The sequence below is a fragment of the Streptomyces marokkonensis genome (assembly GCF_039539045.1).
In the GTDB taxonomy this organism is placed as follows: domain Bacteria; phylum Actinomycetota; class Actinomycetes; order Streptomycetales; family Streptomycetaceae; genus Streptomyces; species Streptomyces marokkonensis.
In genome coordinates this window covers 1-51,960 of sequence record NZ_BAABCQ010000039.1, presented here as the reverse complement: position 1 = coordinate 51,960, position 51,960 = coordinate 1, and the positions used below count along the sequence as shown (strand labels likewise).

Genomic DNA, 51,960 nt, shown 5'->3' with positions numbered 1-51,960 from the left:
CTCACAGAACGACATGGCTACGATCCGACTTATCCCCGCTCGCGAATGAGGGCCGGTTCATGACGACGGTGCTGCTGGTGCACGAGATCGCGCTGTGGAGGGCTTCACTTGCCTGCCTTCTGAGTACAGATAGTGAAGTTCAGGTCAGAGTTACGTCCAAAGGCGGGGTCAGAAACGCGGCCAAGGAGACCCTGCCCGATGTGTTCCTCACCGATCTGGACTGTCCGGACTCCGCTGAAGTGCTCGCCGACGTGGAGTCGCTCCGGTGTCCCGACGGCACGGGGGGAGCCCTCGTGGTCCTGGCCCGCGGGGACCGGCCCGGCGCGCTGCGCAGGGCTTTCGACGCCGGAGCACGCGGATACATCGACAAGTTCGGCACGGTGAGCGACCTGCCGGAGATCATGCACAAGATCGCCGGCGGCGGACGGCACATCGACGAATCGCTCGCTTTCGGTCTGCTTCAGGCCGCCGATGTCCCGTTGTCCCGCAGAGAACTGGGGGTACTCGCCCTCGCCGCGGAAGGGGAATCCGTGTCGGCGATCGCCGGCGCGCTGCACTTGACGAACGGGACCGTGCGGAACTACCTGGCCGCCGCTATACGGAAGACCGGAGCGCGCAATCGGCTGGACGCCATACGGCTGTCCAAGCAATTCGGCTGGCTGTGACCGATGCGTGGGCCCCCGGAGTGCGCCCCGTCCTAATGGCCGTGGACACCGGTCAGTTCGCGATAGAGCGCCGAGCACTCCCGCAGTTCGCCCGGTGTCCCGCACTCGACCCGGGTGCCGTCCATCACCAGTACGCGATCGGCGCGCAACGCCGAGGCCGGACGGTGGGCGATGACCACCAGAGTGCGGGCCCGCTCCGCGAGAGCGTTCTCCGCGCGTGCCTCGGCCACCGGATCGAGCCCGCTGGCCGCCTCGTCCAGGATGAGCAGTGGGGCGGTCGCCAGATGCGCCCGTCCCAGAGCGACGAGCTGCCGCTCTCCCTGGGACAGACTGTCCGGGACAACCGTCCTGTCCAATCCGCCCAGCCGTTCCAGCAGTGAGTCCAGCCCGAGCGCCTTCACGGTCGCGGCGATCTCCCGGTCCGACGCGCCGGCGCGCAGATAGCGCAGGTTGTCCCGCAGCGAGGCGGTGAACACGAACGCGTGCTGCGGCAGGAGCGTGCGCACGGAGGTCGGCTCCCACGACGTACTCGCCCTGCCCCACCAGCGCACCTCGCCGGTGGACGGTGCGACCACTCCCGCCAGCAGACCCGCCAGAGTGGACTTGCCGGTGCCGCTGGGGCCCATCACCGCGAGGCGCTCGCCCGTCCGGACGCGCAGGTCCAGCCCGTCCACCACCGGGCGGCCGCCGACGCCGTACGCAAAGGTCACACCCCGCAGCTCCGCCTCGTGCCGGGGGGTCCGGGGCACCTCCTGGACCGGGACGCGGCGATCCGGTCCGGCCGGGGGAGGCACCGGGTCGGTGAAACGGTCCAGGACCACCACCAGGCGCCCGCCCGCCGTCCCCAGCATGCTCATCAGGGCGTTCACGGCCGGCGCCAGAGCCTGCGTCAGGTACGTCAGCGCGCCCATCAGCGCGCCGCCCGACAGTCCCTGCCGCAGCAGCCAGGGCGCGGCGAACAGCAGGACCACCGGCGGCACCCGGCCGCACAGGGCGGTCGCCACGACGCGCACGGCATTCCAGCGGGCCAGCCGCCGCGCGGCCCGGGCCTGCGTGCGGGCGAGGTCCCGGCCGGTGCCGGACACCGCCGCCCGCGCTCCGGCCGCCGCGATGTCGCGCAGGGCGGACGCGGTCTGCCCCGCGTGGGCGGCGTACGCCTCGTCGGCGGCCAGATACGCGCGCTGCCGGGCCGCCATCGGCGCCAGGGTGAGCAGGAACAGCGCCAGTCCCAGGACGATCGGGGGCAGGACGACCAGCAGCAGCCGTGGTGCCAGGGCCGCCATCCCGGCCAGTGCGCCCGCCGTGGTGAAGACGAACGACCGCAGGGCCAGAACCAGGCCGGCCCAGCCGTCCCGGGCGATCTCGCTCTGATGCGTCACCTGGGACACCGCGCCGGTGGACGTCTCCCCGGGTCGGTCCAGCGCGCCGACGAGCGCACGGGCCACGGCCCGCCGCACCAGACCGTCCCGGAACGGTTCCACCAGGTCCGCGAGCCGCCCGAAGACCCCGTGGGTCGCGAGCCCCGCCGGGAGCGTGACGAGCACGGCGAGCAGCAGCCAGAGCAGGCCGGCCGCCGGACGGCCCGCGAGGAACCCGTCGTCCAGCGCGCGGGCGACACCGTACCCCCCGACGAAAGTCTGTACGAACTCCAGGGACGACCAGGCCGCCAGGCGCCCCACGACGCCGGTGCGGGCGCGCAGGAAGACCATGCCCTCCCGGGCCACCCGCCGCAGCACCCGGTCGGATGTGTCCTCGCGGGCGGCGAGCGCCGTCATACGCGTTCCTTCCCGCCAGGCGGCCGGGGCGCCTCCTCGGCGCCTGTTCCCGCCGCGTCCTGGTGTGCCGGCGCGTGGAAGACCGACCGGTAGGCCGGATCCGCCCACAGGTCGTCGTGCCGGCCCACCCCGCGCACCGTGCCGCCCTCCAGCCAGACGACCTGGTCCGCACCGGCGGCGGCGGAGAGCTTGTGGGCGACGATCAGACGGGTCGTCGTGCCGGCCAGACCGTCGAGTTCCCGGCGCACCCGCCGTTCGGTCACCGTGTCGAGCCCCGACGTGGCGTCGTCCAGGATCATCAGGCGGCCCCGGTGCGCGAACGCGCGGGCCAGTCCGAGCCGCTGGTACTCGCCCCCGGAGAGCGGTGCGCCCGCGGTCGGGGTGTGAAAGCCGTGCGGCAGCAGCTCGACGAAGTCGGCCGCCGCCGCGCGGGCCGCCGCGCGGACCGCGCCGGGCGACGGACGGGGCACCCCGAACGCGATCGCCTCCTCCACCGTCGCCCCGGCCAGCGCGGGCCGGGCGAACGCGTACGACACCTCGTGGCGCAGCCGCACCGGCTCGACGCCGTCCAGCGGCACCCCGTCCAGGACGACCGTCCCGGCGTCCGGGTCGGTGAGGCGCCCCGCGACCGCCGCCAGCACCGACTTGCCCGATCCGGACCGTCCGACCACGGCCACCGACGTGCCCCCGGGCACCGTGAACCCCACGTCGCGCAGGACGTACGCTCCGTCGCGTACGACGTCCACGCCCCGCAGCTCCAGCGTGCCCCGGCCGTCCGGGGGAAGGTCCAGCGAGCGGTGCGGTACGGCGGGCAGAGCGAGCAGGGGTGCCAGCCGACGCGCCGCCGTACGGCTCCGCTGGAGCGAACCCAGCGCACCCGTCAGCGAGCCGATGCCGACGGCGAGCATGGCGTACCGCGAGGCAGCCACCAGTCCGCCGATGTCGATCGCCCCGGCCGACAGGCGCAGCCCGGCCACCCCGACGACCAGCACGGTCAGCAGGGGCAGCAGGACGGCACTGCGCGCCGACGCGCTGCCGTAGACCGCCCAGGTGCGCCGTCCGTGTGTGCCGAGCGCGGCCAGCGGTTCGAGGATCCTGGCGTACTCGCGGGCCCCGGTCCCGGCCGCGCGGATGGTCGCCGCGCCGTCCAGGGCCTCGGTGAGCCGTGCGGCCAGTACGGACTGCTCGGCCTGATAGCCGGCCGACGCGTCCGCCGTACGGCGGGTGAACGTGCGCAGGAGGACGAGCACGGCGGGGAAGCCGGCGAGCAGGGCGAGCGCCGTCCAGACGTCCACCAGGAACAGCCCGGTCAGGCCGCCCAGCGGCAGGAGGACCCCGGCGACCGCACCCGCGGCCGTGACGGGGGCCGCGGCCGCGTCCGGGGCGTTGGCCGTCAGACGGGTGGTCAGGTCTCCGGCGGGGACGGCCTGTGCGTGCCGGGGTTCGGCGCGCAGCACCTGGTCCAGCGCCCGCGTCCGCATCCGTGCGGCGAACCCCGCCGTCGTGGTGCCGCCGACGACCGCGGCGGTGGCGTCGAGGAGGACCTCGGCAGCGGTCAGGGCGGCGCACAGCCACAGGGCGGCCCAGGGGACGGTGGCCCCGGCCACCACGCCGTTCACGGCGCTGCCCAGCGCGGCGGGCAGCAGGACCGCGGCCACGGCGGCGCCCGTCGAACAGACCCCTACCGCCAGTACGGCGGCGGCACTCCTACGGGTCGGCATGCGCGGAATCAAGCGAAGGTCCCTCCGCCGGGTGCGGACACATCTGCGCGCGGACAAGGGCAACGGCCGGCCCCGGGAATGCTCCCGGGACCGGCCGGCCGCCGGCGGGCCGTACGGTGGATCACCGTCTGACACGCCCGCCTCGCGTCACGGGGTGCAGATCAGCAGGCTGAGCGAGCTGTACTCACAGACGAGCAGGCTGACCTGGCTGCCGGTCGCCACCTCGTCGAAGGACTCCTCCGCCGGGGTTTCCAGTGCCTGGAGGTCGAGAAGTGCCATGATGCCGTTCCTCTCTCGTGACTGATGGAGCGTTATCTGTGCACGGTCCCCGAGGAGACCGGTCCGTGGGCCGCGAGGTGCGGCGGGGTGGGCCGCCGGAGCGGCAGGAAGGGCAGGGCCACCGGACGCCCGGCGAAGGCGCTGCCCAGCGCGAGGAGGCAGCCGGCCGTGCCGGTCGCCAGGTCCATCGACAGGCGCATGAGCTGCTCCCCGGCGAAGGCGAGTCCTCCGCCGTACGGCAGGGCGTGCAGATCGAGCAGCCCGGTGTGGCGGCGTATCGCCCCGTGCGGCGACGCGGGGTCGCCGGCGCCGGTGCGTGCCAGGTGCAGGATCAGTCCGGCAGTGCCGCGGAACAGACCCGGCTGGATGTAGAAGGCGGACCCGCAGGCCCGCAGCAGGGCGTGCCGGGCGGTGGCCAGCGCCTCGTCCGGCCGGTGTGCCAGGTAGTCGTCGATGACCAGGGCGATCCCGGCACTGCCCGCCCCCAGGTACGGCATCGTGCGCCTGCCCTCGACCACCAGCAGGGCGTCGTCGGCGCCGGCCCGGCAGCGGGCGAGGTCGCGGTGGAGGGCGACCGCGGCGAGGTCCAGCAGGCCGGCGTCCCCGGTGGCCTCGTACCGGCGGATCAGCAGCAGGGCGATCCCGGTCGCCCCGTGCAGCAGCCCGGTGCCCGGCAGCGGGCGGTTCTCGGTGAGCGTACGGACGGCCAGGGCGGTGCAGTGGTCGGCGGCCCGGGAGAGTACGGCGGCGTCGGCGGCGGACGCGGTGCGGGCGAGGTCCGCCAGGGCCAGCGCGATGCCCGCGAGGCCGCTGTGCAGGCCCGCGGGGAGCCCGCCGAAGGGCTGCCGGGCGGCGAGCAGGGCCAGTCGCGTGGCCGGATCGGCGCGGCCGAGCCGGGCAAGCGTCCAGGCGATGCCCGTGAGCCCGTCGTACAAGCCCGGCGGAGTGCCGGGGGCCGGGTCGCAGGACCGTTCCTCCAACCAGTCGAGCGCGTCCGGACAGGAGGCGGCGCCCGTCTCGTGCAGCGCGTACAGCACACCCGCCGCGCCGTTCCCGAGGGACTGGCCGCCGGCCGGTGTCGCGAACTGGGCGATGTCACCGGGGAAGCAGCGGTCGTCGCGCTCCGGGGTACGGGAGGCGAGAATCGCGCGGGCCATGGCGTCCCGGCTGAGCGGCCAGTCGGCGGTGGTCGGCAGCACGGGGTCCGGGCCGCTGTCCGGGGTGCCTGACACACGGGCCACGGCATCCGTACGGCCGGCGGCGGTGCGTTCGGGGAGCGCCTCGGGCAGGCCCCGGAGTATCTCTCCCACCGCCCCGTTCAGCGCGCCCGGTGCCAGGCCGAAGGCCCGTTCCGCGTACGCGGCCAGCGGGTCCGCCTTGCGCCGGTCGAGGGAGAAGAGCGTGGTGAGAGGCACGAGGAGCGCGATGCGCAGGCACGCCAGCGCGTAGTCGTCGATGTCCGTTCCGCGCCGGTCGGAGGGCGCCACGAAGGCCGGGTTGGCCACGATCTGCCGGCCGCGCTCACGAGCCGGGGCAGCCGCCTCGAAGTCGAGCAGGACGACCCGCGACCCGTCGTCGGCGACCATGATGTTGCTCATGTGCAGGTCGCTGATGACCAGCCCGCGCCCGTGGACGTCCCGTACGGCCCGCTCGACCATCGTGTACATCCGGGTGGCCCACGCAGCGTGCTCCGCGAGCACCCCCGGTGCCGGGTCGGTGCCGACCAGGGGGAAGCGCCGGGCGAACACGGTGTTGAGCGTGTCACCCGTGATGTGTTCGAGTACGAGGAAGCGGTGCCCGCCGATGTCGAGCACATCGCGGACGGCCGGCACGCAGTCGAGCCCGGCCAGCCGTTCGAGGGCGGTGCGCTCTCGTTCCAGCCGGACGGTCGCGTCGGCCCCGTCGGCGGCGAGTCCCGCGTACGGGCGCGCTTCCTTGAGCACGACGCGCTCCCCGCTGCTGTCGTCCCGGCCGAGATAGACGCCTCCGCCGTTGGAGAAGTGCAGCGCCCGCTCCACGCTGTACGGCACGCCGTCCAGGCTCGCCGCGGCCCGGGCCTCCAGGTGGGGCAGCAGGAAGGGCGGTGTGCTCACCCACTCCGGGACGACCGGCGACGGCCCGCGCGGATCCGGGACGAGGTTGCCCTCCGGATCGGCTATCGCGGGCACCAGCCGCCCGTCCGGCATGGCACAGAAGCGCGGCGCGAACGCCCCGTACCGCACGTGCACCGGTCCGGTGCCGCAGCGCAGGTCGCTGAGGATGCCGGGGCCGTGCTCGCCCTCCAGCAGCCGCGTCAGGTCGGTGCACACCTCGGGGAAGTCGTCGTCCGCGAGCGGGTAGACGGTGATGAACTTGCCGCTGCCCGCACGGTCCGCGTACTTGGCGTTCCGCAGATGCAGCAGGCGCGGCCCGGGTACGAACTTGAACGGCAGTCCCCGGCCGAGGCAGTAGTCGGTCACCTTGCCGAGCACCGCCGGCGCGTTGTCGAGCCCGGCCGAGACGTGGATCTTCCAGCCCTGGGAGGGCACCCGGGCGCTCCGCGGGCTGAACGACATCCAGTCCCCCCGCCGCGAGCGCTCCCAGCCCTCGGGCACGGGACCGCACGCCGGACCGTACAGCGCACCGGTCTCCTCGGCGGCGTCGGAGGAACGGTGGGGTGCGTCGTAGAAGTGTCTGTCCGTCGTGCAGTACGACGCGTACTCCGGATTCACCCGCGCTCCTCGGCTCGTGCTATTTCGTCGGCAGGGAGAAACGTGCCACGGCGCCGAAGGGGCCAATAGTCGCGGATGTCATGACCGAGGACAGGTGACGGATATGGGAAACGCATCTGCGTCCCGCACATCCGCACGGCCGCCGTGTGCCCGTACGCAGGTGGGGGACATGATCCGAACAGGAGTGCCATGGATACGCGAGAGGAACGGATGTTCTGCTTTCGATGTCCTGTTCTCGATTCATGGCTTCTCGGCGGGCGCCGTCGTGCCCGTCACCCGGCAGGAGTGCGTCGTCGAGGTGTGCCGGGGAGTCGGGTCCTGCGGCAGGCCGTCAGGCGTGATCGGCCTGGACGACGGCCGGCGCACCATCGCACCACGGGTCGCTAGAGCGCGGCGGCGCCGTGCTCGCGCAGGGTCTGGTCGTACTGCTGGAGGACCCACAGCTCGTTCTGGACGGCGGCCAGTTCGGCGGGGTCGCCGTGGCCGGCCAGGCGGGTGAGGCGGCCGGTGATGTCGCGGATGCGGCGCTCTACGGCCCGGCGCCGGACGGTGACCAACTGGGCGCCCGCGTAGACGTCGTCGACGCCCTTCACGCCCCGGTGCAGCATGATCGCCTCGACCGCGAGCTCGGTGACCATGGCGCGGACGGCGTCGTCCGGGGCGGCCTCGCGGACGCGGACCAGGTAGCCCTGCGGGTCCTCGACGCCCGACTCGGCGCCGCCCGCCTCCATGATCGCCTCGCGTACGGCGGCGTAGGGCGGGGCGGTGAACTCGTCGACGCCGTACGCGTCGAAGGCCGGGGAGACCAGCTCGGGGCGCTGGAGGGCGAGCTTGAGCAGCTCGCGTTCGGTGGCGAAGACGGGGTTGCGGAGGTTCAGCGCGGGGCCGCCGCGCGGGCCCGGCCCGGCGGAGCCGGCGTACTGCTGCGGGGCGCCGCCGCCGCGCTGCTGCCGGTCGGGGGCGGGGCCCTTGCCGCCGCGGTCGCGGGCCCAGCGGGCCAGCTGGGCGATCCGCTTGACCACGAACTGGGTGTCGAGGATGCCCAGCATGCCGGCGAGCTGCACGGCGACCTCGTGCTGGGCGCCGCTGTTCTTGATGCGGGCGACGACCGGGGCGGCCTCGTCCAACGCGGAGGCGCGGCCGGCCGGGGTGTCCAGGTCGTAGCGGCCGACGATCTGGCGGAGCGCGAACTCGAAGAGCGGGGTGCGCGGCTCGACCAGGTCGGCGACCGCGTCGTCGCCCTTGGCCAGGCGCAGGTCGCAGGGGTCCATGCCGTCGGGGGCGATGGCGATGTAGGTCTCGGCGGCGAACTTCTGGTCGTCCTCGAAGGCGCGCAGGGCCGCCTTCTGGCCGGCCGCGTCGCCGTCGAAGGTGAAGATGACACGGGCCGAGCCGTTGTCCATCAGCAGGCGGCGCAGGATCTTGATGTGGTCGCCGCCGAAGGCGGTGCCGCAGGTCGCGATGGCGGTGGTGACGCCGGCGAGGTGGCAGGCCATGACGTCGGTGTAGCCCTCGACGACCACGGCCCGGGAAGCCTTCGCGATGTCCTTCTTCGCGAGGTCGATGCCGTAGAGGACCTGGGACTTCTTGTAGATCGCGGTGTCGGGGGTGTTCAGGTACTTCGGGCCGTTGTCCGCCTCGTAGAGCTTGCGGGCGCCGAAGCCGACGACGTCGCCGCCGATGTCGCGGATGGGCCACATCAACCGGCCGCGGAAACGGTCGATGGGGCCGCGGCGTCCCTCCTGGGCGAGGCCGGACAGGAGCAGCTCCTTGTCGCTGAAGCCCTTGCCGCGCAGGAAGCGGGTGAGGTGGTCCCAGCCCTGGGGGCTGTAGCCGACGGAGAAGTGCTCGGCGGCGGCCTGGTCGAAGCCGCGCTCGGCGAGGAAGGCCCGGCCGGTGTCGGCCTCGGGGCCGGTCGCCAGCTGCTCCGCGTACCACTGGGCGGCGATCTTGTGGGCCTCGACCAGGCGGATGCGCTCGCCGCGCTGGTGGGTGGGGTTGTACCCGCCCTCCTCGTAGCGCAGGGTGATGCCGGCCTGTCCGGCCAGGCGCTCGACCGCCTCCGAGAAGGTGAGGTGGTCGATCTTCATCACGAACGTGAGGGTGTCGCCGCCCTCCTGGCAGCCGAAGCAGTGGAAGAACCCCTTGCTCGGGCTGACCTGGAAGGACGGGGACTTCTCGTCGTGGAAGGGGCAGAGTCCCTTCAGGTTGCCGCCGCCCGCGTTCTTCAGCTGGAGGTACTCGGACACCACGGCGTCGATCGGGACCGCGTCCCGTACCGCCTTCACGTCCTCGTCGTTGATCCGTCCAGCCACGTGTGAAGTCTACGGCGGCCGGCCGGCAGCTATGCGACGAGACTTTCGAGCGATACGTGCGGGTTCGCCAGGGCCTCCGTGTCCACCCGGGCCTTCGAGCGGATCAGCTGCTGGATCGGCTCCGTGACGTCCCACACGTTCACGTTCATCCCGGCCAGCACCCGGCTCTCCTTCACCCAGAAGGCGACGAACTCGCGCTTCGCGGCGTCCCCGCGGATCACCACCTGGTCGTACGACCCCTGCGGCGCCCAGCCGGAGTACTCCATGCCCAGGTCGTACTGGTCGGTGAAGAAGTAGGGCACGCGGTCGTGGGCGGGGCCCCTGCCGAGCATCGCGCGGGCCGCGGCCGGGCCGCCGTTCAGGGCGTTGGCCCAGTGCTCGACGCGCAGGCGGGTGTCGAAGAGGGCGTGGTGGAAGGAGGCCACGTCGCCGGCCGCGTAGATGTCGGGGTCGGAGGTGCGCAGGTTCGCGTCGACCACGATGCCGCCGCCGTCGGCGGGGCCGGCGATCTCCAGGCCGGCCGCCTGGGCGAGCGCGGTGCGCGGGGCGGCGCCGATCGCGGCGAGCACGTCGTGGGCGGGGTGCTCCTCGCCGTCGTCGGTGCGGGCGGCCAGCACCATGCCGTCCTGGCCGATGATCTCGGTCAGTCGCACGCCGAAGCGGAAGCGGACCCCGTGCGCCTCGTGCAGCTCGGCGAAGACGGCGCCCAGCTCGGGGCCGAGGGCGCCGTGCAGCGGGGTCGGGCCGGGCTCGACGACGGTGACCTCCGCCCCGTACTCGCGGGCCGCCGCCGCGACCTCCAGGCCGATCCAGCCGGCCCCGGCGATCAGGAGATGGCCGTTGTCCCGGCCGAGGGAGGCGAGGACGTTCTTGAGGCGCTCGGCGTGGGCGAGGCGGCGCAGGTGGTGGACGCCCGCGAGGCCGGTGCCGGGAACATCGAGACGGCGGGGCTCGGCGCCGGTGGCGATGAGCAGCTTGTCGTACCTGGCGCGGGTGCCGTCGTCGCCGTAGTGGACGGTCCTGGCGGCGGGGTCGATCGCGACGACGGTCTGTCCGAGGTGCAGCTCGATGTCGTGCCGCGCGTACCAGCCGGGCTCGTGCACGAAGACGCTGTCGCGTTCCTCCTTGCCGAGGAGGTAGCCCTTGGACAGGGGCGGGCGCTCGTAGGGGTGGTCGCGTTCGTCGCAGATGAGGATCACCCGGCCGGTGAAGCCCTCCGTGCGGAGCGTCTCGGCCGCCTTCGCGCCGGCCAGGCCGCCTCCGACGATGACGAATGTCTGATCCGCGTCGACCACTTGTTGCCTCCTCGTCAGGGTGCCGCCACATGCGAGCGTCCCGCACGTGGCGTGGTGCGGGAAGGGGGAGTGGCCCGATCAGGCCACTCGGGGCCGTGCCTCGGGGGGCCCCGTGGCTGCCGGGACACACCTGTCCCGTCCCGTCAGTCTCATGGATGCCCCGTCAGCCGGGCGTGAAGCGAGCGGGCCGAGGCGTCGGTGAGGGAGGCGATCTGGTCGACGATCACCCGTTTGCGGGCGCGGTCGTCGGCGGCGGTGTCGAACAGGGCGCGGAACTGGGGGTCGAGGCCGTCCGGGGCGCGGGCGGTGAGCGCCTCGGCCAGTTCGGCGACGACGACGCGCTGGTCGGCGCGGAGCCGCTCCTGCTCGGTGCGCTGCATGACGTAGCGGACGGCGACCGCCTTGAGGACGGCACACTCCACGCGGGTGGCGCGCGGTACTACCAGTTCGGCGGTGTACCGGGTGAGCCGACCGTCCCCGTGCGCGGCCCGGGTGGCGGTCTCGGCGGCGAGGCAGAAGCGGCCGATGAGCTGGCTGGTGGCGTCCTTCAGCCGGGCCTGGGCGACGGCCGAGCCGTCGTAGCCGTGCGGCCACCAGTCCTGGGCGAGGAGGCGGTCGAGGCCGGCGGCGAGTTCGGCGTGGTCGGTGCCGGCCGGGACGTAGCGGCCGACGGCGACCGCGAAGACGGCCTCGCGCTCGGGGTCGGCGAGCAGGCAGTTCGGGTCGACGTGGCCGGCGTGCAGGCCGTCCTCGACGTCGTGCACGGAGTACGCCACGTCGTCGGCCCAGTCCATGACCTGGGCCTCGAAGCAGGTGCGGGCGCCGGGTGCGTCCTTGCGGAGCCATTCGAAGACCGGCCGGTCGTCGTCGTACACGCCGAACTTGGGCGAGGCCGGGTCGGTGGGGTGGGCGCCGCGGGGCCACGGGTACTTGGTGGCGGCGTCGAGGGTGGCGCGGGTGACGTTGAGGCCGACGGAGCCGTCCTCGGTGAACCGCTTGGGCTCGATACGGGTGAGGAGCCTCAGTGACTGGGCGTTGCCCTCGAATCCGCCGCAGTCCTCGGCGAACTCGTTCAGTGCCTGTTCGCCGTTGTGGCCGAAGGGCGGATGCCCCAGGTCGTGGGCGAGGCAGGCGGCCTCGACGAGGTCGGGGTCGCAGCCGAGGGCGGCGCCGAGTTCGCGGCCGACCTGGGCGCATTCCAGGGAGTGCGTGAGGCGGGTGCGGGGGCTGGCGTCCCAGACCGGGCTGCGCTCTCCCGGCGTGACGACCTGGGTCTTGCCGGCGAGGCGGCGCAGGGCCGAGGAGTGCAGGATGCGGGCGCGGTCGCGTTGGAAGGCGGTACGGCCGGGGCGTTTGTCCGGCTCCGGGGCGTAGCGGGCGACCGACGACGGGTCGTACGGGGGTGCGGGTGGGGGTGCGGTGCCTTCCATGCCATGCACAGTAAGGGGAAGGTGTGACAGTTGGGCCGCCTGCGCGTCTGCCGGGTGCTGTCATCGGGCGAGTGCGGGTGCCTGGAGGGCCGGTCGCGCACTCGCGGCGGAGTCGCACCTCGACACCTCCCGCGCCCCTTCCGACGCGTTGTTCCCGCCGCCTGCCATCAGTGCCTGGTCGTAGCGGTGCAGGAGCAGGCGGGCCATCGCCGGGTGGACGCCCAGGGGGGCGGATGCGATCCACGGCGCCTGCGCCAGGCACTCCGTCGAGAAGCGGCCCGGGGCCGTGAAGTACGAGGCGACCGCCACCCCTCGGCAGCCCCGGGCGGTCAGCGCGTCCACGGCCTCCGGCACCGTCGGAGCCGCCGCCGAGGCGTAGGCCGGGACCACCGGGACGCCGAGGCGGGTGGACAGGAGCACCGCCATGCGGTCCGTGTCGGTCCTGGACTCCGGGTCGCGGGAGCCCGCGGCGGCGAGGACGACCGCGACGTCCCGCGGGGCGTGGAGGGGCCAGCCGGCCTCCAGGAGGTTGTCGTGCAGGGCGTCCACCAGGAGGGGGTGCGGGCCGAGTGGGGCGGCCACGCGGGTGCGGGCGGCTGCCGCCGCGGCCATCTCGGGGATGTCCTGCTTGACGTGGTGGCCGCGGCTCAGCAGGAGCGGCACCAGGACGGCGTCCCCGTCTCCGAGGGCGGCGAGCGTGCCGGGCAGCCGGGGCTCGTTCAGCTCGATGTGCCCGAGGCGCACCGGCAGGGCGGGGCGCAGTGCGCGGACCCGGTCGAGGAGGGCCCGTACGGTGCTCAGGGCGCGCGGGTCGCGACTGCCGTGGGCGACGACGACCAGGGCGGGGGTGCCGCCGGGGTGGTTCGCCGTGCTCGTCCTGCCCACCGCTGTCATCACCGTCATGCACCGATGGTGGGGGCGGGACGTTGCCTTTCCGTTGCGTCGGTGTCACAGGGGTTTTCCGTCGGTCCGGCAGGCCGCCCGGGCCCTGGTGTGAGGGGGCGGCGAACCGGACGGCTCCCAGGTACGTCCCTGAGAGCAGGACCGACCGGGGAGGGAACCGTCCGATGCGCCGCCCGAGACTTCGCAGACCACGCCTGCCACGCACCCGCAAGGGGCAGCGGCGGTTGATCCGGGCGGTGGTGGCCGGGTGCGTGCTGGGCCTGCTGCCGGCGACGTGGCTGCACGTGGTGACCGGCGACCGGCTGCGCACGACGGCCGACGTGCCCCGCACCGAGGTCGCCGTCGTCTTCGGCGCCGGGCTGTGGGAGGGCGAGCCGTCGCCGTACCTCGCGCACCGCCTGGACGCGGCGGCCGAGCTGTACCGCGCGGGCCGGATCGAGGTGGTCCTCGTCACCGGCGACAACAGCCGCGAGGAGTACGACGAGCCGGACGCCATGCGGGCCTACCTGGTCCGGCACGGGGTGCCCGACGGGCGGATCGTCAGCGACTACGCGGGCTTCGACACCTGGGACTCCTGCGTCCGCGCGAAGAAGATCTTCGGCGTGGACCGGGCGGTCCTGATCAGCCAGGGCTTCCACATCCGGCGGGCGGTGGCGCTGTGCCAGGAGGCGGGGGTGGCGTCGTACGGCGTCGGGGTCGACGACAGACACGACCTGACCTGGTACTACGGGGGCGCCCGGGAGATCCTCGCGGCGGGGAAGGCGGCGCTGGACGCGGTGTTCGAGCCGGATCCCACGTTCCTCGGACCGAGGGAGCCGGGGGTGGCGCGGGCCCTGGACCTGGCCGGTGAGCGGTGACGCGCCCCTCACCGTGACCGGAGGGCGGCGGGGAGGTCGCCGTCCCGGCGGCGTAACACAGCGCCGCCCGGTCGCGTAACACGGGTGACGCACGCTGGACGGCATGCAGAACACCGGCATGCCGAACACCGCCACGCCCACGCCCACCCACTGCCCGTACTGCGCCCTGCAGTGCGGGATGAACCTGACGCCCGCCGCCGACGGGACCGTCGAGGTGAGCGAGCGCGTCGACTTCCCGGTGAACCGGGGCGCGCTGTGCGGCAAGGGGCGTACGGCACCGGCGGTGCTCGCGTCGAGCGCCCGGCTGACCTCGCCGTTGATGCGTTCCGCCGAGGGCACGCTGGTGCCGGCCTCATGGGACGAGGCCCTGGGCCGGGTCGCCGGGAACCTGGCCCGCACCCGGGCGGAGCACGGCGCGGACGCGCTCGGGGTGTTCGGCGGGGGCGGGCTGACCAACGAGAAGGCGTACACGCTGGGCAAGTTCGCCCGGGTGGTACTGGGCACCTCGCAGATCGACTACAACGGGCGGTTCTGCATGTCGTCGGCGGCGGCGGCCGGCGTCAGGGCGTTCGGCCTGGACCGGGGGCTGCCGTTCCCGCTGGAGGACATCCCGAGGACCGGGTGCGTGATCCTCGTCGGGTCGAACCCGGCGGAGACGATGCCGCCGTCCCTGCGGTACTTCACCGAGCTGCGCGAGAACGGCGGCACCCTCATCGTCGTCGACCCGCGCCGCACCAGGACCGCCGAGCAGGCCGACCTGCACCTGGCGCCGAGGCCGGGCACCGACCTCGCCCTCGCACTGGGCATGCTCCACCTGGTCGTCGCCGAGGGGCGGGTGGACGAGCGGTACGTCGAGGAGCGCACGGCCGGCTGGGAGGAGGCGCGGGCGGCGGCGATGGGGCACTGGCCGGAGTACGTGGAGCGGATCACCGGGGTGTCCGTACCCGAACTGCGGGAGGCGGTACGGATGTTCTGCGCGCCGGAGGCCGCGATGGTGCTGACCGCGCGCGGGCCCGAGCAGCAGGCCAAGGGCACGGACACGGTGGGCGCGTGGATCAACCTGTGCCTGGCGACCGGGCGGGCCGGGCGCCCCCTGTCCGGGTACGGCTGTCTGACCGGACAGGGCAACGGGCAGGGCGGACGCGAACACGGGCAGAAGGCCGACCAGTTGCCCGGCTACCGCAGGCTGACCGACCCGGCGGCGCGGCGGCACGTCGCCGAGGTGTGGGGCGTGGACCCGGACTCGCTGCCGGGGCCGGGGCGCAGCGCCTACGAACTGCTGGACGCGCTGGGCACGGGCATCAGGTCGCTGCTGCTGATGGGCTCCAACCCGGTGGTGTCGGCGCCCCGCGCGGCCCACGTCGAGGAGCGGCTGCGGTCGCTGGACTTCCTCGCCGTGTGCGACGTGGTGCTCTCCGAGACGGCGGCGCTGGCGGACGTGGTGCTGCCGGTGACGCAGTGGGCCGAGGAGTCGGGGACCATGACCAGCCTGGAGGGGCGGGTGCTGCTGCGGCGGCGCGCGATCGGCCCGCCGGACGGGGTCCGCAGCGACCTGGAGGTGCTGCACGGGCTGGCCGGCCGGCTGGGCGTGGAGAAGGGCTTCCCCACCGAGCCCGAGGAGGTCTTCGAGGAGCTGCGCCGGGCGAGCGCGGGCGGCCCGGCGGACTACTCGGGGATCGACTACCGGCGGCTGGCCGAGGAGGGCGGGGTGTTCTGGCCGTGTCCGGCGCCGGAGGAGACCGCCGGGGCGGGAGGGGATCGGCATCCGGGCACCCCCCGCCTCTTCCTCGACCGCTTCGCGACCGACGACGGCCGGGCCAGGTTCGCGCCCGTCTCGCACCGGCCGAGCGCCGAGGAGCCGGACGAGGAGTATCCGGTGCTGCTGACCACCGGGCGGGTGGTGGCGCAGTACCAGTCGGGCGCGCAGACCCGGCGCGTGGACGAGCTGAACGCCGCCGCGCCGGGCCCCTTCGTGGAGCTGCACCCCCGGCTGGCGGCGCGGCTGGGGGTGGCCGAGGGCGATCCGGTGGCCGTCGTCTCCCGGCGCGGCCGGGCCGTGGCACCGGCCCGCGTCACGGCCGGCATCCGCCCCGACACCGTGTTCATGCCCTTCCACTGGCCGGGCGAGGGCCGCGCCAACACCCTGACCAACCCGGCCCTCGACCCGACGTCACGGATGCCGGAGTTCAAGGTGTGCGCGGTACGGGTGGAGGCGGTGGCCTGACGCCCGACCGGACGTCGCGGCGTCCGTGCCGTCTGCGGGCGTGCCGTCCGTGCCGCCTGCCGTCCGTGCCGTCTGCGGGCGTGGGTCTCACACGTCGTCGTACGGCCGCCGCTCCTTCGCCTCCCGCAGGGCCCGCCCCCACCACACCAGCTGGTCGAGCATCGTCTTCGCCGCCGCGTCCGGTCCCGACGGGTCCCGGAGCCTGCCCCCGTCGTCGAACAAGGCGCCCGCGTTGTGGAAGGAGACGGTGTCGCGGACGGTGACGGCGTGGAGTTCGGCGAAGACCTGGCGCAGGTGCTCCGAGGCGCGCAGGCCGCCGGCCAGACCGCCGTAGGAGACGAGGCCGACGGGCTTGGCCCGCCACTCGCTGAAGTGCCAGTCGATGACGTTCTTCAGGCCCGCCGGGAACGAGTGGTTGTACTCGGGGGTGAGGACGACGAACGCGTCCGCGCCCGCCAGCTTGGGGGTGATCTCCGCCAGCGCGGCGGTCGCCTCCGGGGTCGTGGCGAAGGTCGTGGGCAGGTCGGTCCCGGCGACGTCCAGCACCTCCGGGACCAGGCCGGGGTGGGCCCGGAGACGGTCCAGGAGCCAGTCGGCGACGACGGGGCCGAAGCGGCCGTGGCGGTTGCTGCCGACGAGCAGGGTCACACGGAGTGGAGCGGTCGTTGGGTTCATGCGGGACAGCCTGATACCTCAAGTTTGCTTGAGGTCAAGCGCGGCGCCGGCGAGCCCGTTCGGAGGCACTCCTCACCCGTTCACCCCCGCAGCCCGCCCCCCTTCGGGATCTTTTCCCAGGATGCCCGCCGCACGCCGGTGACCTGCCGAAACGGTCTCCGCGGTGGAGCCTCCCGGCACGCGGCCGACACCCGTTCATCCCATTCCCGGCGCGTTCTCGGGGAGCGGGCCGCGCCCAGTGCGACTTACCTCGGTAGGGCAAGGGGCCACCGAAGAGGTCAGAAGAGGTCAAAGGAGCACCGATGCGACGTACCGCCCGCCTGCTGACCGGTACCGCGCTCGCCGCCGCGGCCGTCGGCCTCGCCGCACAGGCGCCCGTGTACGCCGACCCCGTGGACGCCGGCTCCGTGGACGCCGGGCCCGTGTACGCCGGGGAGGCGGCGGTGACCGGCGGCTTGGAGGTGCGCCCGGCCTCGGTCGTGCCGGGCGAGCGGGCCATGGTGACCACGACGGCGTGCGGCGAGGGCGGCTCGGCGGCGGGTGACGCCAGCGCGGTGGGCGCCGGTACGTTCCCGCTGGCGCCGGGTACCGACGAGGGCGAGACGGTCGGCCGCTTCGAGGTGCCGCCGAGCGCGCAGCCGGGGACGTACGAGATCGTCGCGACCTGTGGTGGGAGCGACCTGCGGGTGACGGGCGACCTGGTGGTCACGCTGACCTCCGCCCGTGAGCAGGTGTACCCCAAGGGAAGCGTGAAGACGGGGGTCGGCGGCGCTCTTGGCCCCGATCCCGTGCAGACCGCGGCGGGTGTGGCGGCTCTGGCCGTCGCCGCCGCGGGCGGTACCTGGCTCCTGCATCGCCGGGCGAGAGGCGACGGGATCTGACGGGCACCCTCCGCTGCCCGCCTGCCGGTACCGCACTTCCCCACCCCCTCCGGGTCCGACGCCCCTCGCGGCCCGGAGGGGGCAGGGGGCCTTTCGGAGGGACGGATCAGAGGGGCGGAGAAAGAAGGGGACATCATGCGCAGGGTCGGCAACACCGCGATAGCCGCCGTCACCGCGGTCGCCCTCGGCTCCGGGACCTGGCTGCTCGCCGGCGGCGCCCGCACCGATGCCCCGCCGCAGCCCTCCGCCGCGCAGGCCCGCACCGGGCAGGCCGGCGAGGCCGCCGCCGCACCGGCGCTGCCGCCCTCCCCGCCCGACCGCATCCGCGTCCCGGCGATCGGCGTGGACGCCCCGACGACGGGCCTCGGCCTGACGCCGTCCGGCAGCCTCGACGTGCCGCCCGCCGAGGAGGAGAACCTCGCCGGCTGGTACGAGGCCGGCACCACCCCCGGTGAGACGGGCACCGCGATCGTCGCCGGGCACGTCGACAACGCCGAGGGCCCCGCCGTCTTCTACCGGCTCGGCGCCCTGGAGAAGGGCGCCACGATCGAGGTCGACCGGCGCGACGGCGCCGTCGCGGTGTTCACCGTGGACGCGGTGGAGGTGTACGCCGCGAAGGACTTCCCCGACGAGAAGGTGTACGGCGCGGCGAACCGGCCCGAACTGCGCGTCATCACCTGCGGCGGCGACTACTCACGTACGACGGGCTACCAGGGCAACGTCGTCGTGTACGCCCACCTGACGGGCAGCCGCTGAGCGGGCGGTACGGCGGCGCGGCCTGCCGGCGGCGCCGTGTCCGCCCGGCCGCGCCCCGAGCCCAGCACCGGCCGGTCTCTGTGGAGCGGCGCCGGAGCCTAGCCCGCCCGTGTGGTTCACGTCACCGCGGGTCGACCGCCGGGTGTGCCGCTCGGACCGGCCACGCCCGTACGAGGCACTGCCCCGCTCGCGCCGTACGGCCGCCGGTCCCGCGGGCGGGGCCAGCCGCCGACGTCACGGCGACGCGGCGCGCACCGCGGTCATCACCCGCGGCGGCTACTCACGCGACACCGGTACCGGTACCGGCACCGGCACCGGTGCCGGGGAGACGTGGTCGTCTCCGTCCGCCCCACCGGCAGCCGGTGAGCCGTTCAGCACGTTCGCCTTCCCCCACGCGCCGAGCGGCGCCAACGCCTCGTTGAGGGCGACACCCCGGGCGGTCAGCGAGTACTCGACGCGCGGTGGCACCTCGCAGTACTCCTCGCGGTGCACGATGCCGGCAGCCTCCAGCTCCCGCAGCTGCGCGGTGAGCACCTTCTCCGTCACACCCGGCAGCGCGCGGCGCAGCGCACCGAAGCGGTGCATCCCTTCGCCGAGCGCCCACAGGATCACTACCTTCCACTTCCCGCCGATCACGTCCATCGCCGCGTCCACCCCGCAGACGTACGCCCCCGGCCGCCGTACCGCGCCCACACCCGTCACCCCGTCCCCGCCCACTGCCTGCACTCTTCCCCAGGAGTAACCACCCACTTCCAAGTACGTACTTGAGTGGCCGTCGCTCCGGGCAGAGTCTGATCCTCATGACTGACAAGACTTCCACCGCCCCTATTCCGCTCACCGTCCTCGGCACCGGCGCCATGGGCGCCGCCCTGGTCCGCGCCTGGCTCGCCGCCGGACATCCCGTGACCGTCTGGAACCGCACCCCGGCCCGCGCCGAGGCCCTCGCCGCCGACGGCGCGACGGTCGCCGCGAGCGCGGCCGAGGCGGTGGCCGCGAACCGCCTGGTGATCGCCTGCCTGCTCGACGACGCCTCGGTCGGCGAAGCCCTCGACGGGACCGACCTGACCGGGCGGGACCTGGTGAACCTCACCACCGGGACGCCCGCCGAGGGCCGCGCCCGCGCCACGTGGGCGCAGGAGCGCGGGGCCCGTTTCCTGGCCGGCGGGATCATGGCCGTACCGCCGATGATCGGGGGCCCCGGCTCCGGCGCATACGTCTTCTACAGCGGCTCCCCCGCCCTCTTCGAGGAGCACGGCACCACCCTCGCCGTCCCGGCCGGCACCCGTTACGTGGGCGAGGACGCGGGCTTCGCGGCGCTGTACGACGTGGCGCTGCTGAGCGCGATGAGCGGCATGTTCGCGGGCATCGCGCACGCCTTCGCGCTGATCCGCCCCGAGGACATCGCCCCGAAGGACTTCGCGCCGCTGCTGGTGTCGTGGCTCGGCGCGATGTCCGGCTCCGCGCACCTGGCCGCCGAGCAACTCGAGAGCGGCGACTACGGCAAGGACGTCGTCTCCAACCTCGCCATGCAGGTGGCGGGCAACGCGACGCTGCTGCGCACGGCCGAGGAGCAGGGGGTGAGCGCCGAACTGCTGAGGCCGTACGCGGCACTGCTGGAGCGGTGGCTCGCCGAGGGGCACGGGGAGGAGGACACGACCGGGGCGGTGGAACTGCTGGACCTGCGGCGGGGAGCGGCGGGCTAGGCCGCGCCGCCCCTCTCCAATTCGAGGCCGTCGGGCACGCCCGCACCATGCCGACATCGCGACGTCTCCAGGTCTCCGTGAGCGCTGTGCCGCAGCACCGGCCAGACTGTCTCGCACATGGCCTGCATGGGGCGTGGCCTGCCTTTCGACGTCGGCCTCGGCACTCACGCCAGCGCCTTTCTGACCGCTTCGGTCAGCGAGGCCGCGCGCACATCGTCGGACCCGCTCATGATGTGGTTCGTCACGTACTCGAAAGTGATGCCGTGCTCCAGGTCGGCGAAGCCGAGGGAGCCGCCACGGCCGGTGTGGCCGAAGTGGACCAAGCAGTCCCGCGCGATCGAGCCGTCCGCTCCGGCCGCCTCACAACAGCGCGGCTGGCCGCTCGGGACCTGGACGGTGCCCTCGACGCCGCCAACGTCGGCCTGGAACTGCGGGAAAACCGCGTCCGCTCCAACCTGGCGTACGTCCGGCTGACCAAGTTCAGCCACTACCTCGAACCGCACTCTGCGGTGCCCGGCAGGAGATCACCACGCTTCGTGGCGAGCGAGACAGACTCAAGGGCGCCTTGCGCAGGCAGCTCGGCCAGCAACTCGACCAGGCCGCCGCTGGGGATCTGGTGGCCCGCATCGAGGAGCTGACTCGCCAGTATCAGCTGCTTGCCACTGAACGCGACGCGTTGAGGCGGGAGAACTCCGAACTGGCCCAGAAGCTGGAGGAGGCCGAGGAGGATCTGGCAGCCGCCCGGACCAGCCTGCGGGAGATGATCCGGCGGGAGAACTCCTGAACCGCGCACGTCGCTCACCGAGTCGTACGCGATTGGGGACGTTCGGTGGTAGGTCCCCCGCCTCGAGGAGGGGGGACGGCTCGCTCAGGCTGCCGTCTGCAGACGGCATTGGTCGGCGGCGAGAGTCCGGATGCGGGCGGCCGTGGCGTCCGGGCAGAGTGCTGCCAGGGCCCACAGGGAACTGAGGCGGCGACCGGAGGACCAGATGCCAGTGGCCGGAACGGGGTCACGGCGACGTTCTGGGCCGCGAACGTATCCGGATCGAGATAGCTCATGCCGCCGGTCCCACACAGATAGGTGCGGGCGCCGGTCGCGGCGGCCAGGTCGGCGAGCCGGACGGATCGGCCCGGACGGACGGTCAGACGGCTGCTGGTGAGGATCTGGTCCCGCCAGCCGATCAGGTCCAGCAAGACGCGGGGGGACATCTGGGCGACGGCCGCGGTCCGTCCGGTGGTGAACGCGTCCAGCACGGGGTCCAGGGCCTTCGCGAGGGCGGGCCAGTGGGGGCTGGCGCCATAGTGCTGCGGCAGCATCCCGGCGGTCCGGCAGCGGGCCAGGGCGGGGTCGTCGATCACGGCGTCCCGGATGAGGGTGGACCGCCCGTCCGGGAGGTGGGTGGGGATGGTGAGCCACTGCTGACGGGCCGGGGCATCGAGGTCGGCGAGACGGGCTCGGTGCTGGTAGTCGCGGCGGGTGAACTGCACGTCGTCCAGGACGATCCAGTAGTCCGCCGCGAACAGCTTGGCCAGCGTCGTCAGCCTCGGGAACACGTTGGGCTGGTGGATCGCGCACAGCCCGCCAGGGGCAGGCAGGTCACGAGGCGATGAGGCGACTGGTGAAGCCGTCGCGGATGAGGGATTCGTACGCGGCATGCACGTCCTTCGGGACCTGTTGCTCGATGGCGAATCCGAGCTTCGGATACTCGATGACCCGCTGGAGGTCGCCGACGAGCATGTCCAGGACGAGCTTCTCGTCGCCGATTGACTTCAGGTAGTCGTCGAACTCCAGCGGCTCCGACGCACACAGAATCTCGACGTCGGGCCACAGCTTGCGGGCGGTCGCGAACGACCGCCTTTCCATATAGGGCTTAGAGACCAGCAGCACCGTCTTGGGGTGGATGCCGGCGGCGGCGAGGACCTCACGCGAGAGGGTGATGTTCTGCCCTGTGTTCGCCGCGTTCGACTCGAGCAGGATCGCCTCGGCGGGGACGCCGAGGTCGATGGCGTGCTCGCGGAAGTGGACGGCCTCACCGCGCGGGAAGACCTTGGCAGTGGTGGGGCTGTTGCCACCGGTGAACACCAGGGTCGGGAAGAGCCCAGAGCGATACAGCTCGGCGGCATGGGCGGCGACGCCGAGGTCGTGGCTGCCCAGCCCGATCGCCACGTTGACGGGCCTCAGCTCGTGCTGCATCTGGTGGTAGTCCCAGATCAGCTTGGCCTGGCGCCACTGGTCCTCAGTGATGGCCTGCTGGTCGTTGCTCACGCGTTCTCCCTGGTCACCGTTGCCGGGGGCCGGTCGGCCCCTCGCTCATGGTCTTGATGCCCTCAATACTGCGCAGTTGGTGCACGAGTCCGTACTGCGCGGCCACCTGGGCGGCCTGGTCGAGGACGAGGTGTCCATCATCCCGGGTAGCCGTGTCGGAGAGCAGGATGTGGCCATGAGCGGTGTCCAGTCGCACGCGTTGCATCGGTGATTCGGTGGTCCCGCTGTTGCGGGCGATGTCGATGAAGTGCAGGGCCTGGGTGAGGTCGCCGGCGCCGCGGCGGGCGAGGGCGAGTTTCTGGTGGGCCACCGACCAGTCGTCCGGTTCGGTGAGGTCTTCGAAGTCGCGGGTCGCGGCCTGCATGACGCGGGTCGCATAGTCGTGCTGGCCGTCCTTGCTCAGCGCAGTCCCCACCCACAGCCAGGCCCTGGCCCGGTCGCGGCGGGAGAGCCGGTCGTCGACGGCGAGGGTTTCGTAGTTGCGGGCGGCGATCTCCAGCTTCCCGGACATCTCGGTGACCACGGCGAGGGACAGGTCAAGCTGGGCGACGCGGCGGGGGATGTCGAGCTGGGTGAAGACCGCGCGGGCGCCGGCATAGGAGTGCTGGGCGGACAGCGGGCCCAGGACGACGCCCTGGTCGCGCCTCAGGTCGCCGAGCAGGGCGGTGGAGCGGGCGAAGAGATACAGGCCCTTCTCGTCCAGCTCGGGGGCCTTGAACCGGCCGAGCCACCGGGTGAGGAGGCTGTCGGCGAAGGCGAAGTTCTGCCGGGACAGGGCGACCACCACACGGTCGAGGTCGTCGGCCCAGGATTCGTACTCCCAGGCCCGGGGGCCGGAGGTGGTGACACGCCGCCGGGGAGTGGTCAGCGGGCTGGTCATCTCGGACAGGAGCGTTTCGAACCGCAGGTGGACGGCGGCGTCCGCGCGGCCGAGAGCCGTGTCGAGGATGGCCTGGGTGTCGGGTCTGGGTTCGGTGTCGGCGAGCTTGGACTCCCACTTGGATACAGTCGCGACCGCCAGGCCGAGCTGCTGGGCGAAGGCCCGCACGCTCAGTCGCAGGGCGAGCCGCAGGGCCTTGGCCTCCAGGCCGGTCCAGTGGTGCACGGTCGCCACGCGTCGCTCCCTTCCACCGGTCATCGAAGCAGATCCGTGCAGGCAGCGGGACAGAAGTGGAACGGAAGTAGAACGGCTGGTGATTGGCCGCGAGTTGCCCGGACGACACGCTTAAGACGTCACCACTTGACGAGCCTTTTGGACGGTCCTGAGCATGGAACCCCTCACGGAGCATCGCCCGGTCAGTGGCCCGGTCGTTTACGGCTTTATGCGGCTGGTGCGGGTCTCCCGAGCACGGCAGGACGCGCTGGTCACCTCGCTCGCCGAGTACTGTCGCAGCCACGAGCTGCAGCTGTCCGGCGTCTTCACCGACCGCGACGCGGCCGCCGGGCCGGCGTCGGCGGCGTTCACCGGGCTGCTGGACGTGCTCGCGCTGCCGGACGTCTATGGCGTGATCGCCCCGGCCATGTCGCACCTGGGGCCGAAGGCCATAGCCGCTGAACGCGGGCGCCGGATCGAGGCGGTCGGCTCGCGGCTGCTGCTGGTCCGCAAGCCCCGCACCACCCACCACTCCGTCTCCCGCAGCGGCCCCGTCCGCCGCCGCCATTCCGGCACCACCCGCGTCCTGGACGCCGAGTCATGAGGACCGTGATGACCAAGACGACCCAGCGGTTCTTCGAGGCCCGGCCCGAGTCGGTCGGCCAGGCACGGTCCTTCGCCTCCGAGGCCCTGACGGACTGGGGCCTGCCCGACCGCGCCGAGGACATCCGGCTCTGCGTCTCCGAGCTCGTCACCAACGCGCTGGTCCACGGCACCGCCCCCGGCCGCGGCTTCCTGGTCAAGCTCGACATCGACGACGAAGTTGTACGCCTGGAAGTGCACGACAGCCGCAGCCAGCACCCCCAGGCCCGCCAAGCCGCCAGCACGGACACCTCCGGACGCGGCCTGGTCCTGGTGGACGCGCTCGCCGACGGTTGGGGAGTCCACGGCCGCACCCCGTTCGGGAAGGTCGTCTGGTCCTGCTTCAAGACTGCGGAAGGCACGACCCCATGAGCGTCCTTCTCACCCCGCCCTGCCCCGAGCTGCGGCTGCTGGTGTCGCTCGCCGCCTGGACCTGGCCCGGCACCCGCCCGGACGGGGGCGAAATCGCGCACATCCTGATCACCCACACCACTGCCCTGACCGGCTCGGGCACCACCGAGACGGCCGAGGCCAGGATGCGGCGGCTGTCCGCCGCCCTCGGTGGCCTGACCGGCGCCCGGGAGGTCGTCCCGGAGCTGGAGCCCTGCCTTCAGACCGTCGGCGACCAGGTGCTGCTGCGCATCCCCGGCGCCTCCCGCCGACTGCGGCTGCCCACCCGCCGGTCCTGGACCGAACTACTCGCCCGCAACGGCGAGGCGATCCTCCTGCTCGGCCTGGACCCGCTGCCGCAGTCCGCTGACGCCGCCCAGGTCGACACCTACCTGGACGCCGTCCTCGCAGCCGACCGGCTGCTGTTCGGACGCGCCCGCACCCGCTGAACCCACATCTCCTCGCACGGCCCGGCCGGAACGGATGAGAGGTAACTGTCATGGAAATCTTCGAACGCGCCCGGCTGGACGCCTACTTCGCCCGGATCGCCACCCAGTTCGACCCGGGTGAGCAGACCGCGTCGTTCCTGATCACGCACCTGCTCGCCGAGCGTCCCGCGTTCGTTCGCGCGGTCGCCGCGATGACCCGGCTCACCGCGGTGCTGCCCAAGCCGAAGTCCATCCACCCGGCCGCCAAGCGCGAGGTCGAGCAGGCCGTTCCGGTCGATACCCTCACCCTCGAGCTGTTCACCGACGACGACACCGCCCTGGACTACCTCGAGTCCCGGGCCGCAGACGAGACGGTCTGCCTGCTGGACGTAGGCGGCTACTTCGCCCCCAGCCTCGCCGAGGCCCACAGCCGCTTCACCGGCCGGCTCGCCGGGGTGATCGAGGACACCGAGAATGGCCACCGCCGCTACGAGGACCTCGACAAGTTGCCCTGCCCCGTCATCTCAGTCGCCCGGTCCCCGCTGAAGGACCCGGAGGACTTCCTCGTCGGCCAGTCCGTGGTCTTCTCCACCGAGGCCGTCATGCGCGGACGCGGCGACATCCTCCACGGCCGCCCCGCCCTCGTGATCGGCTTCGGCAAGCTCGGCTCCTCGATCGCCCGGCTCCTGCACGCCAAGGGCGTCCAGGTCACCGTTTTCGACATAGACCCCGTCCGCCGCACCCAGGCCCTCTCCCAGGGCTTCGCTGTCGCCCGCAACCGCGAGGCCGCCCTGACCGGCGCCGGCCTGGTCCTCTGCGCGACCGGAGCGGTCTCCCTGCGGGGCGAGGACTTCGCCCACCTCCGCAACGGCACCTACATCGCCACCGTCACTTCCAGCGAGGACGAACTCGACCTCGCCGGCCTCCCCGACGTCTACACCCGCGCGCAGGTCGGTGACCACATCACCCGCTATCAGACCACCGGCCACTACTTCTATCTGGCAAACAACGGCAACGCCGTCAACTTCATCCACGGCGCCAGCGTTGGGCCGTTCATCTTCCTGGTCCAGGGCGAGATCCTCGCCGCGATCAGGATGCTCACCCGCGGAGACCTCGCCCCCGGCATCTACGAGGTTCCCGCGGCCGACCGCGCCGCGATTGCGGCGACCTGGCTCAACTACTTCAACAGGCGATCACCATGGCCATCACGGCAGACCACATCCGCACCACCCTGGCCGCCTACCTCGACCAGCACCCCGACGCCAAGACCAAGCTCGGCGTCGTCCTCGGCCTCCTGGACGACGGCGACGACCTCACCAGCCGCAAGACCCTGCCCGAACACGTCACCGCCGGAGCGATCCTCATCGGCCCCGACAGCCGCATCCTGCATATTCTCCACAACGTCACCCAGAAGTGGCTGCTGCCCGGCGGCCACCTCGAAGCCTCCGACGGCACCCTTCTTCAGGCCGCCGGCCGCGAGCTCACCGAGGAGACCGGCATCCCGCCGCACGTGATCACCCCGCACCGCCAGACCCCCCTCCACATCGACGTCCACCCCATCGACGCGAACCCTGCCAAGGACGAGCCCGCCCACCAGCACTTCGACTTCCGGTTCCTCTTCCGCACCACCGCCGACATCGGCGAACTTCAGACCGAAGAGGTCTCCGATGCCGCCTGGCGCAACCTCGACGACGTCGCCGACCCGCAGCTCCGGCAGCGCATCGCCACGGCCCTCCTTGACGCGGACAGCGACGCTGCCATGACCGGCAAGCTCACTCTCGCTGAGCCCTGGCCCCTTGTCAGCGAGTGACGGACTGACGGGATCGAGAATCCACCCATGCACGACCTACCGTCGGTCGGCACCCCATTCCGGGTGCCGACCGACGGCAGGTCAGCTTGGGCACCCTGCGGATCACCCTCCGAGCGCGCCGATCACCTGCCCCAGGATCGCGAGCGCTGCCTGAGCCCCGGGAGCCGTGTTCAGCGCAGCCATGATGCGCTGTCCCGAGCTCAGCCGTGCCTCGGGCGTCTGCTCAACGTCCTCGAGCACCTCGACGTCGTAGAGGAACTCCTCCTGATCGGGCTGCGGAAGCGCCGGGGCGAGGCCACGGAGTTGGCGCACAAGGTCGGCCAGCTGATCGGCCTGAACACCAAAGTTCTGGGTCACGTGTACGCCCTGAGCGGCCGTGCCGCCGTAGACGTTCTGGTTGAACACCGGGCCCGCCGCTGCGGAGATCTGCTCACTCACGTACTGCCTCGCATTCTTGTCGGACATCGCGCAGAGCTCGCCGCGCGGCGTCAGTGTCAGGGAGTTGAAGTGGCCATCAGCGGGGCTCAGCACTGCCAGCCCGTAGTCAGCCAGGGTTCGGGCTGCGCGCAATATCACTGGAGCGTCCACGTGCTCACCCAGGTAGAGCGTGGTCGCGACGAACATCTGCAGACCGACAGTGCCATCCGGTGACGCGAACGCCTGGGCAATCAGCTGATCGAGAACATGACTGAATCGGGCGCCGTGGTTGTCACGTTCAGCCAGAATCCGATCTGCCTCGCGCAGGCCGCTGTCGGTGATCGCAACATCGGAGCAGCCGGAGGTCTCCAGCACCCAGACATGGCCACGTTCCTGGAGTAGCCATGCTGCTTTCTCCGCCCGCTGGGGGAGCGTCTCATTGTCGCCAGCGAACTCCTTCACACTGACGTACTCGCCTGCCCACCTATTGGTACGGGTGCTGAGCCAGATCAGCAGCGCGTCAGCTGTGCCCTCGGTCGTCACGAGCCCTCAGATTTCCGCTCGACCACCCTCTGCGATACATCGATGCCTTGCGCTCCTGCGGCACCCGGGTGGATGTGCTGTTCGAAGTGCTGGGATTTCGGTTCGATGTAACTGCGGACTGGTTGACCTGACATTGCGCAGGCGAAGCCCTCGGGCTCCAACCAGACACCGGTCAGCGGACCACCAGTCGTGCTGAGCATCTTCAGTCCGACCAAGTTGCTCGACGCCGCAGTGATCTCGGCGGCCGTCAGCGGGCTACCGTAAAAGGAGTTTACGTCCGAGTCGATGAAGTCGAGGAGTTCCACCGGACGCCCAGGTTCGGCAGTCTCGAATGCCCAGTTGAGGATTGCGTTCTCTGCATAGACCAAACGGTCGCGTCGGCTGCCGATGACCCTCCGGCGCCGGTCAGCCTCCTGCACGCCGGCGGACGTCAAGGTGTAGAAGACAATCTCACCAGCAGCGTTGCGCCCGCGAGGACCGACGTGAGCCCACCCCCGGGAAACCAACCTATGAATGGCCTCTTGAACCGCAGCCTCGCCAGGCAGCGGCAACCGGTCCGGGGAAATATGGATGTTGGGCCCAAGGTGACACGTAGTGTCACCTTCACTCTCGTCCATCGCCCAGAACAGTAGGGTGTCGACGAGCCGATCAGCCGTCATGGGGCGAGTGTAGGTCCGGGAGCCGGGCCAGTGGCCCTGCTCCGTGTGGCGGTCCGGCGACGGCTGGGGCAGACCGAAGAGCAGACGGAGAACATCGAGGGCGCCTTCGCGACGCTCCGCCTTACGGGACCAGACTGCGGGCAGCACCACGATGAGGGTCACTGCGAGCAACATGAGCCGTGATGCGCGGCCCTTAGGAGCCTTCAGGAGACCTTCGGAGGACAGCACGATCGAGACCCCTCCAGGAGTCTCGGTTTGCCATCACCGTGAGTGTCTGCAACTGATCTGCTGCGGGCGACCTATGGAGTTCTGGCGCCGATGGAGGGCACCTCGGCGGTACCTGGACCGCCGACCGTCCACCTTACAGTCTGAGTGTGGGCTCTACCGCGCCTTCTGTACTCCTCGTACGCGTCGCGAAGCCGGGCGGCCTCCATGCCGACCCCACCGGTAACGATCTTCTCGCCTTCGTGGAGGCGCTGGCGGACCGACCGGGTCTTCCCGCCGAGATCCGTCGACGACCACGTCGTCGACCCGGTTGGCGTTCCCACAAGGAACAGATCGTGCCCTTGCTGGTCACACCGGAAACCGTCAAGCACTCCGGCGAAATCGTCTCGGACGATGCTCTCCAGCACCAGTTCCTGCCTTGTCGTGCCTTCGGTAGTCACGATCATCAGGGCGTCGCTGCCCGGTGGCGCCTCCACAGCGAGGGCTCGGATGCGCCCACACCGTCCGCCCTTACCAGCGCACCGGATCTCGATCGCAATCGGCCTGCCTGCCCAACGCGTGGTGTCGGGCATCCGCTTCAGGGTCAAGAGTCTCCACCAACCATGCAGTCGACATTTTCCAAGATGCGCTGCGGCTACGTGAGCCGGGATTCGAGCGGGTGAAGGTCATGGACCAGATCGGTCTGGCGGCAGCTCTGTTCGAGGAAGGCGAGCCGGAGAAGGGCATCGCCGCAGCCCACCAGGCGCTCGATGACGCCACCCGTATCGACTCCACCCTCGTCGCCTCCCGCCTGAACACCCTTTTGAACGCGGCCCGCCGATGCGACTCCCCCGCCGTTGAGGACGTCCGCACTCGAGCGCGAGAACTGGCCGTCGCCCGCCCGACCACCATCGCGGCCTGAGACGGCCTGGGCATCCAGGGCCGTGCCGACAAGGCGTACGGCTCCCGCGCGCGAACCGCGCCTACCTGCACAAGCGCGGTATCCGCTACACGATCCCGGAGAAGCGAGACCAGATCGCCAACCGCAAGAAGCGCGGAACCCACGGTGGCCGGGCACCGAAGTTCGACGCGGCCGACCACAAAAGAGCGCCACGCGGTGGAGTGCGGGATCAATCGCCTCAAGCGCCACCCTGCGGTGGCGACGAGGTACGACAAGCTCGCCGTCCGCTACGAGGCGACCGTGCTGGTCGCAGCTACCAACGAGTCGCTGTGACCAGCACTTTCGATACACGGCCTAGGCCACCCATTGCTCGTAGGCCAGGTTCGCCACCAGGGCGAAGACGACCGTCAGCAGGACGACGCGGACGAAGCCGCTGCCCTTCTTCAGGGCCGTGTGCGCGCCGAACATGCCGCCGGCGAGGTTGAAGACGGCCATCAGAGCGGCCAGCTGCCACAGGACGGCGCCCTGCCAGGCGAAGGTGGCGAGGGCGCCCGCGTTGGTGCAGCAGTTGACGATCTTGGCGGTGGCGGAGGCGGCCACCAGGTCCAGGTGGAGGACGGCGGTGAGCGCCAGGACGAGGAAGGTTCCGGTGCCGGGGCCGACGAGGCCGTCGTAGAAGCCGATGCCGAGGCCCGCGAGGCCGATCGCGGCGAGGATGCGGCGGGGGCCGGCCGGGCCGGTGGCGGGGGCGGTGCCGAAGGCGGGGCGGAAGATCACGAAGGCGGCGACCGCGAGCAGCACCACCATGATCACCGGCTTGAGCACCTCGGTGCTCATCCCGGCGGCGAAGAAGGCCCCGCCGGACGATCCGGCCAGGGCCGCCAGGCCGATGCGTACGGCGGTGCGGACGTCCACCGGCGCCTTGCGGGCGTACGTCACCGCCGCGCCCGTGGTGCCGACGATGGCGACCGCCTTGTTGGTGCCGAGCGCGTGCGCGGCCGGCGTGCCGGCGGGCAGCCCGAGCAGCAGCGCCGGCAGCAGCAGGAGTCCGCCACCGCCGACCACGGCGTCGATCCAGCCGGCCACGAGGGCCGCGAGGCACAGCAGGACGACCGTGGTCAGCGATATGTCGGGCATGATCGCGACCCTAAGGAGGGGATGGATGCCCTGTCCATCAAGATGATGGTCTTCTGAGGTTCCCGAGTCCGGGCGGCTCCCCACGCCCGCGGGCCCGGAGGCTCCCTCACACCCGCGGGCCGGGAGACTCCCTCACACCCGCACCCCGCCCCCGCTGAGGGCAGCGTTCCCCCGGGGAAACAGACGCGATGCCACCGGGTAACACCCGCACCGCACGCTCGATGCCATGACCTCGAATACGCGTGTGGTGGTGATCGGCGCCGGACTCGCGGGCGTCACGCTCGCCCGGCGGCTCGGTGAGCTCGGCACGCCCGCGCTGGTCGTCGGCGACGAGGAGCACCGGCCGTACAACCGGGTGCTGCTCGCCGAGGTGCTGGCCGGACGGTACGGCCCCGAGGTGATCGCCCTGCCGGCGCCCGCCGGGCTGCTGCGCGGCCGGGTCACCGGCATCGACCGGGCCGGGCGGACCGTCCGGTGCGCCGACGGCTCCCTGATCGCATACGACACGCTGGTCCTGGCCACCGGCTCCAACGCCGTACTGCCGCCACTGCGCGGCCTGTTCACCCCGGACCGCGAGCTGCCCGAGGGTGTGCACGCGTTCCGGACGATGGACGACTGCCTGGGGTTGTCCAAGACGGTACGGCCCGGGGTGCGGGCGGTCGTCGTCGGGGGCGGGCTGCTCGGGGTGTCCGCCGCCCGCGCGCTGGCCGTGCGCGGCGCGCAGGTCGTCCTCGCCCAGCAGTCCGAGCGGCTCATGGAGGGCCGGCTCGACCCGGCCGCCGCCGCGCTCGTGCGGCGGCATCTGGAGGGCCTCGGCGTCGAGGTGCACACCGAGTGCCGGGTACGCGACGTGCGCAGCGTCGGCGGGGCGGTGCGGTCGGTGGAGCTGGCCGACGGGTACGCCCTCGGCGCCGACCTGGTCGTCCTCGCCTGCGGGGTCCGGCCGCGCGTCGGCCTCGCGCAGGCGGCGGGCCTGGAGGTCGGCAAGGGCGTGGTCGTCGACGACGAGCTGCGCACCTCCGACCCGCACATCCACGCCGTCGGCGACTGCGCCCAGCACGCCGGACGCGTGTACGGGCTGGCCGCGCCCGCCCTCGAACAGGCCGGTGCGCTGGCCGGGCTGCTCGCCGGGGACGGCACCGCCGCCCGCTACACCGGCACCCGGTCCCTGACCCGCCTCACCCTCACCGGGCCCGGCGGCCCCTTCGGGCCGGACAGCCCCTTCGACCTCGCCGCGTTCGGCGAGACCGACCCCCGCCCCGGCGACGACGTCGTGCAGCTCGCCGACGCCACCCGGGGCACCTACCGCAAGGTCGTCGTCCGCGACGACCGGCTGGTCGGCGGGGTCCTGGTCGGCGAACTCGGCACCGTCGCCGCGCTCGCGCGCGCCTGGGAGGGAGCAGAGCCGCTCCCGTCCGACGGCGGCCCCCTGCTCCACCTGCTCACCAATGACGGAGGCTCCTGATGACCGCCACCCCGGGGCCCACCCCCACCATCGTGCTCGTCGGCCACGGCATGGTCGGCCAGCGCTTCCTCGAAGTGCTCGCCGAGCGCGGCCTGACCGGCACGTACCGCGTGGTCGCGCTGTGCGAGGAGCCGCGCCCCGCCTACGACCGCGTCCAGCTCACCTCGTACTTCTCGGGCAGGACCCCCGACGACCTGTCGATGACCGACCTGGCCTTCATCGAGGAGCACGGCATCGAGCTGCGCGTCGGCGACCCGGCGGTGACCGTCGACCGGGACGCCCGCAAGGTGACCGCCCGTTCCGGGCTGGTCGTCGAGTACGACGTGCTGGTGCTGGCCACCGGCTCCTACCCCTTCGTCCCGCCGGTCCCCGGCAAGGACGCCGAGGGCTGCTTCGTCTACCGGACGATCGAGGACCTGCTCGCCATCGAGGAGTACGCGAAGAACGCGACGACCGGCGCGGTGGTCGGCGGCGGGCTCCTCGGCCTGGAGGCGGCGGGGGCGCTCAAGGGCCTCGGACTCACCTCGCACATCGTGGAGTTCGCGCCCCGCCTGATGCCGGTCCAGGTCGACGAGGGCGGCGGCGCGGCGCTGCTGCGCACCATCGAGGGCATGGGCCTGTCCGTCCACACGGGAGTGGGCACGCAGGAGATTCTTACCGGCGAGGACGGCGCCGTCACCGGCATGAAGCTGTCCGACGGTTCCCAACTCGCCACCGACCTCGTGGTGTTCAGCGCCGGTGTCCGCCCCCGCGACCAGCTGGCCCGGGACTGCGGTCTGGCGGTCGGCGAGCGCGGCGGCATCAGCGTCGACGAGCAGTGCCGCACGGTCACCGACGCGCACGTGTTCGCGATCGGCGAGTGCGCCCTGGCGTCCGACGGGCGGGTGTACGGGCTGGTGGCGCCCGGTTACGAGCAGGCCGAGACGGTGGCCGCGACCATCGCCGCCGACGAGGCGTCCTTCACCGGCGCCGACCTGTCCACCAAGCTGAAGCTGCTCGGCGTGGACGTGGCGTCCTTCGGCGACGCGCACGGCACCGCCGAGGACTGCCTGGACGTCGTCTACTCCGACTCCCGCGCGGGCCTCTACAAGAAGCTGGTCGTCGGCCGCGACGGCACACTGCTCGGCGGCATCCTGGTCGGCGACGCGGAGGCGTACGGCACGCTGCGCGCCTTCACCGGCTCCGTCCCGCCGGTCTCCCCCGAGTCTCTCGTGCTGCCCGCCGGTGCCGGGGCCCCGGCCCAGCTGGGCCCGTCCGCGCTCCCCGACGACGCGGTGATCTGCTCTTGCCACAGCGTCACCAAGGGCACGATCCGCGGCGCGGTGACGGAGCACTCCTGCACCACCGTGCCCGAGGTGAAGAAGTGCACCAAGGCCGGCACCGGCTGCGGCTCCTGCGTCAAGGTACTCGGCCAGCTGGTCACCGCCGAGCTGGAGGCGAGCGGCGTCGAGGTCGACAAGGGCCTGTGCGGCTGCTTCGCCCAGACCCGCGAGGAGCTGTACGAGATCGTCCGCGCCCTGCGGATCACCTCCTACCGCGAGCTGCTGGACCGGCACGGCCGGGAGGGCGCCCGGGGCGGTGACGGCTGCGAGGTCTGCAAGCCGGCGGTCGGCTCGATCATCGCCTCCCTCGCCCCGGCGATCGGCGCGAGCGGCTATGTCCTGGAAGGCGAGCAGGCGGCCCTCCAGGACACCAACGACCACTTCCTGGCCAACCTCCAGAAGAACGGCTCCTACTCCGTCGTCCCGCGCATCCCCGGCGGCGAGATCGCCCCCGAGAAGCTGATCGTCATCGGCGAAATCGCCCGGGACTTCGGGCTCTACACGAAGATCACCGGCGGTCAGCGCATCGACATGCTCGGCGCCCGCATCGAGCAGTTGCCGGTGATCTGGGCCCGGCTGGTGGACGCCGGCTTCGAGTCCGGGCACGCGTACGGGAAGTCGCTGCGCACGGTGAAGTCCTGCGTCGGCCAGACCTGGTGCCGTTACGGCGTCCAGGACTCGGTCCGGATGGCGATCGACCTGGAGCTGCGCTACCGGGGGCTCAGGTCGCCGCACAAGCTCAAGTCGGCGGTCTCCGGGTGCGCCCGCGAGTGCGCCGAGGCCCAGTCGAAGGACTTCGGCGTGATCGCCACCTCCAACGGCTGGAACCTCTACGTCGGCGGCAACGGCGGCGCCACCCCGCGCCACGCGGACCTGCTCGCCCAGGACCTCTCGGACGCCGAACTGGTCCGCCTGATCGACCGGTTCCTGATGTTCTACATCCGCACCGCCGACAAACTGGAACGCACCTCCACCTGGCTGGAGCGCGTCCCGGGCGGCCTGGACCACGTACGGGACGTCGTCGTGCACGACTCGCTCGGCATCTGCGACGAGCTGGAGTCGCTGATGTCCGCCCACGTCTCGCACTACCGCGACGAGTGGGCCGAGACCATCAACGACCCCGAGAAGCTGGCCCGGTTCGTGTCCTTCGTGAACGCGCCCGACACCCCCGACCCGGTCGTGGGCTTCGTGCCCGAACGCGACCAGATGAAGCCCGACCTGCCGCTGCTGAACATCGGCCTGCGGCCCACCGAGGAAGACCTCGAAGAAGACCGCGAAGAAGACGTCCTGGAAGGAAGCACCCGGCGATGACCCTGGCACCCGAGTCCCTGGCACCCGAGACGACCGGCCTCAAGGTCCGACTGCGCCTGACGGACGACTGGTTCACGGCCTGCGACCTCGGCGCCCTGCTCCCCGGCCGGGGCGTCGCGGCCCTGCTGCCGGACGGCGGCCAGGTGGCCCTGTTCCGCGACCGGAACGGTGAGCTGTACGCCATCGGCAACCGGGACCCGTTCACCGGGGCGGCGGTCCTCTCCCGCGGCCTGACCGGCACTCACCGGGGCCGCCCGTTCGTCGCCTCCCCGCTGCTCAAGCAGCGCTTCGACCTGGCGACCGGGCAGTGCCTGGACGACGAGGCGGTCCGGGTGGAGACGTACGAGGTGACGGCCGCGTAGGCCCCCTGGAGGCGGAGGGGTGGGTACCGTTCTGGTGGCGGACGGCGGGCCGACGGCCCAATGGCCCGGGTCGACTGTCGGTTTCCTGCCAAAGCCGGCCGGCGCCTCGAATTCCCCCCGGGGGTCGGGTTTCATCGAGGCCCAAGCCCTTCTCGCCTGGAGGCCCGCACCATGACTCGGAAACACCACCCCCGCCCGTCCCGGCGCGCGCTGCTCGGCGGTGCCGCCGGCGCCGCGCTGGCGGTGGCCGCCGGTACCGGCTCCGCCGAAGCCGCCACCGCCCCCGCAACCGTGTGGCCGACCGAGTTCCCGCTGCCCGACGGCTGGCTGCCCGAGGGCATCACCATCGGGCGCGGGCCCTACGCCTACATGGGCTCACGCGCCGACGGCGCCGTCTACCGCACCGACCTGCGCACCGGCAGGGGCCGGATCGTCCACGAGGGCGGTCCGGGCCTCGTGGCCATCGGCCTGAAACTGGACCACGACGGCCTGCTGTACATCGCCGGTGGCGGCGGCGGAACCGCCCGGATCGTCGACGCCCGCACCGGCAGACTGCTGCGTACCCACCAGCTCACCGGCACCACCGGTCATTTCGTCAACGACGTGGTCCTGCTCGGCGACCGCGCCTGGTTCACCGACTCGTACGGGCCCGTCCTGTACGGCGTCCCGCGCGGCCGGCGCGGCGGCGTGCGCACGCTGCCGCTGTCCGGCGACTGGGAGCAGACGCCGGACGTCATCAACGCCAACGGCGTCGTCTCCACCCCCGACGGGCGCGGACTGATCGTCGTCAGGATGGCTGCGGGCGAGCTGTACCGCGTCAGCCTCCGGACCGGCCGCGCCACCCGGATCCGGCTGGTCGGCGCGGACGACGTGGTCAACGGCGACGGCCTGGTACGGGTCGGCCGCACGCTGTACGTCGTGCAGAACCGGAACAACCTGGTCAGCGTCTGGGACCTGGACGCGAGGGCCGGCCGGGCGACCCTGCGCCGCACGATCACCGACCCCCGCTTCGACGTCCCCGCCACCGCCGCCCGCTTCGGCGACCGCCTCTATCTCGTCAACGCGCGCTTCACCAGTCCGCAGACACCCGAGACGACGTTCACGGCGGTGGCGGTGCGGCGCTGAACCGCCCAGGGCGTCAGCGCGCCGCGTCGAACAGCCCAGGGCGTCAGCGCGCCGGCTTCAGGCCCCCAGTGCCTCGTACGTGACACCCGTCAGCCGCTCGGAGGCGGCCCACAGCCGCTCCCCCATCGCGTCGTCGGTGGTCCAGGGAGCCCGCCAGGACGGTGCGGGCTCCCCGCGCCACATCGCGAAGGACGGGCCGGTGAAGGAGTCGGCGGGTACGCCGGGCGCGGTCGCCGCGTACAGGACGGGCAGCGCGCCCGACTCGGCGGGCTGGGCGACGACCCGGTTCGCGAGCCGCATCATCCGCTCGGCGAGCCGGCGCCCCTCCGCGCGGGGCCCGGCGGTGAGCAGATTCGTCTCCGCGTACCCCGGATGGGCGGCGACCGCGCGCACGTCCGAGGCGCCGTCCCGGGCGGCGAGCCGACGCGCCAGCTCGTGGGTGAAGAGCAGGTTGGCGGACTTGGAGCGGGCGTAGGCGGTCCAGCGCCCGTACCGCCGTACGTTGTTGAGGTCGCGCGGATCGATGTTGGCCAGCGCGTGCATGAAGCTGGAGACGGTCACGACGCGGGCGCCCGGCGTGGCGAGCAGGGTGGGCAGCAGCAGCCCGGTGAGGGCGAAGTGGCCCAGGTGGTTGACGCCGAACTGCGTCTCGAAACCGTCCGACGTCGTCCCGTGGGGCAGCGCCATGACCCCGGCGTTGTTGACGAGGAGGTCGACCCGCTCGTAGGGCAGCCCGTACGCGAACTCGCGGACGGAGGCCAGGTCCCCGAGGTCCAGCCGCGCCACTTCCACGGCGGCGTCCGGCACCTCGCCGAGGAGGCGCTCCACGGCGGCACTCCCCCGCGACTCGCTGCGGCAGGCCAGCACCACGCACGCGCCCTTGCGGGCCAGCTCGCGGGCCACCACGTAGCCGAGGCCGCTGTTGGCGCCGGTGACGACGGCGACGCGTCCGTCCAGGCCGGGCATGTCGCCCACGTTCCAGCCGGTCATCAACGGCTCCTTCCCTGGTCCGGACCCCTCTCACCGTACGCGCCGACACTCCGGAGCGGAGAGTTACCGTCCGGTCACGTCACGTTCGCGTCACGAGTCCTTCATATCGCCACCACATCTCCGGTACCTCAATAGCTTCATCACCTCATATCCGCTCATCCACACCATCTCCGGGACTCTCGATGAACCTGCTCCGCAAGCCCGTCGCCGTGGCTGTCGCCGCGCTGGCCCTGGCCGCCCTGCCGACCGCCGCCCAGGCCCACGAAGGCACCCACCCGTTCGACAACTGCACCGAGGCGTACGAGAACGGGTACTCCAACATCAAGAAGGATGACAAGCACTACGCCGAGGACCTGGACCGCGACAAGGACGGCGTCGGCTGCGACAAGCCGCCCGCGGGCTTCGTGCCCGCCGGCGACAAGGACGAGAAGGACGCAGCCGAGAAGGACGACGACGGGGCCGGCTCCGGGAACGCGGAGAACTCCGGCAGCGGCGAGGCCGGCGGCTCGAAGGAGGCCGCCGGGCAGCAGGGCGCCGACCTGGCCGAGACCGGCGGCGACGACACCACCCCGTACATCGCGGCGGGCGGCGCGGCCGTCGTGCTCGCCGGCGGCGGGCTGCTGCTGGCGGTGAACAGGCGGCGCGCGACACGCTGAGGACGAGCCTCAGCGATCCGGCCCGCCTTCCGCGGACCCCGGGCGCGGCGGGGCGGCCTTCCGGGCCCGCCGCCCCCGCCGCACCCGGGATGTCACGGATTGAAGGTCATGGTGGCGTACACCCGGTCGAAGCGTCCGGCGGCCAGGTCCTGCCGGGCGATCGACCAGGAGAAGCAGGCCATCGCCATCTCGTTGACCCCGGGCCACCACTGGGCGAGGCACACCCAGTCCTCGGGGCGTGTCTCCGTGTGGGCTGCCGGCAGCTCGCCCCGCGCCTCCGCCCGGGCCGCCTCCCGTCCGGCCGCCACGGCGGGGTCCTCCACGGGGTCCTCGTCCAGGGAGTACCCGCCGAGCTGGAGACCGGGATGATGGTATTCGTCCGGCACTTCCTCCCAGGCACTCAGCAGTTCCTCGACGTAGGGGTGCCCCGGGAGCGGACTGAGGACGGAAGGGGGGCCGGGGTCGCGGACCATGGAGTGGTACGGCAGAGAGGCATCGCACATCAGGCGCAGCGGGCCCTCCGGGAAATCCGATCCGTATATCTCGTCCCATTCCAGGAAGAGGTCCACCCGGCGTTCCTCGACGAGCGTGCCTGCGGGTATGTGGAGCGCGCTGCCCAGGTTCCTCTCGTCGATGGACTCGGGGTCGGGGTCGGCGAACAGCATCAGGTGGCCGTCGGGGGGCAGGCCGAGATCGGTCGAGCCCTCGGGCAGCGCGGCGAGGTCGATGGTGGCGACGAGCATGCACCAGGGGTCGGGGGCGTCCGGGGGAAGCACGAAAGGGCCGCCGAGCCGGCCCACGACCGGCTCGTCGCCTGGTTTCAGCTGCAGGATCGCGCACGGCCGTGCGGTGCCCAGCCACCGGTCGACGTCGTCCGGGGGGATGCCGGCCGCGAGCGCCTCCTCACGGAACTGGTCCAGCCTGTTCGGCTTGTCCGGTGTTTCGTCGGTCATACGGATCTCCCTAGGCCGGAACCGGCCAGGTAGCAGGGGCGCGACGCACGGTGCGAAGCAGCGGGTCGCGGGCCGGTGGCGGTCGGCTCTGTCGTGGGAGGACTGTAGGGGCCGGCTCTGACAGCGGCACCCACGGCCGGTCCCGGGTTCGGGTTCGGGTTCGGCCCGCTCGCCACGCGGGGCGGGTGAAGCAGCGGGGCCTGAGCGCCTGTCCTGCCCTGCCCTGCCCTGCTTTGCCGCGCCGTCCCGACGGGCCGGGCGTCTCGCCCCTTTGCGCGCACGCGAGCGGGCGGCACCCCCGCACAAGGGTGCCGCCCGCTCTTCGTGAACCGGAGCCGCCGCCGATCGGTGAGGGTGGTCGGGTGACAGACGGCGGCTCCGGGGCCTGATGCCCTCTCAGGGGCTACCGGTGGTCGCTGCCTTTGGACTGCGACGCCGCCCGGCCCGCTTCCAGCCGGGCCACCGGGATCCGGAACGGGGAGCAGGAGACGTAGTCCAGGCCCACCTCGTGGAAGAAGTGCACCGACTCCGGGTCGCCGCCGTGCTCACCGCAGACGCCGAGCTTGAGGTCGGGGCGGGTGGCGCGGCCGGCCTTCGCGGCGGCGGCGACCAGGGAGCCGACGCCGTCCCTGTCGATCGTCTCGAACGGGGAGACGCCGAAGATGCCCTTCTCCAGGTAGGCCGTGAAGAAGCTGGCCTCCACGTCGTCGCGGCTGAAGCCCCACACGGTCTGGGTCAGGTCGTTGGTGCCGAAGGAGAAGAATTCCGCGGCCTCGGCGATCTGACCGGCGGTCAGCGCGGCACGCGGCAGCTCGATCATCGTGCCGATCGACAGCTTGAGCTTCGCGCCCGTGGCGGCCTCGACCTCTGCGATGACCTGGTCGGCCTCGTCACGGACGATCTCCAGCTCCTGGACGGTGCCGACCAGCGGGATCATGACCTCCGCACGCGGGTCGCCCTTGGCCGCCCTGCGCTCGGCCGCCGCCTCGGCGATCGCCCGCACCTGCATGGTGAACAGACCGGGGATGACCAGGCCGAGACGGACGCCGCGCAGGCCCAGCATCGGGTTCTGCTCGTGCAGGCGGTGCACGGCCTGGAGCAGGCGCAGCTCGTTCTCGTGCGGCTCCTGCCGGGACTCGGCGAGTGCGACGCGCACCGACAGCTCGGTGATGTCCGGCAGGAACTCGTGCAGCGGCGGGTCGAGGAGGCGGATGGTGACCGGCAGGCCGTCCATCGCCTCGAACAGCTCGACGAAGTCCCGCCTCTGGAGCGGGAGCAGCGCCTGAAGGGACTCCTCGCGCTCGGCCTCGGTGTCGGCCAGAATCAGTCGCTCCACCAGTTCGCGCCGGTCGCCGAGGAACATGTGCTCGGTGCGGCACAGGCCGATGCCCTGGGCGCCGAAACGGCGGGCGCGCAGCGCGTCCTCGGCATTGTCGGCGTTGGCGCGCACCCGCAGTCGGCGCTTGCGGTCGGCGAAGGCCATGATGCGGTGCACGGCCTCGACCAGTTCGTCGGCGTCCTCGGCGCCCGCGTGCATACGGCCCTCGAAGTACTCGACGACCGGGGAGGGCACGACCGGGACCTCGCCCAGGTAGACCTTGCCGGAGGAGCCGTCGATGGAAATCACGTCGCCCTCCTCGACGACGTGCCCGCCGGGCACGGTCATCCGGCGGCGCTTGGTGTCGACCTCCAGCTCCTCCGCTCCGCAGACACAGGTCTTGCCCATGCCGCGCGCGACCACGGCCGCGTGGGAGGTCTTGCCGCCGCGCGAGGTCAGGATGCCCTCGGCGGCGATCATGCCGTCCAGGTCGTCGGGGTTGGTCTCGCGGCGGACCAGGATGACCTTCTCGCCGGAGCGGGACCACTTCACGGCCGTGTACGAGTCGAAGACCGCCTTGCCGACCGCCGCGCCCGGCGAGGCCGCGATGCCCCGGCCCACCTTCTCGACCTTGGCGTCGTCGTCGAAGCGCGGGAACATCAGCTGCGCGAGCTGGGCGCCGTTGACGCGCTGGAGGGCCTCCGCCTCGTCGATCAGGCCCTGGTCGACGAGCTGGGTGGCGATACGGAAGGCCGCACCCGCCGTGCGCTTGCCGACGCGGGTCTGGAGCATCCACAGCTGACCGCGCTCGATGGTGAACTCGATGTCGCAGAGGTCCAGGTAGTGGTTCTCCAGGGTCTCCATGATCTGCATCAGCTGGTCGTACGACTTCTTGTCGATCGACTCCAGCTCCGCCAGCGCGACCGTGTTGCGGATGCCGGCGACGACGTCCTCGCCCTGGGCGTTCTGGAGGTAGTCGCCGTAGACGCCCTGGTGGCCGGAGGCGGGGTCGCGGGTGAAGGCGACGCCCGTACCGGAGTCGGGGCCCAGGTTGCCGAAGACCATGGAGCAGACGTTGACGGCGGTGCCCAGGTCGTGCGGGATGCGCTCCTGGCGGCGGTAGAGCTTGGCGCGCTCGCCGTTCCACGAGTCGAAGACGGCCTTGATGGCGAGGTCCATCTGTTCGCGCGGGTCCTGCGGGAAGTCGCGGCCGGCCTCGGCCTTGACGATCTTCTTGAACTTGGTGACCAGCTTCTTGAGCTCGGCGGCCTCCAGCTCGGTGTCGACCACGACCTTCTTGGTCGCCTTCGCCGCCTCCAGCGCCTCCTCGAAGAGGTCGCCGTCGACGCCGAGGACGGTCTTGCCGAACATCTGGATCAGGCGGCGGTAGGAGTCCCAGGCGAAGCGGTCGTCGCCGGCCTGCTTGGCCAGGCCCTGCACCGACCTGTCGGAGAGGCCGATGTTGAGGACCGTGTCCATCATGCCGGGCATGGAGAACTTGGCTCCGGAACGGACCGACACGAGGAGGGGGTCGTCGGCCTGGCCGAGCTTCTTGCCCATCTTCTCTTCGAGGGCGTCGAGGTGCGCACTCACCTCGTCACGCAGTGCCGCCGGCTCCTCACCACTGTCGAGGTAGGTCTTGCAGGCCTCGGTGGTGATCGTGAAGCCGGGAGGGACCGGAAGGCCCAGATTGGTCATCTCGGCGAGGTTGGCGCCCTTGCCGCCGAGGAGGTCCTTGAGGTCCTTGTTGCCCTCGGTGAAGTCGTAAACGAACTTCGCCGTGTTCGCTACCTGGGGTTCTTTGTTTTCCGACACGGGTCTCGACTCCTCGAGGACGCGGTGGCTGCCCTGACGGCGAGGAATGTACCCAGATCAAAGGCTCCTGGGTACGTCCACTTGCGCGTCATGCGCCTGTAACCACTCGTCCGCCAGTGGATCGAAAGTCAAGGCTTGGCAAGCGACCGAGGGATTGTGTTTTCACTTCTTGAACGGAGGGGCTCCCGAGACCTCCATCATCCGCTCTTCTGAGCACCATTCCACACGTTTGAGTTCGATCGATGAACGATCAAGCCATGGCACTGAGTGCCACACTTTGAGGAAGTGGAATCGCCCAAGATCCGCTCATCTGAGCGCAACCTCTATCAGAGGTGGCGAGAATCACGCTGCCACAGGCCGCCGGATTTCACCATGCGGACGCGTGAACGGACCGCTTTCGGCGGACGTACGACAGTGCGGCGGCCCCGGCCCCCTCGCCCGGGCCGCCATCCACCGGGTTACGCACGGAAGGACCTCCGGGCGCCTGTCATCACGCCTTTCCGCCGGCCACCACGGACCGACGAGGCGGAGTTCGCGAAGGAGGCGCAGGGGGACCGCTTCGGCGCCGCGCCCGGCGCGCAGCTGGTGCCGGACCTGCGCGGCAAGGACATGATCTTCTTCCTGACGGCGTACGGCTCCGCGCCGCGCCCGACCGGAGGCTGATCAGCCTCCGGAGGTGTCCAGCTCGGCGTCCTCGCCGACGCCGGCGCAGTCGTACGGGTCCTTCAGCCAGCCGTCCGGCAGGACCACCCGGTTGTTGCCGGAGGTGCGGCCGCGGGGACCGTCGGCGCCGGTGGGCCAGGGCTGGTCGAGGTCGAGTTCGTCGAGGCCGGCGCGCAGTGCCTCCAGGGAGGAGGTGATCGCGAGCCTCTTGCGCATCTCGGAGCCGACCGCGAAGCCCTTCAGGTACCAGGCGACGTGCTTGCGGAAGTCGATGACGCCGCGCGCCTCGTCGCCGATCCACTCGCCGAGCAGGGTGGCGTGCCGGACCATCGCGTCGGCGACCTCGCGCAGCGTGGGCCGTACGTAGGAGTCGGTACGTCCCTCGAAGGCGGCGACCAGGTCGGCGAAGAGCCACGGCCGCCCCAGGCAGCCGCGCCCCACGACGACGCCGTCGCAGCCGGTCTCGCGCACCATGCGCAGCGCGTCCTCGGCGGACCAGATGTCGCCGTTGCCGAGCACGGGGATCTCCGGGACGTGCTCCTTCAGGCGGGCGATGGCGTCCCAGTCGGCGGTGCCGCCGTAGTGCTGGGCGGTGGTGCGGCCGTGCAGGGCGATGGCACTCACGCCCTCCTCGACGGCGATGCGGCCGGCGTCGAGGTAGGTGAGGTGGTCGCCGTCGATGCCCTTGCGCATCTTCATGGTGACGGGCAGGTCGCCCGCGCCGCTCACGGCCTCGCGGACGATGGCCCGCAGCAGGTTCCGCTTGTACGGGAGCGCCGAGCCGCCGCCCTTGCGGGTCACCTTGGGCACCGGGCAGCCGAAGTTCAGGTCGATGTGGTCGGCGAGGTCCTCCTCCGCGATCATGCGGACGGCCTTGCCGACGGTCACCGGGTCGACGCCGTACAGCTGGATCGAACGCGGCGTCTCGGTCGCGTCGAAGTGGATCAGCTGCATGGTCTTCTCGTTGCGCTCGACCAACGCCCGGGTGGTGATCATCTCGCTCACGAACAGGCCCTTGCCCCCGCTGAACTCCCGGCACAGTGTGCGGAAGGGCGCGTTGGTGATCCCGGCCATCGGCGCCAGCACGACGGGCGGCGCGACGGTGTGCGGGCCGATCTGCAACGGCCGGGCGGTGGTGCTGGGGGCGGGTGTGGTGGGCGTGGACATTCCTCCATTGTCACGCACGCGGGACGGTGCTCGCCGCACCAGGAGCAAAGGAGCATGTACAAGCCATTAGTTAACCGCACTATCGATATACGCGTATGGGGGCGGCCGGTGCCGGAGGCTCCGCCGGCCCGCCGCACAGCCGAGCAGACGGCCGAGCGGGCGGACGGCCGAGCGGGCGGACGGCCGAGCGCCCAAAGCCGGCGGAGGTACGAAAGGCGGCGGGCGTCCGTCCTTGACCGGCCCCGGTCGTCGTGTCCGGGGCGGACTCCTGTGGCCCGGGCAGCAGGAGTGGGCGTCGACTGCTCCCCCGGGAGCAGGGCAGGGCTCCTCCCTCCGGCGGATGCGTGCGGGTACCTCGCGGGAGCACAGTGAAGAGGTCTCAGCAGTCGGCCACACGACGGGAGCACGGGATGCTGCTGATCGAGGTTTTCGTTCCCAGGGGCGCCTTGGCCGAGGAGGAGCGGCAGGAGCTCGGGCACCGGCTCATCGACACACTCATGGTCGAGGACGACAGCCACGCCATCGAGATCATCGACGCCCAGCGCGCGATCACCCAGGTGCTCGTACACGAACCCAGCACCTGGGTCCTCGGCGGGCGGCCGACGGCGGACCCCGCAGACCCGCCCCGCTACCTGGTGCGGGTCACCGTCCCGGCGTCGTGGCGCAAGGAGGTGAGCGGGCACGCCGTGGAGATCGTCACCGGCGTCCTGGCCGAGACCGAACGGGCCGCCGGCCGCGACCCCGAGCGGGTGAGGCGTGAGCCGCACGCCGTGGTCCTCGTGGACGGCATCTCCGAGGGCGGTATCGGGATCCACGGCAGGGCCATGAGCAGCCTGGACCTCACCGAACTCGTCTCGCGCCCCTACCGCGACGGCGTCACTCCACCTCCGGCACCGGAACCGCCACAGAACGTGCTGGTCGACCCGGTCTGCGGCATGAACGTCGACCTCGCCGACTCCCCGCTCACGCTGGTGCACCAAGGGGTCCTGTACGGCTTCTGCCACGGCCTGTGCCGACGGTCTTTCGCGGACGAACACGGGGTGCCGCTCGGCCGGTGACCGGGAGGCCGTCGCGGAAGCCGGGCGGGGCGCGGGCGGGTACGTGGGCGTGGGGCGCGCTCAGCGCGTGAGGGCCGGCAGCCGCTCCGCCACCTTCGGCCAGTACTTCACGACCGCCTCCTCCACCTGCGGCAGCGCCCGCTGCCCCGCCAGCGCCAGGGCGATCGCCGCGGCCACGCCCGCCCAGGCGAGGGGGCCCAGCGGGGTACAGCCGAAGAGCTGGCTGGCGCCCGGCGTCTGGACCAGGGCGACCAGCGCGGCGGCGGAGCCCAGCGACGTGACCTGGACCAGGCGGCTGCCGCGGCGGTCGGCCAGGGTCTGGGCGAGCTGGGTGCCGACCACGGCGCACAGGGCCATTGTCGTCGACCGGCGCCCGGTGCCCGGCGTGAAGCGGCCGAAGAGCCAGGCCGCGGTCGCGCCGAGTGCCGTGGTCAGGGCCCGGTGCCGGATCTGGCGGATCAGGGGCTCGCCCAGCACCGCCGTGCCGAGCGGCGTGCCCGCGTCGGCCTCCTCCTGCTCGGGGTCCCCGGTGGGCGTCACCGCCACCGCCATCGCGGGGAACAGGTCGGTGAACAGGTTGACCAGCAGCATCTGCCGGGTGGACAGCGGGGCGGCGCCGCCGAGGACGGTGCCGAGGATGCCGAAGCCGACCTCGCCCGCGTTGCCGCCGATCAGGATGGCGATGGCGTCGGCGACGCTGTGCCACAGCGCCCGGCCCTCCCGGACCGCCTCCACCAGGACCAGCAGGTCGTCGCCCGTGACGACCAGGTCGGCGGCGTTGCGGGCGGCGGCCGAGCCGCGGGCACTGATGCCGACGCCGATGTCGGCGGCGCGGATGGCGGCGGCGTCGTTGGCGCCGTCGCCGACCATGCCGACAACCCGCCCGGCGTCCCGCAGGGACTCGACGACCTGGAGCTTCTGCTCGGGCGCCACCCGGGCCACGACGTCCGCGTCGCGCAGCATGCGGGAGCGGACCGTGCGGTCGGCGGCGGCGAGTTCGTCGCCGGTGACCACGACCGCGTCCTCGGGCCAGCCCAGGTCGACGGCGATGGCGCGGGCGGTCTGCGGATGGTCGCCGGTCAGCACCACGGGCCGTACGCCCGCCTCGCGCAGCCCGCGCACCAGCGCCGGGGACGTCTCACGGGCCACGTCGGCCAGCGCGAGCATTCCGGTGAACTCCAGCTTGGACGGCTGCTGTTCGAGTACGTCGGCCGCCTTCTCACCCCGGCGCAGGGGTCGGCGGGCCACCGCGATGATGCGCAGTCCGTCGCGGGCCAGGCTCTGCGCCACCTCCCAGGCGTGCGACGGCAGGTCGGCGCAGGCGGGCAGCACGGTCTCCGGGGCGCCCTTGACGACCAGTACCGGCGCCCCGTCCCCGTCCCGTCCGACGGCTGCGGCGTAGCCGCGGGAGGTCTCGAAGGGCAGGCCCTCGTCCTGCGTCCACTCCGGGTCGTCCCCGGCGGCGTCCAGTACGGCCTCGTCGGTGGCGTGGGTGGGGCGGGTGCCCTCGCCGTCCAGGCGGGGGCAGGCGCGCGCGGCGATCCGTACGGCGCCCGCGGCGTCCGGGTCGTCCACCTTGCGGACCGTGCCGTCGGCGCCCGCGACCCGCGTCAGCCGCAGCCTGTTCTCGGTGAGCGTGCCCGTCTTGTCGAAGCAGATGGTGTCCATGCGGCCCAGCGCCTCCAGCGTGCGCGGGGTGCGCACGAGGACCCCGCGGCGGCTGAGCCGGCGGGCCGCGGCCAGTTGCGCCACCGTCGCCACCAGCGGCAGCCCCTCGGGCACGGCGGCCACCGCCACCGACACACCACCGGCGACGGCCTGCCGGATCGGCGCCCCGCGCAGCAACGAGAGGCCGGTCACGGCGGCCCCGCCGGCGAGGGTGAGCGGGAGCGCCTTGCGGGTGAGTTCCTGGAGCCTGGCCTGCACTCCGGCCGCCGAGGGCGTACGGGCGGCCAGCGCGACCGCCCGCGCCGCCTCGGTGTGGTCGCCGGTGTCCACGACGACGGCCTGGGCCCGCCCGGCCACCACGGTCGTGCCCTCGAAGACCATGCAGTACCGCTCGGCCACCGGAGCGCGGGGCGCCGGGTCCACGCACTTGTCCACCGGCAGCGACTCGCCGGTCAACGCGGACTCGTCCACCTCCAGGCCGTCCTCCCACAGCAGCCGGGCGTCGGCGGGCACGACGTCGTCCGCCTTCAGCTCGATCACGTGGCCCGGGTGCAGCTTGGCCGCCTCCATGATCCGCGACTCGCGCTCCCCGGTCCCCGGCTCGCCCTCCCCGATTCCCGGCTCGCCCTCCCGCGAGGGTTCATCACCCTCCCGCGACGGCTCCTCGGTGACCCGTGCCTTCTGCTTCTGCTCCGCCAGCAGCCCCGACAGCGCCCGCTCGGCGCGCAGCCGCTGGAACCCGCCGACCAGCGCGTTCAGATCCAGCGCCCCGACCACCAGCAGGGCGTCCACGACCGAGCCGAGGATCGCCGAAGCCGCCGAGCCGACCGCCAGCACGGGAGTGAGCGGATCGTCCAGCTCACCGCGTACGGCCCGGGCCAGCTGCCACGACCAGCGCGCGGGGGCCAGCACCCGTACCCGGCCCGCCCGGTCGGCGACCGCGTGCAGCCGGCCCATGGCCTGCTCGACGACGGTCGGCTCGGGCTCGCGCTCGTGGTCCAGCCGGTCCCGAACGTCGTCGGGGTCGAGCGCGTGCCACGCCACCCGCGCCCGGGGGTGCGGGGCGCGGGCCATCGCCACGCCGAGGGCGGCGCGCGTCCCGGACAGCAGGGCCGCCGCCGCGCTCACGTCGACCGGCGCGTGCCGCAGTCCGGAGAGCGCCGAACCGACGCCCCCGCCACCGTTCTCGCCCTTGCCACGCGCCTCGCCGACCGCCACCAGCAGGCCGGACAGCGCGGCCCCGGAGCGGGCCAGCGTCTGCGACCGGTGCCCGATCGCGCGGGCCGCCGGCACCGCCCGCAGCAGCCGCCACACGTCGGTGAGACCCTGCGGCGCGAGCACGTCCGCGCCCCACGCCACCGGGCAGTCCCCGTCGGCCAGCGCGACGGCCACGTCCCCGCCGAGCAGCCCGGCCGACACCGTCTCGTCGTCACCGGGCCGGGGCCGTACGACGGTGACGACGCCGCCATCGGCGCGCAGTTCGTCCACGACCTCCCGCAACGGCCGCTTCGCACTCACCACTTGGTCCGCGAGCCCGGTGAAGTCGGCCAGCGCCGGGTCCTCCACCATCACCACGCGCAGTCCCGCGCGCCGCGCCGCGTCCAGCACGTCCTCGGTCCACGGGTCCGCGCCCGCGTCCGGCGCCCGCAGCGCGCTCGGGTGCAGGACGACCGTGGCGGCCATCTCCAGCTGCCGCAGCCGTTCCGGGTCGCGCACGAGTACGCCGGTACGGGACAGCGCGGCGCTCAGTACGGCGTGGAAGGCGGCGGGGCCGTAGCGCGCGGCCTTGGGCGAGCCGGCCAGCACCGCCTCGGCGGCCTCGGCCACGTCGTGCTTGACCAGCAGGGTCGCCGCCGCGCCCGCCACACTGCCGGTCGAGGCGTGGGCGGCGTAGTCCTGCGCGGGGGAGCTCTGCAGCGGCGGTCGCAGGCCGGGGTCGGCGGGCAGACTGACCCGGCCCGGGAGGCACAGCCGGTCGTGCACGACCTCGAAGGTCGCCGTCCGGGTCACCGCCTCCGTCAGCTGGCAGGCGCGCAGCGCCCCGTCGAGCACCAGCGAGGTGTAGCTCTGGCCGGCGCCGTGGACGGCCGCGTTGGCGGCGGCCAGCGCCACGTCCATCCCCTGCGCGCCGAGCCGTGCGCGCAGCCAGGCGCGGAAGGTCGGGTTCTCGCGCAGCAGCGTCGCCACGGCCGTCACCAGGCGGGGCGAGGGCGGCAGCCTCAGTCGCGCGCCGGTCACGGCGGCGGCGATGCCCAGGACGTCGGCGCCGAGGGCCGTGGCCGCGACGCGCACCGAGGCCGGGTCGCCGGGGTGGGCCAACTCCTCCACCGGATCGCCCGGTCCGCGTTGCTCCGCCCGGGTCAGTCCGTGCTGCTCGGCGAGTTCGGTGGCCCGGTCCACCACCCGGTCGGTGAGCGCCTCCTCGGTCGCGGTCACCACGAGCCGGGCGAGACCGGTGTCCCAGTAGGCGAGTGCCACGTCCGGGTGCTCGGCCAGGACGGTCGCCACCCGCCGCGCGACGCGTTCCGTGCCGCCCGCCCGGCGCACCTTCTCCGTCGCGACCGGCCGCAGGGCGAGGTGCGCCCGGTGTCCGGCCCGCCAGTCCCGGGTGCCGCCCGGCAGCGCGGCGCGGGCGACCCGTGCCGCCCGTGCCGCGAAGTCCGCGCCGCGCACACCGGCCCGTGCGGTGCCCGCCGCGGCGCCGGCCGCGGCGCCCACCGCGGGCGCGGTGCCGCGCGCGAGCAGCCGGGGACCGGCCAGGACCAATCCGGTGACGGCGTCCTGGGAACGCGTCAGAAGTCCATCGACCATCGTTGTCTCTCAGCCCGCCTTCCGGGTGGATGCCGCCGTCTTCTTCCGGCTCCGGCCGCCCGTGGAGCCGGTGGGCCGGCTGGTGGACGCCTTGGTCCTGGAGGTGCCGCGGGAGGACGTGCTCCGGGAGGTGCCGGCCGTGGCCTTCTTGGCGGTGGCCTTCTTCGCGGTGGCCTTCTTCGCGGTGGCCTTCTTGGCCGTGGCCTTCTTGGCCGTGCTCTTGTTCGCCGGGCTCGTCTTCGCGGTGCTCTTCTTGGCGGGGCCCGATTTGGCCGGGCTCGATTTGGCCGGGCCCGATTTGGCCGGGCCCGACTTCGCGGTGCTCTTCGCGGCCGAGGCCGTCTTCGCCGCGCTCTTCGTCGCCGGGCTCTTCTTGGCGGCGGCCTGCGTCCCGGCGGTCTTCTTGGCGGTACTCCGCGCGGTGCTCTTCTTCGCCGTACTCGACTTCGCCGTACTCGACGCGGCCGCACCCGTCTCGCCGGTACTGGCGGTGCCGGCGGTGCCGGCCTTCCTCGTACCGCCGCCGCCCTCTTCGCCCCCGCCCGGCGACTCCTCGCGCCGTGGCCGCGTCAGCCAGGCCACCGCCGCTCCGGTGACCGCCACCGGCCACTCCACCAGCCCGGCGACGCCCAGCACCCCGGCCCCCGTGTACACGACCACCCGCCGCCCGCGCGGCGACACCTCTCCCAACCTGTCCAGCGCGCCCTCGGCGGCCCTGCCGACCGTCTCGGCGCCCGGCACCTTCCGCAGCGCCGATGCGGCCGCGTGCAACGGCCGCGGGAGCGTCTGCGCCGACTTCTGCTCAGCCATGACTGTTCGTCCTCGCCCTGTGCGTGCCGTGGGGACCGCATGCTGTGGAAACCCCTGGGAACATCACCTTCCGCATTTCTGCGGGTTCCCGCACTTCGGGCGCTCATCCCCAGGAGTTCGCCACGTACTCCGGGCGAGGGCACGCGCCGACCCTGGGGCGCTGAAGCACGAACCGAGGCCCGGAAACGCCGAATGCCCACCTCTTCACCCGACCGAGTCGGGTGAAGAGGTGGGCACAAGCCCGGGGCCCAGGAGGCGGAGCCCCTGGTACCTCAACGGCGACGAGCGTTCAGCAGCCGACCAGCCGCGAGGCCAGGTACCCCTCGATCTGGTCGAGCGACACGCGCTCCTGCTTCATCGTGTCCCGCTCGCGCACCGTCACCGCGTTGTCCTCGAGCGTGTCGAAGTCGACCGTGACGCAGAACGGCGTGCCGATCTCGTCCTGACGCCGGTAGCGGCGCCCGATCGCACCGGCGTCGTCGAAGTCGATGTTCCAGTTCTGCCGCAGCGCCTGGGCGAGGCCCTTGGCCTTGGGCGACAGCTCCGGGTTGCGGGACAGCGGCAGGACGGCGACCTTCACCGGCGCGAGGCGCGGGTCGAGGCGCAGCACCGTGCGCTTCTCCAGCTTGCCCTTGGCGTTCGGCGCCTCGTCCTCGATGTACGCGTCGAGCAGGAAGGCGAGCATCGCGCGCCCGACACCGGCCGCCGGCTCGATGACGTACGGCGTCCAGCGCTCGCCGGCCTCCTGGTCGAAGTAGGAGAGGTCCTGGCCGGAGGCCTTGGCGTGCGAGGAGAGGTCGTAGTCCGTCCGGTTGGCGACACCCTCCAGCTCGCCCCACTCGCTGCCGCCGAAGGAGAAGCGGTACTCGATGTCGGCGGTGCGCTTGGAGTAGTGGGAGAGCTTCTCGGCCGGGTGCTCGAACCAGCGCATGTTCTCCTCACGCAGGCCCAGGCCGGTGTACCAGTTCCAGCGCTGCTCCATCCAGTACTCCTGCCACTTCTCGTCCTCGCCCGGCTTGACGAAGAACTCCATCTCCATCTGCTCGAACTCGCGGGTCCGGAAGATGAAGTTGCCGGGCGTGATCTCGTTGCGGAAGGACTTGCCCATCTGGGCGATGCCGAACGGCGGCTTGCGGCGCGAAGTGGTCTGCACCTGGGCGAAGTTCGTGAAGATGCCCTGTGCGGTCTCGGGCCGCAGGTAGGCGACGGAGCCGCTGTCCTGGGTCGGGCCGAGGTGGGTGGAGAGCAGACCGGAGAACTGCTTGGGCTCGGTGAAGGTGCCCTTGTTGCCGCAGTTGGGGCAGTTGAGGTCCGCGAGGCCGTTCTCCGGGGCGCGGCCCTTCTTCTCCTCGTAGGCCTCTTCCAGGTGGTCCGCGCGGAACCGCTTGTGGCAGGAGGTGCACTCGGTCAGCGGGTCCGTGAAGGTGGCGACGTGGCCGGAGGCCACCCAGACGTCGGGGGCCAGGATCACGGACGAGTCGAGACCGACGACGTCCTCGCGCGAGGTGACCATGTAGCGCCACCACTGGCGCTTGAGGTTCTCCTTGAGCTCGACACCCAGCGGCCCGTAGTCCCAGGCGGCGCGCTGACCGCCGTAGATCTCACTGCACGGGAATACGAAGCCACGGCGCTTGCTCAGGCTGACGATGGTGTCGATCTTGTCGGCGGCCACGGTGCTCTCTTCATTACGACGACGGGCGACGAAGCGAGATGCTTCCAGAGAATGCTTCAGGTTACCGGCGTGCACTACCCCTCGGCCAAATCGGGGCCCACCTGGCTCCCACCC

At 72.4% G+C, this 51,960-nt stretch carries 43 protein-coding genes and 2 pseudogenes; 20 read left to right on the top strand and 25 right to left on the bottom strand.

Annotation, left to right across the window (positions count from 1 at the left end; genetic code table 11):
* Positions 1 to 59 precede the first annotated feature (59 nt).
* Positions 60 to 665 (top strand): LuxR C-terminal-related transcriptional regulator, encoded by a 606-nt coding sequence (locus ABEA26_RS12810; RefSeq protein WP_345592041.1) that lies wholly within the window; start codon positions 60 to 62, stop codon positions 663 to 665.
* Between the two features lie 32 nt (positions 666 to 697).
* Here the strand turns inward: ABEA26_RS12810 and ABEA26_RS12805 are convergent, their stop codons facing one another.
* The 8 genes from ABEA26_RS12805 to ABEA26_RS12770 form a co-directional block, all read right to left on the bottom strand.
* Positions 698 to 2,440: an ATP-binding cassette domain-containing protein gene (locus ABEA26_RS12805; protein ID WP_345592039.1), complete on the bottom strand. Its 1,743-nt coding sequence runs from the start codon at positions 2,438 to 2,440 to the stop codon at positions 698 to 700.
* Positions 2,437 to 4,161: an ATP-binding cassette domain-containing protein gene (locus ABEA26_RS12800; RefSeq protein ID WP_345592037.1), complete on the bottom strand. Its 1,725-nt coding sequence runs from the start codon at positions 4,159 to 4,161 to the stop codon at positions 2,437 to 2,439. Before ABEA26_RS12800 ends, ABEA26_RS12805 begins: the two co-directional genes overlap by 4 nt.
* A gap of 147 nt (positions 4,162 to 4,308) precedes the next feature.
* Positions 4,309 to 4,440 carry a SapB/AmfS family lanthipeptide gene (locus tag ABEA26_RS12795; protein ID WP_345592035.1) on the bottom strand — a complete coding sequence of 44 codons (132 nt, stop codon included), beginning with the start codon at positions 4,438 to 4,440 and terminating at the stop codon, positions 4,309 to 4,311.
* Positions 4,441 to 4,472: 32 nt separating this feature from the next.
* On the bottom strand, positions 4,473 to 7,151 hold the full coding sequence (lanKC, locus tag ABEA26_RS12790) for a class III lanthionine synthetase LanKC (RefSeq protein WP_345592033.1): 2,679 nt from the start codon (positions 7,149 to 7,151) through the stop codon (positions 4,473 to 4,475).
* A gap of 383 nt (positions 7,152 to 7,534) precedes the next feature.
* Positions 7,535 to 9,466, bottom strand: a complete 1,932-nt coding sequence (dnaG, locus tag ABEA26_RS12785; RefSeq protein WP_345592031.1) for a DNA primase — start codon at positions 9,464 to 9,466, stop codon at positions 7,535 to 7,537.
* 29 nt (positions 9,467 to 9,495) lie between these two features.
* Positions 9,496 to 10,761: an NAD(P)/FAD-dependent oxidoreductase gene (locus ABEA26_RS12780; RefSeq protein WP_345592028.1), complete on the bottom strand. Its 1,266-nt coding sequence runs from the start codon at positions 10,759 to 10,761 to the stop codon at positions 9,496 to 9,498.
* A gap of 149 nt (positions 10,762 to 10,910) precedes the next feature.
* Complete coding sequence (locus ABEA26_RS12775; RefSeq protein ID WP_345592027.1) at positions 10,911 to 12,191, bottom strand: deoxyguanosinetriphosphate triphosphohydrolase; 1,281 nt, start codon at positions 12,189 to 12,191, stop codon at positions 10,911 to 10,913.
* A 60-nt stretch (positions 12,192 to 12,251) separates the two neighbouring features.
* Positions 12,252 to 13,085, bottom strand: coding sequence for a sirohydrochlorin chelatase (locus tag ABEA26_RS12770; RefSeq protein WP_345592047.1), 834 nt, complete (start codon positions 13,083 to 13,085; stop codon positions 12,252 to 12,254).
* 173 nt (positions 13,086 to 13,258) lie between these two features.
* On the opposite strand from ABEA26_RS12770, the gene ABEA26_RS12765 reads away from it, so the two are divergent.
* Together ABEA26_RS12765 and ABEA26_RS12760 are read left to right on the top strand one after the other, a co-directional pair.
* Positions 13,259 to 13,951, top strand: coding sequence for a SanA/YdcF family protein (locus tag ABEA26_RS12765; RefSeq protein WP_345592025.1), 693 nt, complete (start codon positions 13,259 to 13,261; stop codon positions 13,949 to 13,951).
* A gap of 118 nt (positions 13,952 to 14,069) precedes the next feature.
* On the top strand, positions 14,070 to 16,175 hold the full coding sequence (locus ABEA26_RS12760; RefSeq protein WP_345592045.1) for a molybdopterin oxidoreductase family protein: 2,106 nt from the start codon (positions 14,070 to 14,072) through the stop codon (positions 16,173 to 16,175).
* Between the two features lie 87 nt (positions 16,176 to 16,262).
* Here ABEA26_RS12760 and ABEA26_RS12755 read toward each other — a convergent pair whose 3' ends face one another.
* Positions 16,263 to 16,850 (bottom strand): NADPH-dependent FMN reductase, encoded by a 588-nt coding sequence (locus ABEA26_RS12755; protein WP_345592023.1) that lies wholly within the window; start codon positions 16,848 to 16,850, stop codon positions 16,263 to 16,265.
* 302 nt (positions 16,851 to 17,152) lie between these two features.
* Between ABEA26_RS12755 and ABEA26_RS12750 the strand changes: the two genes are divergently transcribed.
* Together ABEA26_RS12750 and ABEA26_RS12745 are read left to right on the top strand one after the other, a co-directional pair.
* The gene (locus tag ABEA26_RS12750; RefSeq protein WP_345592021.1) at positions 17,153 to 17,731 is read left to right on the top strand and encodes a hypothetical protein; all 579 of its coding nucleotides are present in this window, start codon (positions 17,153 to 17,155) and stop codon (positions 17,729 to 17,731) included.
* Between the two features lie 135 nt (positions 17,732 to 17,866).
* Positions 17,867 to 18,487, top strand: a complete 621-nt coding sequence (locus ABEA26_RS12745; RefSeq protein WP_345592019.1) for a class F sortase — start codon at positions 17,867 to 17,869, stop codon at positions 18,485 to 18,487.
* A gap of 276 nt (positions 18,488 to 18,763) precedes the next feature.
* On the opposite strand, the gene ABEA26_RS12740 is transcribed toward ABEA26_RS12745, so the two are convergent.
* A complete protein-coding gene (locus ABEA26_RS12740; protein ID WP_345592043.1) occupies positions 18,764 to 19,180 on the bottom strand; it encodes a winged helix-turn-helix transcriptional regulator in 417 nt (138 codons plus the stop codon).
* A gap of 107 nt (positions 19,181 to 19,287) precedes the next feature.
* On the opposite strand from ABEA26_RS12740, the gene ABEA26_RS12735 reads away from it, so the two are divergent.
* Positions 19,288 to 20,190 (top strand): NAD(P)-dependent oxidoreductase, encoded by a 903-nt coding sequence (locus tag ABEA26_RS12735; protein ID WP_345592018.1) that lies wholly within the window; start codon positions 19,288 to 19,290, stop codon positions 20,188 to 20,190.
* Between the two features lie 164 nt (positions 20,191 to 20,354).
* Here ABEA26_RS12735 and ABEA26_RS12730 read toward each other — a convergent pair.
* Positions 20,355 to 20,504, bottom strand: a pseudogene (locus ABEA26_RS12730) (serine hydrolase); the annotation flags it as partial.
* 251 nt (positions 20,505 to 20,755) lie between these two features.
* On the opposite strand from ABEA26_RS12730, the gene ABEA26_RS12725 reads away from it, so the two are divergent.
* Positions 20,756 to 20,974, top strand: coding sequence for a hypothetical protein (locus ABEA26_RS12725; RefSeq protein WP_345592017.1), 219 nt, complete (start codon positions 20,756 to 20,758; stop codon positions 20,972 to 20,974).
* Positions 20,975 to 20,988: 14 nt separating this feature from the next.
* Here the strand turns inward: ABEA26_RS12725 and ABEA26_RS12720 are convergent, their stop codons facing one another.
* From ABEA26_RS12720 to ABEA26_RS12710, 3 genes are read right to left on the bottom strand one after another with little or no spacing between them, the layout of a single operon-like run.
* The gene (locus ABEA26_RS12720; RefSeq protein ID WP_345592015.1) at positions 20,989 to 21,744 is read right to left on the bottom strand and encodes a WbqC family protein; all 756 of its coding nucleotides are present in this window, start codon (positions 21,742 to 21,744) and stop codon (positions 20,989 to 20,991) included.
* Between the two features lie 43 nt (positions 21,745 to 21,787).
* Positions 21,788 to 22,456 carry a YdcF family protein gene (locus tag ABEA26_RS12715; protein ID WP_345592013.1) on the bottom strand — a complete coding sequence of 223 codons (669 nt, stop codon included), beginning with the start codon at positions 22,454 to 22,456 and terminating at the stop codon, positions 21,788 to 21,790.
* 13 nt (positions 22,457 to 22,469) lie between these two features.
* Positions 22,470 to 23,570: a helix-turn-helix domain-containing protein gene (locus ABEA26_RS12710; protein ID WP_345592011.1), complete on the bottom strand. Its 1,101-nt coding sequence runs from the start codon at positions 23,568 to 23,570 to the stop codon at positions 22,470 to 22,472.
* 154 nt (positions 23,571 to 23,724) lie between these two features.
* Here ABEA26_RS12710 and ABEA26_RS12705 point away from each other — a divergent pair, with 154 nt between their 5' ends.
* The 5 genes and pseudogenes from ABEA26_RS12705 to ABEA26_RS12685 all read left to right on the top strand — a co-directional run bounded on the left by ABEA26_RS12705 (position 23,725) and on the right by ABEA26_RS12685 (position 26,819).
* Positions 23,725 to 24,153 (top strand): hypothetical protein, encoded by a 429-nt coding sequence (locus ABEA26_RS12705; RefSeq protein ID WP_345592009.1) that lies wholly within the window; start codon positions 23,725 to 23,727, stop codon positions 24,151 to 24,153.
* A gap of 8 nt (positions 24,154 to 24,161) precedes the next feature.
* The gene (locus ABEA26_RS12700; RefSeq protein ID WP_345592007.1) at positions 24,162 to 24,563 is read left to right on the top strand and encodes an ATP-binding protein; all 402 of its coding nucleotides are present in this window, start codon (positions 24,162 to 24,164) and stop codon (positions 24,561 to 24,563) included.
* Positions 24,560 to 25,030 carry a hypothetical protein gene (locus ABEA26_RS12695; RefSeq protein ID WP_345592006.1) on the top strand — a complete coding sequence of 157 codons (471 nt, stop codon included), beginning with the start codon at positions 24,560 to 24,562 and terminating at the stop codon, positions 25,028 to 25,030. Before ABEA26_RS12700 ends, ABEA26_RS12695 begins: the two co-directional genes overlap by 4 nt.
* A gap of 50 nt (positions 25,031 to 25,080) precedes the next feature.
* A pseudogene (locus ABEA26_RS12690) lies at positions 25,081 to 26,199 on the top strand (adenosylhomocysteinase); the annotation flags it as partial.
* Positions 26,200 to 26,207: 8 nt separating this feature from the next.
* Entirely contained in the window at positions 26,208 to 26,819 is a 612-nt protein-coding gene (locus ABEA26_RS12685) for an NUDIX hydrolase (protein ID WP_345592004.1), read from the top strand.
* A gap of 102 nt (positions 26,820 to 26,921) precedes the next feature.
* Here the strand turns inward: ABEA26_RS12685 and ABEA26_RS12680 are convergent, their stop codons facing one another.
* The 3 genes from ABEA26_RS12680 to ABEA26_RS12670 all read right to left on the bottom strand — a co-directional run bounded on the left by ABEA26_RS12680 (position 26,922) and on the right by ABEA26_RS12670 (position 29,235).
* Positions 26,922 to 27,779, bottom strand: coding sequence for a hypothetical protein (locus tag ABEA26_RS12680; RefSeq protein ID WP_345592002.1), 858 nt, complete (start codon positions 27,777 to 27,779; stop codon positions 26,922 to 26,924).
* Positions 27,776 to 28,600, bottom strand: coding sequence for a hypothetical protein (locus ABEA26_RS12675; protein ID WP_345592000.1), 825 nt, complete (start codon positions 28,598 to 28,600; stop codon positions 27,776 to 27,778). Before ABEA26_RS12675 ends, ABEA26_RS12680 begins: the two co-directional genes overlap by 4 nt.
* Positions 28,601 to 28,737: 137 nt before the next feature.
* Positions 28,738 to 29,235, bottom strand: coding sequence for a hypothetical protein (locus tag ABEA26_RS12670; RefSeq protein WP_345591999.1), 498 nt, complete (start codon positions 29,233 to 29,235; stop codon positions 28,738 to 28,740).
* Positions 29,236 to 29,330: 95 nt separating this feature from the next.
* On the opposite strand from ABEA26_RS12670, the gene ABEA26_RS12665 reads away from it, so the two are divergent.
* On the top strand, positions 29,331 to 29,564 hold the full coding sequence (locus tag ABEA26_RS12665) for a hypothetical protein (protein WP_345591997.1): 234 nt from the start codon (positions 29,331 to 29,333) through the stop codon (positions 29,562 to 29,564).
* Positions 29,565 to 29,897: 333 nt separating this feature from the next.
* Here ABEA26_RS12665 and ABEA26_RS12655 read toward each other — a convergent pair whose 3' ends face one another.
* Entirely contained in the window at positions 29,898 to 30,680 is a 783-nt protein-coding gene (locus tag ABEA26_RS12655; RefSeq protein ID WP_345591995.1) for a sulfite exporter TauE/SafE family protein, read from the bottom strand.
* A 226-nt stretch (positions 30,681 to 30,906) separates the two neighbouring features.
* Between ABEA26_RS12655 and ABEA26_RS12650 the strand changes: the two genes are divergently transcribed.
* From ABEA26_RS12650 to ABEA26_RS12635, 4 genes are all read left to right on the top strand, one after another.
* Positions 30,907 to 32,145 carry an NAD(P)/FAD-dependent oxidoreductase gene (locus ABEA26_RS12650; RefSeq protein WP_345591993.1) on the top strand — a complete coding sequence of 413 codons (1,239 nt, stop codon included), beginning with the start codon at positions 30,907 to 30,909 and terminating at the stop codon, positions 32,143 to 32,145.
* Positions 32,145 to 34,778 carry a nitrite reductase large subunit NirB gene (gene nirB / locus ABEA26_RS12645; RefSeq protein WP_345591991.1) on the top strand — a complete coding sequence of 878 codons (2,634 nt, stop codon included), beginning with the start codon at positions 32,145 to 32,147 and terminating at the stop codon, positions 34,776 to 34,778. The genes ABEA26_RS12650 and nirB overlap by 1 nt, the downstream gene beginning before the upstream one ends.
* Positions 34,775 to 35,140: a nitrite reductase small subunit NirD gene (nirD, locus tag ABEA26_RS12640; protein WP_345591990.1), complete on the top strand. Its 366-nt coding sequence runs from the start codon at positions 34,775 to 34,777 to the stop codon at positions 35,138 to 35,140. Before nirB ends, nirD begins: the two co-directional genes overlap by 4 nt.
* A 171-nt stretch (positions 35,141 to 35,311) precedes the next feature.
* Positions 35,312 to 36,265 carry an SMP-30/gluconolactonase/LRE family protein gene (locus ABEA26_RS12635; protein ID WP_345591989.1) on the top strand — a complete coding sequence of 318 codons (954 nt, stop codon included), beginning with the start codon at positions 35,312 to 35,314 and terminating at the stop codon, positions 36,263 to 36,265.
* Positions 36,266 to 36,322: 57 nt separating this feature from the next.
* Here ABEA26_RS12635 and ABEA26_RS12630 read toward each other — a convergent pair whose 3' ends face one another.
* Positions 36,323 to 37,255: an oxidoreductase gene (locus tag ABEA26_RS12630; RefSeq protein WP_345591987.1), complete on the bottom strand. Its 933-nt coding sequence runs from the start codon at positions 37,253 to 37,255 to the stop codon at positions 36,323 to 36,325.
* Positions 37,256 to 37,437: 182 nt separating this feature from the next.
* Here ABEA26_RS12630 and ABEA26_RS12625 point away from each other — a divergent pair, with 182 nt between their 5' ends.
* Complete coding sequence (locus ABEA26_RS12625) at positions 37,438 to 37,911, top strand: excalibur calcium-binding domain-containing protein (RefSeq protein ID WP_345591985.1); 474 nt, start codon at positions 37,438 to 37,440, stop codon at positions 37,909 to 37,911.
* A 92-nt stretch (positions 37,912 to 38,003) separates the two neighbouring features.
* Here the strand turns inward: ABEA26_RS12625 and ABEA26_RS12620 are convergent, their stop codons facing one another.
* Both ABEA26_RS12620 and ppdK read right to left on the bottom strand, forming a co-directional pair.
* Positions 38,004 to 38,864, bottom strand: coding sequence for a DUF1963 domain-containing protein (locus ABEA26_RS12620; RefSeq protein WP_345591983.1), 861 nt, complete (start codon positions 38,862 to 38,864; stop codon positions 38,004 to 38,006).
* Positions 38,865 to 39,267: 403 nt separating this feature from the next.
* Positions 39,268 to 41,997, bottom strand: coding sequence for a pyruvate, phosphate dikinase (gene ppdK, locus ABEA26_RS12615; RefSeq protein WP_345591981.1), 2,730 nt, complete (start codon positions 41,995 to 41,997; stop codon positions 39,268 to 39,270).
* A 372-nt stretch (positions 41,998 to 42,369) separates the two neighbouring features.
* On the opposite strand from ppdK, the gene ABEA26_RS12610 reads away from it, so the two are divergent.
* Positions 42,370 to 42,660: a hypothetical protein gene (locus ABEA26_RS12610; protein ID WP_345592048.1), complete on the top strand. Its 291-nt coding sequence runs from the start codon at positions 42,370 to 42,372 to the stop codon at positions 42,658 to 42,660.
* On the opposite strand, the gene dusB is transcribed toward ABEA26_RS12610, so the two are convergent.
* Positions 42,661 to 43,827 carry a tRNA dihydrouridine synthase DusB gene (gene dusB, locus ABEA26_RS12605; protein WP_345591979.1) on the bottom strand — a complete coding sequence of 389 codons (1,167 nt, stop codon included), beginning with the start codon at positions 43,825 to 43,827 and terminating at the stop codon, positions 42,661 to 42,663. It abuts the gene before it with no gap.
* 410 nt (positions 43,828 to 44,237) lie between these two features.
* On the opposite strand from dusB, the gene ABEA26_RS12600 reads away from it, so the two are divergent.
* A complete protein-coding gene (locus ABEA26_RS12600) occupies positions 44,238 to 44,885 on the top strand; it encodes a hypothetical protein (RefSeq protein WP_345591977.1) in 648 nt (215 codons plus the stop codon).
* Positions 44,886 to 44,945: 60 nt separating this feature from the next.
* Here the strand turns inward: ABEA26_RS12600 and ABEA26_RS12595 are convergent, their stop codons facing one another.
* From ABEA26_RS12595 to ABEA26_RS12580, 3 genes are all read right to left on the bottom strand, one after another.
* On the bottom strand, positions 44,946 to 49,364 hold the full coding sequence (locus ABEA26_RS12595) for a cation-translocating P-type ATPase (protein WP_345591975.1): 4,419 nt from the start codon (positions 49,362 to 49,364) through the stop codon (positions 44,946 to 44,948).
* A gap of 9 nt (positions 49,365 to 49,373) precedes the next feature.
* Entirely contained in the window at positions 49,374 to 50,174 is an 801-nt protein-coding gene (locus tag ABEA26_RS36325; protein ID WP_425587827.1) for a hypothetical protein, read from the bottom strand.
* Positions 50,175 to 50,463: 289 nt separating this feature from the next.
* Entirely contained in the window at positions 50,464 to 51,846 is a 1,383-nt protein-coding gene (locus tag ABEA26_RS12580) for a glycine--tRNA ligase (protein ID WP_279559296.1), read from the bottom strand.
* Between the last annotated feature and the right edge of the window lie 114 nt (positions 51,847 to 51,960).

Excerpts from the sequence above, each read along its gene's own strand:
- nirD (WP_345591990.1), top strand. The coding sequence starts at position 34,775 with ATGACCCTGGCACCCGAGTCCCTGGCACCCGAGACGACCGGCCTCAAG.
- ABEA26_RS12625 (WP_345591985.1), top strand. The coding sequence starts at position 37,438 with ATGAACCTGCTCCGCAAGCCCGTCGCCGTGGCTGTCGCCGCGCTGGCC.
- ABEA26_RS12745 (WP_345592019.1), top strand. The coding sequence starts at position 17,867 with ATGCGCAGGGTCGGCAACACCGCGATAGCCGCCGTCACCGCGGTCGCC.
- ABEA26_RS12635 (WP_345591989.1), top strand. The coding sequence starts at position 35,312 with ATGACTCGGAAACACCACCCCCGCCCGTCCCGGCGCGCGCTGCTCGGC.
- ABEA26_RS12600 (WP_345591977.1), top strand. The coding sequence starts at position 44,238 with ATGCTGCTGATCGAGGTTTTCGTTCCCAGGGGCGCCTTGGCCGAGGAG.
- ABEA26_RS12685 (WP_345592004.1), top strand. The coding sequence starts at position 26,208 with ATGGCCATCACGGCAGACCACATCCGCACCACCCTGGCCGCCTACCTC.
- nirB (WP_345591991.1), top strand. The coding sequence starts at position 32,145 with ATGACCGCCACCCCGGGGCCCACCCCCACCATCGTGCTCGTCGGCCAC.
- ABEA26_RS12775 (WP_345592027.1), bottom strand. The coding sequence starts at position 12,191 with ATGGAAGGCACCGCACCCCCACCCGCACCCCCGTACGACCCGTCGTCG.
- ABEA26_RS12810 (WP_345592041.1), top strand. The coding sequence starts at position 60 with ATGACGACGGTGCTGCTGGTGCACGAGATCGCGCTGTGGAGGGCTTCA.
- ABEA26_RS12665 (WP_345591997.1), top strand. The coding sequence starts at position 29,331 with ATGGACCAGATCGGTCTGGCGGCAGCTCTGTTCGAGGAAGGCGAGCCG.
- ABEA26_RS12755 (WP_345592023.1), bottom strand. The coding sequence starts at position 16,850 with ATGAACCCAACGACCGCTCCACTCCGTGTGACCCTGCTCGTCGGCAGC.
- ABEA26_RS12795 (WP_345592035.1), bottom strand. The coding sequence starts at position 4,440 with ATGGCACTTCTCGACCTCCAGGCACTGGAAACCCCGGCGGAGGAGTCC.
- ABEA26_RS12620 (WP_345591983.1), bottom strand. The coding sequence starts at position 38,864 with ATGACCGACGAAACACCGGACAAGCCGAACAGGCTGGACCAGTTCCGT.
- ABEA26_RS12770 (WP_345592047.1), bottom strand. The coding sequence starts at position 13,085 with ATGACAGCGGTGGGCAGGACGAGCACGGCGAACCACCCCGGCGGCACC.
- ABEA26_RS36325 (WP_425587827.1), bottom strand. The coding sequence starts at position 50,174 with ATGGCTGAGCAGAAGTCGGCGCAGACGCTCCCGCGGCCGTTGCACGCG.
- ABEA26_RS12765 (WP_345592025.1), top strand. The coding sequence starts at position 13,259 with ATGCGCCGCCCGAGACTTCGCAGACCACGCCTGCCACGCACCCGCAAG.
- ABEA26_RS12595 (WP_345591975.1), bottom strand. The coding sequence starts at position 49,364 with ATGGTCGATGGACTTCTGACGCGTTCCCAGGACGCCGTCACCGGATTG.
- ABEA26_RS12670 (WP_345591999.1), bottom strand. The coding sequence starts at position 29,235 with ATGCCCGACACCACGCGTTGGGCAGGCAGGCCGATTGCGATCGAGATC.
- ABEA26_RS12630 (WP_345591987.1), bottom strand. The coding sequence starts at position 37,255 with ATGACCGGCTGGAACGTGGGCGACATGCCCGGCCTGGACGGACGCGTC.
- ABEA26_RS12695 (WP_345592006.1), top strand. The coding sequence starts at position 24,560 with ATGAGCGTCCTTCTCACCCCGCCCTGCCCCGAGCTGCGGCTGCTGGTG.
- ABEA26_RS12805 (WP_345592039.1), bottom strand. The coding sequence starts at position 2,440 with ATGACGGCGCTCGCCGCCCGCGAGGACACATCCGACCGGGTGCTGCGG.
- ABEA26_RS12700 (WP_345592007.1), top strand. The coding sequence starts at position 24,162 with ATGACCAAGACGACCCAGCGGTTCTTCGAGGCCCGGCCCGAGTCGGTC.
- ABEA26_RS12760 (WP_345592045.1), top strand. The coding sequence starts at position 14,070 with ATGCCGAACACCGCCACGCCCACGCCCACCCACTGCCCGTACTGCGCC.
- ABEA26_RS12650 (WP_345591993.1), top strand. The coding sequence starts at position 30,907 with ATGACCTCGAATACGCGTGTGGTGGTGATCGGCGCCGGACTCGCGGGC.
- ABEA26_RS12705 (WP_345592009.1), top strand. The coding sequence starts at position 23,725 with ATGGAACCCCTCACGGAGCATCGCCCGGTCAGTGGCCCGGTCGTTTAC.
- dusB (WP_345591979.1), bottom strand. The coding sequence starts at position 43,827 with ATGTCCACGCCCACCACACCCGCCCCCAGCACCACCGCCCGGCCGTTG.
- ABEA26_RS12610 (WP_345592048.1), top strand. The coding sequence starts at position 42,370 with ATGCGGACGCGTGAACGGACCGCTTTCGGCGGACGTACGACAGTGCGG.
- ABEA26_RS12735 (WP_345592018.1), top strand. The coding sequence starts at position 19,288 with ATGACTGACAAGACTTCCACCGCCCCTATTCCGCTCACCGTCCTCGGC.
- ABEA26_RS12800 (WP_345592037.1), bottom strand. The coding sequence starts at position 4,161 with ATGCCGACCCGTAGGAGTGCCGCCGCCGTACTGGCGGTAGGGGTCTGT.
- ABEA26_RS12655 (WP_345591995.1), bottom strand. The coding sequence starts at position 30,680 with ATGCCCGACATATCGCTGACCACGGTCGTCCTGCTGTGCCTCGCGGCC.
- ABEA26_RS12750 (WP_345592021.1), top strand. The coding sequence starts at position 17,153 with ATGCGACGTACCGCCCGCCTGCTGACCGGTACCGCGCTCGCCGCCGCG.